This window comes from Cellulosimicrobium cellulans, from assembly GCF_016921195.1.
Classification (GTDB): domain Bacteria; phylum Actinomycetota; class Actinomycetes; order Actinomycetales; family Cellulomonadaceae; genus Cellulosimicrobium; species Cellulosimicrobium cellulans_F.
Window position 1 is genome coordinate 228,624 of sequence record NZ_JAFGYF010000006.1, and the last position, 47,662, is coordinate 276,285.

Annotated in this window: 42 protein-coding genes and 3 tRNA genes (1 of these 45 running past the window's edge); 23 read left to right on the top strand and 22 right to left on the bottom strand. The window is 73.2% G+C overall.

Features of this window, described 5'->3' with window-relative positions:
- From leuA to JN535_RS14280, 4 genes are all read left to right on the top strand, one after another.
- Nucleotides 1–508 carry the final stretch of a 2-isopropylmalate synthase gene (gene leuA / locus JN535_RS14265; RefSeq protein WP_205206194.1) on the top strand. Its footprint begins 1,274 nt before the window's first position, so the window shows 508 of its 1,782 coding nt (coding positions 1,275–1,782); its start codon lies beyond the left edge, outside the window; it ends in the stop codon at nucleotides 506–508.
- Between the two features lie 189 nt (nucleotides 509–697).
- Nucleotides 698–1,498, top strand: coding sequence for a DNA repair protein RecO (gene recO, locus JN535_RS14270; protein WP_205206195.1), 801 nt, complete (start codon nucleotides 698–700; stop codon nucleotides 1,496–1,498).
- Nucleotides 1,498–2,289 carry an isoprenyl transferase gene (locus JN535_RS14275; RefSeq protein ID WP_205206196.1) on the top strand — a complete coding sequence of 264 codons (792 nt, stop codon included), beginning with the start codon at nucleotides 1,498–1,500 and terminating at the stop codon, nucleotides 2,287–2,289. The genes recO and JN535_RS14275 overlap by 1 nt, the downstream gene beginning before the upstream one ends.
- A gap of 57 nt (nucleotides 2,290–2,346) precedes the next feature.
- Nucleotides 2,347–2,724: a VOC family protein gene (locus JN535_RS14280; protein WP_205206197.1), complete on the top strand. Its 378-nt coding sequence runs from the start codon at nucleotides 2,347–2,349 to the stop codon at nucleotides 2,722–2,724.
- A 63-nt stretch (nucleotides 2,725–2,787) separates the two neighbouring features.
- On the opposite strand, the gene JN535_RS14285 is transcribed toward JN535_RS14280, so the two are convergent.
- From JN535_RS14285 to JN535_RS14305, 5 genes are read right to left on the bottom strand one after another with little or no spacing between them, the layout of a single operon-like run.
- Nucleotides 2,788–3,393 carry a DedA family protein gene (locus JN535_RS14285; protein WP_205206198.1) on the bottom strand — a complete coding sequence of 202 codons (606 nt, stop codon included), beginning with the start codon at nucleotides 3,391–3,393 and terminating at the stop codon, nucleotides 2,788–2,790.
- A 3-nt stretch (nucleotides 3,394–3,396) separates the two neighbouring features.
- Nucleotides 3,397–3,789 carry a Fur family transcriptional regulator gene (locus JN535_RS14290; RefSeq protein WP_205206253.1) on the bottom strand — a complete coding sequence of 131 codons (393 nt, stop codon included), beginning with the start codon at nucleotides 3,787–3,789 and terminating at the stop codon, nucleotides 3,397–3,399.
- Complete coding sequence (locus JN535_RS14295) at nucleotides 3,786–4,754, bottom strand: metal ABC transporter permease (protein ID WP_205206199.1); 969 nt, start codon at nucleotides 4,752–4,754, stop codon at nucleotides 3,786–3,788. Before JN535_RS14295 ends, JN535_RS14290 begins: the two co-directional genes overlap by 4 nt.
- Nucleotides 4,751–5,581 carry a metal ABC transporter ATP-binding protein gene (locus JN535_RS14300; protein ID WP_205206200.1) on the bottom strand — a complete coding sequence of 277 codons (831 nt, stop codon included), beginning with the start codon at nucleotides 5,579–5,581 and terminating at the stop codon, nucleotides 4,751–4,753. Before JN535_RS14300 ends, JN535_RS14295 begins: the two co-directional genes overlap by 4 nt.
- Nucleotides 5,578–6,564 (bottom strand): metal ABC transporter substrate-binding protein, encoded by a 987-nt coding sequence (locus JN535_RS14305; RefSeq protein WP_205206201.1) that lies wholly within the window; start codon nucleotides 6,562–6,564, stop codon nucleotides 5,578–5,580. Before JN535_RS14305 ends, JN535_RS14300 begins: the two co-directional genes overlap by 4 nt.
- Before the next feature lie 154 nt (nucleotides 6,565–6,718).
- On the opposite strand from JN535_RS14305, the gene JN535_RS14310 reads away from it, so the two are divergent.
- A complete protein-coding gene (locus tag JN535_RS14310; RefSeq protein ID WP_205206202.1) occupies nucleotides 6,719–8,122 on the top strand; it encodes a glycine--tRNA ligase in 1,404 nt (467 codons plus the stop codon).
- 105 nt (nucleotides 8,123–8,227) lie between these two features.
- Here the strand turns inward: JN535_RS14310 and JN535_RS14315 are convergent, their stop codons facing one another.
- Nucleotides 8,228–8,386: a hypothetical protein gene (locus JN535_RS14315; protein ID WP_021483859.1), complete on the bottom strand. Its 159-nt coding sequence runs from the start codon at nucleotides 8,384–8,386 to the stop codon at nucleotides 8,228–8,230.
- Between the two features lie 117 nt (nucleotides 8,387–8,503).
- On the opposite strand from JN535_RS14315, the gene dusB reads away from it, so the two are divergent.
- Together dusB and JN535_RS14325 are read left to right on the top strand one after the other, a co-directional pair.
- Nucleotides 8,504–9,739, top strand: a complete 1,236-nt coding sequence (gene dusB, locus JN535_RS14320; RefSeq protein WP_205206254.1) for a tRNA dihydrouridine synthase DusB — start codon at nucleotides 8,504–8,506, stop codon at nucleotides 9,737–9,739.
- Nucleotides 9,740–9,810: 71 nt separating this feature from the next.
- Nucleotides 9,811–10,446: a hypothetical protein gene (locus JN535_RS14325; RefSeq protein ID WP_205206203.1), complete on the top strand. Its 636-nt coding sequence runs from the start codon at nucleotides 9,811–9,813 to the stop codon at nucleotides 10,444–10,446.
- Between the two features lie 58 nt (nucleotides 10,447–10,504).
- Here JN535_RS14325 and JN535_RS14330 read toward each other — a convergent pair whose 3' ends face one another.
- Both JN535_RS14330 and JN535_RS14335 read right to left on the bottom strand, forming a co-directional pair.
- Nucleotides 10,505–12,352, bottom strand: a complete 1,848-nt coding sequence (locus JN535_RS14330; RefSeq protein ID WP_205206204.1) for a glycoside hydrolase family 13 protein — start codon at nucleotides 12,350–12,352, stop codon at nucleotides 10,505–10,507.
- A 190-nt stretch (nucleotides 12,353–12,542) separates the two neighbouring features.
- Nucleotides 12,543–13,580, bottom strand: a complete 1,038-nt coding sequence (locus JN535_RS14335; RefSeq protein ID WP_307868741.1) for a LacI family DNA-binding transcriptional regulator — start codon at nucleotides 13,578–13,580, stop codon at nucleotides 12,543–12,545.
- Nucleotides 13,581–13,840: 260 nt separating this feature from the next.
- Here JN535_RS14335 and JN535_RS14340 point away from each other — a divergent pair, with 260 nt between their 5' ends.
- From JN535_RS14340 to JN535_RS14355, 4 genes are all read left to right on the top strand, one after another.
- Nucleotides 13,841–15,070: a sugar ABC transporter substrate-binding protein gene (locus JN535_RS14340; protein ID WP_205206206.1), complete on the top strand. Its 1,230-nt coding sequence runs from the start codon at nucleotides 13,841–13,843 to the stop codon at nucleotides 15,068–15,070.
- Between the two features lie 128 nt (nucleotides 15,071–15,198).
- Nucleotides 15,199–16,800 (top strand): ABC transporter permease subunit, encoded by a 1,602-nt coding sequence (locus JN535_RS14345; RefSeq protein WP_205206207.1) that lies wholly within the window; start codon nucleotides 15,199–15,201, stop codon nucleotides 16,798–16,800.
- Between the two features lies 1 nt (nucleotide 16,801).
- Nucleotides 16,802–17,758 carry a sugar ABC transporter permease gene (locus JN535_RS14350; RefSeq protein ID WP_205206208.1) on the top strand — a complete coding sequence of 319 codons (957 nt, stop codon included), beginning with the start codon at nucleotides 16,802–16,804 and terminating at the stop codon, nucleotides 17,756–17,758.
- A 4-nt stretch (nucleotides 17,759–17,762) separates the two neighbouring features.
- The gene (locus tag JN535_RS14355; RefSeq protein ID WP_205206209.1) at nucleotides 17,763–19,592 is read left to right on the top strand and encodes a glycoside hydrolase family 13 protein; all 1,830 of its coding nucleotides are present in this window, start codon (nucleotides 17,763–17,765) and stop codon (nucleotides 19,590–19,592) included.
- A gap of 4 nt (nucleotides 19,593–19,596) precedes the next feature.
- Here the strand turns inward: JN535_RS14355 and JN535_RS14360 are convergent, their stop codons facing one another.
- Nucleotides 19,597–20,028, bottom strand: coding sequence for a hypothetical protein (locus JN535_RS14360; protein ID WP_205206210.1), 432 nt, complete (start codon nucleotides 20,026–20,028; stop codon nucleotides 19,597–19,599).
- 112 nt (nucleotides 20,029–20,140) lie between these two features.
- Between JN535_RS14360 and JN535_RS14365 the strand changes: the two genes are divergently transcribed.
- Nucleotides 20,141–21,433, top strand: a complete 1,293-nt coding sequence (locus tag JN535_RS14365) for a deoxyguanosinetriphosphate triphosphohydrolase (RefSeq protein WP_307868749.1) — start codon at nucleotides 20,141–20,143, stop codon at nucleotides 21,431–21,433.
- Nucleotides 21,434–21,463: 30 nt separating this feature from the next.
- Here the strand turns inward: JN535_RS14365 and JN535_RS14370 are convergent, their stop codons facing one another.
- Nucleotides 21,464–21,916: a VOC family protein gene (locus tag JN535_RS14370; RefSeq protein ID WP_205206212.1), complete on the bottom strand. Its 453-nt coding sequence runs from the start codon at nucleotides 21,914–21,916 to the stop codon at nucleotides 21,464–21,466.
- A 167-nt stretch (nucleotides 21,917–22,083) separates the two neighbouring features.
- Between JN535_RS14370 and JN535_RS14375 the strand changes: the two genes are divergently transcribed.
- Both JN535_RS14375 and dnaG read left to right on the top strand, forming a co-directional pair.
- Entirely contained in the window at nucleotides 22,084–22,929 is an 846-nt protein-coding gene (locus JN535_RS14375; RefSeq protein ID WP_205206213.1) for an AraC family transcriptional regulator, read from the top strand.
- A 55-nt stretch (nucleotides 22,930–22,984) separates the two neighbouring features.
- Nucleotides 22,985–24,931, top strand: coding sequence for a DNA primase (gene dnaG / locus JN535_RS14380; protein ID WP_205206214.1), 1,947 nt, complete (start codon nucleotides 22,985–22,987; stop codon nucleotides 24,929–24,931).
- A gap of 13 nt (nucleotides 24,932–24,944) precedes the next feature.
- On the opposite strand, the gene JN535_RS14385 is transcribed toward dnaG, so the two are convergent.
- The 3 genes from JN535_RS14385 to JN535_RS14395 form a co-directional block, all read right to left on the bottom strand.
- Nucleotides 24,945–26,408 (bottom strand): MDR family MFS transporter, encoded by a 1,464-nt coding sequence (locus tag JN535_RS14385; protein WP_307868744.1) that lies wholly within the window; start codon nucleotides 26,406–26,408, stop codon nucleotides 24,945–24,947.
- A gap of 129 nt (nucleotides 26,409–26,537) precedes the next feature.
- Nucleotides 26,538–26,610 (bottom strand) — tRNA-Asn (locus JN535_RS14390).
- A gap of 55 nt (nucleotides 26,611–26,665) precedes the next feature.
- Nucleotides 26,666–27,181, bottom strand: a complete 516-nt coding sequence (locus JN535_RS14395; protein ID WP_205206215.1) for a hypothetical protein — start codon at nucleotides 27,179–27,181, stop codon at nucleotides 26,666–26,668.
- Nucleotides 27,182–27,239: 58 nt separating this feature from the next.
- Here JN535_RS14395 and JN535_RS14400 point away from each other — a divergent pair.
- Both JN535_RS14400 and JN535_RS14405 read left to right on the top strand, forming a co-directional pair.
- Nucleotides 27,240–27,316 (top strand) — tRNA-Ile (locus JN535_RS14400).
- A 77-nt stretch (nucleotides 27,317–27,393) separates the two neighbouring features.
- Nucleotides 27,394–27,753, top strand: coding sequence for a DUF488 domain-containing protein (locus tag JN535_RS14405; RefSeq protein WP_205206216.1), 360 nt, complete (start codon nucleotides 27,394–27,396; stop codon nucleotides 27,751–27,753).
- On the opposite strand, the gene JN535_RS14410 is transcribed toward JN535_RS14405, so the two are convergent.
- Nucleotides 27,726–28,853, bottom strand: coding sequence for an acyltransferase family protein (locus JN535_RS14410; RefSeq protein WP_205206217.1), 1,128 nt, complete (start codon nucleotides 28,851–28,853; stop codon nucleotides 27,726–27,728). The two genes, JN535_RS14405 and JN535_RS14410, sit on opposite strands and share 28 nt — an antisense overlap.
- A 142-nt stretch (nucleotides 28,854–28,995) precedes the next feature.
- Between JN535_RS14410 and JN535_RS14415 the strand changes: the two genes are divergently transcribed.
- The 3 genes from JN535_RS14415 to JN535_RS14425 all read left to right on the top strand — a co-directional run bounded on the left by JN535_RS14415 (nucleotide 28,996) and on the right by JN535_RS14425 (nucleotide 31,028).
- Nucleotides 28,996–29,802: a DUF1206 domain-containing protein gene (locus JN535_RS14415; RefSeq protein ID WP_205206218.1), complete on the top strand. Its 807-nt coding sequence runs from the start codon at nucleotides 28,996–28,998 to the stop codon at nucleotides 29,800–29,802.
- Between the two features lie 68 nt (nucleotides 29,803–29,870).
- Complete coding sequence (def, locus tag JN535_RS14420) at nucleotides 29,871–30,356, top strand: peptide deformylase (RefSeq protein WP_205206219.1); 486 nt, start codon at nucleotides 29,871–29,873, stop codon at nucleotides 30,354–30,356.
- Nucleotides 30,357–30,527: 171 nt separating this feature from the next.
- Nucleotides 30,528–31,028, top strand: a complete 501-nt coding sequence (locus tag JN535_RS14425) for a DUF3145 domain-containing protein (protein WP_047233028.1) — start codon at nucleotides 30,528–30,530, stop codon at nucleotides 31,026–31,028.
- Nucleotides 31,029–31,103: 75 nt separating this feature from the next.
- On the opposite strand, the gene JN535_RS14430 is transcribed toward JN535_RS14425, so the two are convergent.
- From JN535_RS14430 to JN535_RS14455, 6 genes are all read right to left on the bottom strand, one after another.
- Nucleotides 31,104–36,290, bottom strand: coding sequence for a choice-of-anchor G family protein (locus tag JN535_RS14430; RefSeq protein WP_205206220.1), 5,187 nt, complete (start codon nucleotides 36,288–36,290; stop codon nucleotides 31,104–31,106).
- A 326-nt stretch (nucleotides 36,291–36,616) separates the two neighbouring features.
- Nucleotides 36,617–37,861 (bottom strand): beta-ketoacyl-[acyl-carrier-protein] synthase family protein, encoded by a 1,245-nt coding sequence (locus tag JN535_RS14435; RefSeq protein WP_205206221.1) that lies wholly within the window; start codon nucleotides 37,859–37,861, stop codon nucleotides 36,617–36,619.
- Between the two features lie 97 nt (nucleotides 37,862–37,958).
- A complete protein-coding gene (locus JN535_RS14440) occupies nucleotides 37,959–38,207 on the bottom strand; it encodes an acyl carrier protein (protein WP_021482065.1) in 249 nt (82 codons plus the stop codon).
- A 163-nt stretch (nucleotides 38,208–38,370) separates the two neighbouring features.
- Entirely contained in the window at nucleotides 38,371–39,378 is a 1,008-nt protein-coding gene (locus JN535_RS14445; RefSeq protein WP_047234689.1) for a beta-ketoacyl-ACP synthase III, read from the bottom strand.
- Nucleotides 39,375–40,376, bottom strand: coding sequence for an ACP S-malonyltransferase (locus JN535_RS14450; RefSeq protein WP_205206222.1), 1,002 nt, complete (start codon nucleotides 40,374–40,376; stop codon nucleotides 39,375–39,377). The genes JN535_RS14445 and JN535_RS14450 overlap by 4 nt, the downstream gene beginning before the upstream one ends.
- Before the next feature lie 130 nt (nucleotides 40,377–40,506).
- The gene (locus tag JN535_RS14455) at nucleotides 40,507–41,706 is read right to left on the bottom strand and encodes a PucR family transcriptional regulator (RefSeq protein WP_374100509.1); all 1,200 of its coding nucleotides are present in this window, start codon (nucleotides 41,704–41,706) and stop codon (nucleotides 40,507–40,509) included.
- A gap of 121 nt (nucleotides 41,707–41,827) precedes the next feature.
- On the opposite strand from JN535_RS14455, the gene JN535_RS14460 reads away from it, so the two are divergent.
- Nucleotides 41,828–42,514: a hypothetical protein gene (locus JN535_RS14460; protein ID WP_205206223.1), complete on the top strand. Its 687-nt coding sequence runs from the start codon at nucleotides 41,828–41,830 to the stop codon at nucleotides 42,512–42,514.
- Between the two features lie 127 nt (nucleotides 42,515–42,641).
- Here JN535_RS14460 and aceE read toward each other — a convergent pair whose 3' ends face one another.
- Nucleotides 42,642–45,404 carry a pyruvate dehydrogenase (acetyl-transferring), homodimeric type gene (gene aceE / locus JN535_RS14465; protein ID WP_205206224.1) on the bottom strand — a complete coding sequence of 921 codons (2,763 nt, stop codon included), beginning with the start codon at nucleotides 45,402–45,404 and terminating at the stop codon, nucleotides 42,642–42,644.
- 433 nt (nucleotides 45,405–45,837) lie between these two features.
- Between aceE and JN535_RS14470 the strand changes: the two genes are divergently transcribed.
- The 3 genes from JN535_RS14470 to JN535_RS14480 all read left to right on the top strand — a co-directional run bounded on the left by JN535_RS14470 (nucleotide 45,838) and on the right by JN535_RS14480 (nucleotide 46,864).
- Entirely contained in the window at nucleotides 45,838–46,251 is a 414-nt protein-coding gene (locus JN535_RS14470; protein WP_205206225.1) for a DUF3052 domain-containing protein, read from the top strand.
- Entirely contained in the window at nucleotides 46,235–46,738 is a 504-nt protein-coding gene (locus JN535_RS14475) for a peroxiredoxin (protein WP_374100510.1), read from the top strand. Before JN535_RS14470 ends, JN535_RS14475 begins: the two co-directional genes overlap by 17 nt.
- A gap of 52 nt (nucleotides 46,739–46,790) precedes the next feature.
- Nucleotides 46,791–46,864: transfer RNA gene (locus tag JN535_RS14480), tRNA-Val, on the top strand.
- Nucleotides 46,865–47,256: 392 nt separating this feature from the next.
- On the opposite strand, the gene JN535_RS14485 is transcribed toward JN535_RS14480, so the two are convergent.
- Nucleotides 47,257–47,662, bottom strand: a 406-nt coding sequence (locus JN535_RS14485; RefSeq protein WP_374100511.1) for a hypothetical protein, incomplete at its 5' end; no start/stop codon positions are given.

The window sequence follows — 47,662 nt, forward strand, 5'->3', positions numbered from 1 at the left end:
GCGCCACCTCGACCTGCCGCGCCGACTGCAGATCGAGTTCTCGCAGGCCGTGCAGCAGCACACCGACGCGCACGGGACCGAGGTCACGGGCGAGGACATCTGGCGGATCTTCTCCGACGAGTACCTGCCCGTCGAGCCAGGTTCCGGCCTGGAGCCGTGGGGTCGGCTCAAGCTGCGCTCCACGCGCGCGTCGTCGAGCGAGGACGGCCCGGACACGCTGAGCGTCGACGTGCTCGACCGCGGCGAGGAGCTGACGCTGGAGGGCACGGGCAACGGCCCGGTCGCGGCCTTCGTCGACGCGATCGCCCAGGTGGGGGTCGACGTCCGCGTGCTCGACTACGCCGAGCACGCCCTGTCCGAGGGCGGTGACGCCCTCGCCGCGGCCTACGTCGAGTGCCAGGTGGGCGACGACGTCCTGTGGGGCGTCGGCATCGACCCGTCGATCACGACCGCCTCGCTCAAGGCCATCGTGTCGGCCGTGAACCGCGCGGAGCGCACGGCCGCCTGACACCTCACGGAGCCCCGCCCGACGCGTCGGGCGGGGCTCCGTCGTGCTCGGTTCCCGACCCCAGGGCCCGGCTCCACCGGCCGGGAGTGTCGCGCTCGCCGCCCGTCGCACCGCGGACCGCCCGGGTATGACGCGACCCGTACCGCGGAGCCGGCACCGGGCGTGGGCGGGATGACGGAGAATGGGGGAGTGGTGCTGTACCGAGACGACGCGATCGTGCTGCGCGCCCAGAAGCTGGGCGAGGCGGACCGCATCGTCACCCTCCTCACGCGCGAGCACGGCAAGGTGCGCGCGGTGGGCAAGGGGGTACGGCGCACGTCGTCGCGGTTCGGGGCGCGGCTGGAGCCGTTCATGGTCGTCGACGTCCAGCTCTACGTCGGCCGTTCGCTGGACACGGTGACGCAGGCGGAGACGATCGGCCCGTACGCGCGGCGGATCTGCGAGGACTACGGCCTGTACACGGCGGGCGCGGCGATGCTGGAGACGGCGGAGCGGCTCGTCGCGGACGAGCGGGAGCCCGCGGTGCAGCAGTACTGGCTGCTCGCGGGGGCGCTCCGGGCGTTGTCCGAGCAGGCGCACGCACCGGGCCTCGTCCTGGACTCCTACCTCCTGCGCGCCCTGGCCGTCGCGGGCTGGGCGCCGTCGTTCGTCGACTGCGCGCGGTGCGGCGAGCCCGGTCCGCACCACGCGTTCGCCGTCGCGCAGGGCGGCGCGGTGTGCTCGCGCTGCCGCCCGCCCGGGTCGACGGCGCCCGCCCCCCAGACCTTCGCCCTGCTCGCCGCGCTGCTCGCGGGGGAGTGGGAGACCGCCGACGCGTCGGACGCCCGGCACCGCAAGGAAGCGAGCGGCCTCGTGGCCGCGTACAGCCAATACCACCTGGAGAGAACGTTGCGATCACTGCGCATGGTCGAGCGGGACGCGCCCGCCGCCTCGCCCGCCGGACCGGTCGGCGTCCCTGCGGACCCGCGGGCCACCGGGGCGGACGCCTGATGGCGAAGCGGTCGTACGTGCCGCCGTTCGCGCACCCGAGCGGCGAGCGGGCTCCCGCCATCCCGGCGCAGTTCGTGCCGAACCACGTGGCCGTCGTCATGGACGGCAACGGCCGCTGGGCCAACGCGCGCGGGCTGCCGCGCACCGCGGGCCACGAGGCCGGCGAGGCGGCGCTGCTCGACGTCGTCGCGGGCGCGATCGAGATCGGCGTCAAGCACGTCTCGGCGTACGCGTTCTCGACCGAGAACTGGAAGCGCTCGCCCGAGGAGGTCCGCTTCCTCATGGGCTTCAACCGCGACGTCATCCGCCGCCGCCGCGACGAGATGGACTCGTGGGGCGTGCGCGTGCGGTGGGCGGGGCGCCGCCCCCGCCTGTGGACGTCCGTGATCAAGGAGCTCGAGATCGCGGAGGAGCAGACGAAGGACAACGACGTCTGCACGCTGACGATGTGCGTCAACTACGGGGGCCGTGCGGAGATCGCCGACGCGGCGGCCGCCATCGCGCGCGAGGTCGCGGCCGGGCGGCTCGACCCGGGCAAGATCACCGAGCGCACCGTCCAGCAGCACCTCGACGAGCCCGACCTCCCGGACGTCGACCTCTTCCTGCGCAGCTCGGGAGAGCAGCGCACGTCCAACTTCATGATCTGGCAGGCCGCGTACGCCGAGCTCGTGTTCCTCCCGGAGCCGTGGCCCGACGTCGACCGCCGGTCGCTGTGGCGCGCGGTCGAGGAGTACGCGCGCCGCGACCGCCGCTACGGCGGCGCCGTGGACGCGGTGGGCGGCACCGCCTGACGTCGCGCCCCGGTCGCCGTCGCGCCGGCGTGGGCGCCGACCGGTAGCGTGCGCGCCATGGCTCTGAGCATCGGCATGGTGACCGTGGACTCCACCGACCCCCGTCCGCTGGCGCAGTGGTGGGCGCGCCAGCTCAATGGGCGGGTCGTCGACGAGTCGGACGGTTGGTTCCTCGAGGTCGTGCCCGCCGAGGGCGTGACCGCCCCGGTCCTCGGCTTCCAGCGCGTCGACGACCCGACCCCCGGCAAGAACAGGCTGCACCTGGACCTCGGGACGTCGGACCGGGAGGCGGACGTCGCGGCGCTCGTCGCCGACGGGGCGACGTTCGTCGCCGAGCACACGATGCCGGGTTACCGCTGGGCCGTGCTCGCCGACCCGCAGGGCAACCAGTTCTGCGTCGGTGCGGCCGACGCCTCCGCGACGGCGGTCGGCTGAGGCGGGGCCGGGCAGCAGGAGGAAGACCGTCGTGCACGATCGGACTACCGGCCGCGCGCCGGCTCATCGGTCGAGGCGCGGCGCGTCCTTCGCGTCGGGGGCGCGGGCGTCGGCGTCGAGGGCGACGCCGTGCCCGTCGAGCGCGACGATCGACCCTGCCACGACCCCGGGATCTCGAGCGGCCCGACGGCGGACCGTGACGACCACCCCGACGACCACGGCGAGAACGAGCGCGACGAGCACCGCGACGCCCCAGGGCGACCCCGTGGCCGCGGCGAAGGCGGCCGTCCACACCGCCCAGCCCACGGTCGCGTAGATCGTCGCGTGGACCGCGCAGCCGAGCGTCATCGCGGCGAGGTAGCGGCCGAACGGCATGCGGACGACGCCGGCAGCGGCGTTGACGACGGTCTTGGTGCCGGTCGCGAGGAACGACACGGGGACGGCGAGGACGCCCCACCGCCGGACGGTCTCGATCCCGCGCGCGGCGGAGCGCCCGGAGAGCCACGCGTGGACGCGTGCGACCCACGGCCTCACGGGGCGCGTGCGGTCGAGCGTCCACGTCGTGACGAGCCGCGCGATCCAGTACGTCGCCTGCGTCCGCACGAACGCGATCGCGAAGAAGAACGCGAAGAGCGCGGCGAACGGGGCGCCGTCCAGCGCGTCGGGCACGGCTCAGCCCTGCGCGGCGGTGGCCCGTGCGCACCCCGAGCACGTGCCGAACAGCTCGATCGTGTGCTGGATGTCGACGAAGCCGTGCGACGTGCCCACCTGGTTGGCCCACGCCTCGACGGTCGGGCCGTCGATCTCGACCGTGCGGCCGCACGTGCGGCACACGAGGTGGTGATGGTGCTCGCGCCGCTCGCACCGGCGGTAGAGGTTCTCGCCCTCCTCGGTGCGCAGCACGTCGACGTCGCCGCCGTCCGCGAGGCTCTGGAGCGTGCGGTAGACCGTGGCGAGGCCCACGTTGTCGCCGCGCGTGCGCAGGATCTCGTGGAGCTGCTGGGCGCTGCGGAAGTCGTCGAGGTCCTCCAGCGCGTCCGAGACGGCGGCGCGCTGGCGGGTCATGCGCTGCACGAGTCACCTCCAGGTGTGCGGTTCGACGCCCCTGAGGGTACGAGGTCGAGCTCGACGTCGTCGGGGATGTCCGGGTGCGGGTCCCGCGCCACGCGCGGGCGTCGCCGCACCCACAGGGGTCGCAGGACGGCCACGACGAGGTAGGTGGCGATCGCGAGGACCACGATGGTCGCGCCGGGCGAGACGTTGTTCCAGTAGGTGAAGGACAGCCCGACGACGCACACGACCACGCCCACGACGGACGCGACGAGCATCGTCCGGCGGAACGAGCGCGTGACGAGCTGCGCGACCGCGACAGGGACGATCATGAGCGCGCTCACGAGCAGGAGCCCCACGACCCGCATGGAGACCGTCACGGTGAGCGCGGCGACGACGGCGACGGCGATGTTGAGCGTGCGGACCGGGAGGCCCGACGCCCGCGCGAACTCCTCGTCGTGGCTCACGGAGAACAGCGCCGCGCGCAGCCCGACCCCGACGAGGAGGATGACGGCGCTGAGCACGATCGTGAGGACGAGGTCCGAGGGCGTGACGGTCGAGATGGAGCCGAACAGGTACTGCATGAGGCTCCCGGACGAGCCGCCCGCGAGGCTGATGAGCAGCACGCCGCCGGCGATGCCGCCGTAGAAGAGGAGCGCGAGCGCGAGGTCGCCGCTGGTCCGGCCCCGCTCGCGCACCACCTCGATGGCGACTGCGCCGAGCACCGCCGCGACGACCGCGCCCGGGATCGCGAGCGCGTCGTTCGGGACGACGCCCATCGCGGCGCCGACGAGCCACCCGAGCGCCACGCCGGTGAGCGCGACGTGCCCGATGCCGTCGCCGAGGAGCGAGAGCTTGCGCTGCACGAGGTAGGTGCCCACCACGGGCGCGCTGACGCCCACCAGCAGCGCGGCGACCAGCGCGCGCTGCATGAGCGGGTCGGTGAGCATCAAGGAGATCTCGGAGGACAACGTGGTCATGAGGCCGTCCTGGGTGCGTGGCCCGCGGCGAGGTCGGGGTTGAGCGTGTCGGTGAGCCCGGTCTCGGGCCCGGCGGAGCGGTTGCCGACGTCCGCCGGTTCGTGCGGGTGCAGGTGCTGGTGCGTGGCGCCGGCGTGGGTCGACGACGCGCGGGGCGGGGCGCCGTCGTGCACGACGCGGCCGTGGCGGAGCACGACGGCGCGCTCGATGAGCGGGGCGAGCGCCCCGAGCTCGTGGAGCACGACGAGCACGGTGAGCCCGTCGCCCACGAGCCGCGTCATGGTGGTGGCGAACGCCTCCTGGCTGGGCTTGTCGACCCCCGCGACCGGCTCGTCGAGCACGAGCAGGTCGGGCCGGCGGACCAGGGCGCGCGCGATGAGCACGCGCTGCTGCTGGCCGCCCGACAGCTCGGCGGTCGAGTCGTCGGCGCGGTCGGCGAGGCCCACGAGGTCGAGCGCCTCCGCCGTGCGGGCACGCCAGCCGCGGGGGAGTCGGAGCCGGCCCCCGCCGAGGAGGCCGGAGGCGACGACCTCGGACGCCGTGGACGGCATGCCCGACGGTGCGCTCACGCGCTGGGGCACGTAGCCGAGGCGCTGCCAGGGCAGGCGCGGCCCGAGCGGCGCGCCGAAGAGGTCGACGGAGCCGCGGGACAGGGGGGCGATCCCGACGAGCGCGCGCACGAGCGTCGACTTGCCCGAGCCGTTCGCGCCGAGGACGGAGACGACCTCGCCGGCGCGAACCGTGAGGTCGATGCCGCGCAGGATCTCGCTCCCGCCGAGGGTCACGTGGACGTCGCGCGCGGCGACGAGCTCCGGTGCGCCCGTCATGAGCACGTGAGGCCGGAGGTGAGCGCCTCGAGGTTGGACTCCATGACCTCACGGTAGTCCGTCGCGCCGTCCGCGAGGCTCTCGAGCGGGTCGAGGAGAGCGGTCTCGACGCCGAGGTCGTCGGCGAGCGTCTGGGTGACCTTGGGGCTGACGAGCGTCTCGAAGAAGAGCGTGGTCACGCCGTTCTCCCGGACGACCTCGCCCACCTGGCGCAGGCGCGCGGGCGACGGCTCGGCCTCGGGGTCGATCCCCGAGATGCCGACCTGGTGCAGGTCGTAGCGCTCCGCGAGGTAGCCGAACGCCTCGTGCGACGTCACGAGGGTCGCGCCCGCGCACGGTTCGAGCGCCTGTGCGTACTCGGCGTCGAGGTCGTCGAGGTCCGCGGTGAGGGCCGCGGCCCCGGCCGCGTAGTCGTCCGCGTGGTCGGGGTCGATCGCCGAGAGCTCGTCCGCGACGGCGTCGCCGACGGCGGCGAGGCGGGTCGGGTCGAGCCAGAAGTGCGGGTCCGTCGGGCCGTGGTCGTGGCCGTCGCCGGACTCGTCCGCGTGCTCGGCGTGCTCCTGCGCGCTCTCGTCGGCGTGCGCGTCCTCACCCGGGTGCTCCTCGAGCCCCGCCGACCCGGCGGCGTCGACCACGTGCTCCGGGGCGCGCTGCTCGATGCCCTCGTCGACCGCGGGCTGGAAGCCCGAGAGGTAGACGACGAGGTCGGCGTCGCCGATCGAGCGCACCTGGGCGGGTGCGAGCTCGAGGTCGTGCGGCTCGGCCGCGGGCGGGGTGAGGTTGGAGACGTCGACGTGCTCGCCGCCGACCTGCTCGACGACGTACTGGAGCGGGTAGAACGACGCGAGCACCTGGAGCCGCCCGTCGTCTCGGCCTCCTGGGCCGCCGCCGTCCCCGGGGGAGCACGCCGCGGCGAGGGCGACCGTGGCGAGGGCGGCGGTGGTGGCGAGGGCGCGACGGCGCAGGGCGGGGGAGCGGTGCATAGCCCCAGTGTCCGCCTTCTTGAGAATGGATGTCAAAACCGTTCCCGGTGAGGCCGGTCACGGCCGGGTACGCTGGTCGGTCGGCGCCCGTGCGGGCGCCGCCCACCCGTCCAGCCCCCACGAGCCACGTGCGGGGCCGTGAGCACCAGGAGTGATGTCCGTGGCCGCAGCGCCCTCAACCACCGCCCGTCTCGACGCCGTCGTCTCCCTCGCCAAGCGGCGCGGGTTCGTCTTCCCCTCGGGCGAGATCTACGGCGGTACCCGCTCCGCGTGGGACTACGGGCCCCTGGGCACCGAGCTCAAGGAGAACATCAAGAAGCAGTGGTGGCGGGCGATGGTCACGAGCCGCGACGACGTCGTGGGCCTCGACTCGTCCGTGATCCTCCCGCGCCAGGTGTGGGTCGCCTCGGGCCACGTCGGCGTCTTCACCGACCCGCTCACGGAGTGCCTGCACTGCCACAAGCGGTTCCGCGAGGACCAGATGATCGAGGAGTTCGAGGAGAAGAAGGGCCGCGCGCCCGAGGGCGGCCTCGCCGAGATCGTGTGCCCCAACTGCGGCACCCGCGGGCAGTGGACCGAGCCGCGCGACTTCAACATGATGCTCAAGACGTACCTCGGCCCCGTCGAGGACGAGTCCGGCCTGCACTACCTGCGGCCCGAGACGGCGCAGGGCATCTTCGTGAACTTCGCCAACGTCATGGGCGCGAGCCGCAAGAAGCCGCCGTTCGGCATCGGCCAGATCGGCAAGTCGTTCCGCAACGAGATCACGCCCGGGAACTTCATCTTCCGCACGCGCGAGTTCGAGCAGATGGAGATGGAGTTCTTCGTCGAGCCGGGCACGGACGCCGAGTGGCACCAGTACTGGATCGACACGCGCACCGACTGGTACGTCGACCTGGGCATCGCACGCGACAACCTGCGTCTGTACGAGCACCCGCAGGAGAAGCTGTCGCACTACTCGACCCGCACGGTCGACATCGAGTACCGCTTCGGGTTCTCCGGCTCGGAGTGGGGCGAGCTCGAGGGCATCGCGAACCGCACCGACTTCGACCTCAAGACGCACGCCGAGCACTCCGGCAAGGACCTGTCGTACTTCGACCAGACGAAGAACGAGCGGTGGGTGCCCTACGTCATCGAGCCGGCCGCGGGCCTGACGCGCTCGCTCATGGCGTTCCTCGTCGAGGCGTACACCGAGGACGAGGCGCCGAACGCGAAGGGCGGCGTGGACACGCGCACGGTCCTGCGCCTCGACCACCGCCTCGCGCCGGTCAAGGCCGCCGTGCTCCCGCTGAGCCGCAACGAGCAGCTCTCGCCCAAGGCGAAGGACCTCGCGACCGAGCTCCGCAAGTACTGGAACGTCGACTTCGACGACGCCGGCGCCATCGGCCGCCGGTACCGCCGCCAGGACGAGATCGGCACGCCGTTCTGCATCACCGTGGACTTCGACACGCTCGACGACCAGGCCGTGACGATCCGCCACCGCGACTCGATGAGCCAGGAGCGCGTCGCCCTGGACAAGGTCACCGAGTACCTCGCCGGGCGCCTGCTCGGCGCCTGACGCGTCACCGGCTCGGCGCGCCGGGCATGCAGGAGGGGCGGGACCGTACGGTCCCGCCCCTCCTGTCGCGTCTCGTCGGGACGCGTCGCCCCCTGCGGCCTCGCGCTAGCGGGCCGCCCCCTTAGCCCTGTTGAGAAGGCCGATCACCAGGCTCACGACGAGCACGATGATGCCGATCCAGATGAGGATCTTCGCGGCCTCGATGGCGACGCCGAGGATGAGGAGCACGGCGCCGACGATGACCAGGATGAGCCAGAGAGGCATGTCGTCCCTTTCGTCCGTGTCCGGCCCGTATTGCCGGACCTCCTCAACGTTGCCACGACCGTCTCCCGCTCGCTCGTCGAAACGGGGCTCGCCGTGCACCAGGAGCCGGGTGTGACAATGGAGCGCGTGACTGCACCCGCTCCTGCCCTCAGCACGACGACCGACCGCCCCGACCCGGGGACCGGTCCGCTCGTGCCGCCGCTGCGGATCGGCCCGATCGTCGTCGAGACGCCGGTCGTCCTCGCCCCGATGGCGGGCGTCACGAACCGCGCCTTCCGCACGCTGTGCCGAGAGGCCGGCGCCTCCGGCGGCGACGACCCCGGTCTGTACGTCGCCGAGATGGTCACGAGCCGCGCGCTCGTCGAGCGCAACCCCGAGGCGCTGCGCATCGTGACGTTCGGCGCGGACGAGTCGCCGCGGTCCGCGCAGGTGTACGGCGTGGACCCGGCGACCGTGCGGGAGGCCGTGCGCATCATCGTCGCCGAGGACCGCGCCGACCACGTCGACCTGAACTTCGGCTGCCCCGTGCCCAAGGTGACGCGCAAGGGCGGAGGAGCGGCCCTGCCCTGGAAGCGGGACCTCTTCACGGCGATCGTGCGGGGCGCCGTCGAGGCGGCCCGCCCGTACGGGGTGCCGGTCACCGTGAAGATGCGCAAGGGCATCGACGACGACCACCTCACCTACCTCGAGGCGGGCAGGATCGCCGAGGGACTGGGTGTCGCCGCGGTCGCGCTGCACGCGCGCACGGCCGCCGAGCACTATTCCGGCACCGCGGACTGGGCCGCGATCGCGCGCCTCAAGGAGGCCGTGACGAGCGTGCCCGTGCTCGGCAACGGCGACATCTGGTCCGCCGAGGACGCCGTCCGCATGGTGCGCGAGACGGGCTGCGACGGTGTCGTCGTCGGCCGCGGCTGCCAGGGGCGGCCGTGGCTCTTCGCCGACCTCGCCGCCGCGTTCGCGGGCCGGCCCGAGCGCGTGCGCCCCGGGCTGCGTGAGGTGGCCGGCACGATCTACCGCCACGGCGAGCTCATGATCGACTACTTCGACGGTGACGAGGGCAAGGGCATGCGCGACCTGCGCAAGCACATGGCGTGGTACCTCAAGGGCTACGCCGTCGGGGGCGACGCACGCCGCGCGCTCGCGATGGTCTCGACGCTCGCCGAGCTGCGCGCGCTGCTCGACGACCTCGACCAGGACGCGCCCTACCCGGGCGAGGCCGCCGAGGGGCAGCGCGGTCGTGCCGGGTCCCCCAAGACGCCGCACCTGCCCTACGGCTGGCTGGACTCGCGCGAGCTCGACGCCGAGCACGAGGAGCGCCTGCGCGAGGCCGAGCTGAGCGTCTCCGGCGGCTGACGCCCGGTCGGACGGAGACGAGTGAGGGGACTGCGGTGCGGTTCGCGGGCCGGTCGTCGTGGCGCCTGTCGGTGTCCGACAGCGCGGACCTCGACCTCCTCGTGCGGGTCCGCGACGCGCTCGGGCTCGTCGTCGCGGCCGACGACGCGCCGCCGCGCTGCGAGCCCGGACCGCCCGACCGGTCGGCGCTGCTCCCTGCGGAGGGACGCGACGCCGCGGCACGGCGGTGGCTCGCCTGGTGGCGCGCGGCCCTCGCGCTCGACGCCGCCGGCCGGACCGAGGAGCCTCCACCGGGTGAGGAGGCGTTCCTCGCCTGGGTCCGCGCGCGGTCCGTCGCGTGGGACGCCGTCGGCTCACCGCCCGCGTTCGCGGCGCTGGGCGACGCGCCCGCGCTGCGCGACGCCGTCGTGCACCTGTTCCCCGAGGCGCGCCGCGCCCTCGCTGCGCGCGAGGCGGACCGCGCGAGGAGGCTGCACCGACGAGCGGAGGCAGACGACCGTCGCGCGCTCGCCGAGGACGTGGCCCGCACGCACGGCGTCGGGATCGGTGACGTCCGCGGTGCCCTGCTCGTGGTCTCGGTCGCAGGACCGTGGTGGCGCATCGTCGCGCCGGGGGCGGTCGTGTGCTCCGCGTCCGACTACGCCGACGACGCGGCGTTCGCCACCGAGGTCGTCCGCGCCGCGTTCGAGTCCGGGCTGCGGGCATGACGACGGCCGGGGCCCCGGAGGGCCCCGGCCGTGCTCGAGTGCGGTGTCGGCCGCGCGGTCAGCGCGCGCGCAGCCACACCGTCGTGTCGGAGGGCACGCGGACCTGCGGGTCCGCGGAGCGGTCCGTGAGGACGGGGCCCGACGCCACGAGCACCTCCGCGCCGTGCGGCAGGACGACCGGCTCCGCGCCGAGGTTCGTGAGGACCACGACGTCGCGGTTGCGCAGCGCGACGACGTCCGCCGAGTCGGCGTACTCCTCGACCCACGCGAGCGTGCCCGAGCCGAGGCGCTCCGCGCGACGCGTCGCGAGCGCGGTGCGGTACATCTCGTAGGTCGATCCCTCGACGCCGCGCTGCACGTCGGCGGCGTACCGCGCGTACGACTCCGGCTGGGGGAGCCACGTCTTCCCGGTCGGGCCGAAGCCGAACCCGTCGGCGTCGGCGCGCCAGGGGAGCGGGATGCGGCAGCCGTCGCGGCCCGCCTCGGCGCCCCGGGTGCGGAAGAACGCGGGGTCCTCGCGGACGTCGTCGGGAAGCTCGGTGTGCTCGGGCAGGCCCAGCTCCTCGCCCTGGTAGAGGTACGACGACCCGGGCAGGCCCAGCATGAGGAGCGACGCGGCACGCGCGCGGCGCAGGCCGAGCTCCTCGTCGGGCTGCGGGTCGTGCGCGAAGATCCCGTTGGGGCGCAGGCCGGGGTCGGCGAGGCCGAGGCGCGACGCGTGCCGCACGACGTCGTGGTTCGACAGGACCCACGTCGTGGGCGCACCGACCTCGTCGTTCGCGCGCAGCGACGCCGCGATCACGGTGCGCAGCGGCGCCGCGGACCACGCGGTCGTGAGGAAGGAGAAGTTGAACGCCTGGTGCATCTCGTCCCGGCGCACGTAGCGCGCGAGCCGCGAGAGCGGCTCGACCCACGCCTCGGCGACGAGCGCGCGGTCGCCGTCGTACTCGGCGAGGACGCGGTGCCACGCGCGGTAGATCTCGTGCACGCCGTCCTGGTCGAACATCGGGCCCGAGTTGCCGGCGCCCGTCGACCCGTCCTCGGGCGCGCCCGGGTCGGTCTCCTCCTCGCCGTCGGCGGCCTCGGTGCCCTCCACCATGGACACCGTGCCGTCCCAGTCGGGCAGGCCGTCGGCCTTGATCATGCCGTGCGCCACGTCGACGCGGAACCCGTCCACACCCTTGTCGAGCCAGAAGCGCAGGACCTGCTCGAACTCCTCGCGCACCTCGGGGTTGTCCCACGCGAGGTCGGGCTGCGTGGAGTCGAACAGGTGCAGGTACCACTGGCCGGGCGTCTCGCCCTCGGCCCCGGTCACGGGGCGGGCGTTCGCCCCGGCGGTCACCCGTGTCCACGCGGGACCGCCGAAGATCGACTGCCAGTTGTTCGGGGGCAGCTCGCCGTGCTCGCCCTCGCCCTCGCGGAACACGTAGCGCGCACGCTCGGGCGAGCCCTCGGGCGCGGCGAGCGCGGCCTGGAACCACGCGTGCTGGTCCGAGGTGTGGTTCGGGACGAGGTCGACGATGACGCGGATGCCGCGTGCGTGCGCCTGGGCGAGCAGCTCGTCGAAGTCGGCGAGCGTGCCGAACAGCGGGTCGACGTCGCGGTAGTCGGCGACGTCGTAGCCCGCGTCCTTCTGGGGCGAGCGGTAGAACGGGCTCAGCCACACGGCGTCGACCCCGAGCTCGGCCAGGTGGTCGAGCCTGGACGTGATGCCAGGCAGGTCGCCGACGCCGTCGCCGTCGCCGTCCGCGAACGAGCGCGGGTAGACCTGGTAGATCACGGCGTCGCGCCACCACTCCGGCGCCTCGCCGGGGCCGGCGTGCACGAGCGCCCCGGTGCTGAAGGGCGCCGGTGCGGTGGCCGTCGCGGCGGTGCTGGCGGTCGGCGTCGAATCGATACGAGTCATCGAGCTGTCGGTCCTCACGTGCGGGGTTTCAGGTGTTCTCAGGGGGTTCACTCGGCAGGCGGAGCGGGGGTGACGCCGACCCTCCGTCGAGTGTAAGCGCTTGCGGTGGCGGGGCGACGGCCGCCCGCGACGGGCGCGGCGGACGCGTCGACGACGCCGCGGCGTGCGTCGTGCTGTGTTCGTGCTGCCGTCAGGCGGTGGACGAGGCCGTCGCCGGGGCGGCGCCCGTGGAGTCGCGGACGATGAGCTCCGGCTGGAAGAGGAGCTCGGTGCGCGGCGCGCGCTCGCCCGCGATCTCCGTGAGCAGCGCGCTCACGGCGGCGTGCGCCATCGCGTTCACCGGCTGGCGCACCGTGGTCAGCGGCGGGTCGGTGAACGCGATGAGGGGCGAGTCGTCGTAACCGAGCACCGACACGTCCTGGGGCACGCGCAGCCCTCGCGAGCGCGCGGCGCGGATCGCGCCGAGCGCCATGAGGTCGGAGCCGCAGACGATCGCGGTGTGGCCCGAGTCGATGAGCTCGCCGCCCGCCGCCTGGCCGCCCTCGACGGTGTACAGGGTGACGACGACGTGCTGCGCCGCCTCGGACTCGTCGGCCACGAGCCCGTGCCGCACGAGCGACTCGGCGAAGCTCGCGAGCTTGCGCTGGGCGGGGACGAACCGGTCCGGCCCGATCGCGAGCCCGATGCTGCGATGGCCGAGCGAGACCAGGTGGCGCACCGACAGCTCGACGCTCGCGACGTCGTCGGGCGAGACGAACGGCGCGTCGATGCCCTCGGCGAAGCCGTTCACCAGCACGATCGGGATCCCGCGGCTGCGCAGGCGCTCGTAGCGCTCGTGGCTCGCCTGCGTGTCGGCGTGCAGGCCCGAGACGAAGACGATGCCGTCGACCGCGTGGTCCATGAGCATGTCGACGTAGTCGTCCTCGGTCGTGCCGCCGGGCGACTGCGTGCACAGCAGCGGCGTGTACCCGTGCTCCGACAGGAGCGACTCGATCGTCTGGGCGAACGCGGGGAAGACGGGGTTCGTCAGCTCGGGGACGACGAGGCCGACGAGGCCGGCGGAGCGGGTGCGCAGCGTCGAGGGACGTTCGTAGCCCAGCACGTCGAGCGCGGCGAGGACCGCCTGGCGGGTCTCGCTCGCGACGCCGGGCTTCCCGTTGAGCACGCGCGAGACCGTCGCGGTGGAGACGCCGGCCTGGGCGGCGAGATCGCTGAGACGGGTGCGCACATGGGGAAGCGTAGGGGACACCGGACCTCCTCGTCCTGGTCGTCCGACCGGCGAGCCGCGAATCTCCGTGGAGGCGCGCGGACCCGTCGACCGGGGGAGGCGGGTGGGCGCCGGGCGGCGCCCTGCAATGCGTTGCATGAAAGTTACCGCAACGACTTGCATCGGTGCCACCTCGCGCTCTACGGTCGTCGCATCAGGGCCCGGCACGACACCACGGTCAGTCGGACCACCACCCATCACGACACGCTTGGAGTGACCCGATGCGACGGAGCATCCTTCTTGCCGCCGCGCTGACCACGACGCTGGCGCTGGCCGCCTGCTCGTCCGGCGACAGCGGCGACGACAGCACCACGGAGCCGGAGGAGACCACGTCGGCCGGCTCTCTCACGGTGTGGGTCGACGAGACCCGCATCGACGTCTTCAAGGAGCTGGCCGCCCAGTTCAAGGAGGAGAAGGGCGTCGACGTCAAGCTCGTCCAGAAGGCCTCGGGCGACATCCGCGAGGAGTTCGTGCAGCAGGTGCCGACGGGCAAGGGCCCGGACGTCGTCGTCGGTGCGCACGACTGGACCGGCGAGTTCGTGACGAACGGCGTCGTCCAGCCCGTCGAGCTCGGCGACAAGGCCGCCGAGTTCTCCGACGTCTCGATCTCGGCGTTCACCTACGACGGCGCCGTCTACGGCGTCCCCTACGCGGTCGAGAACATCGCGCTGGTCCGCAACAACCAGCTCGCGAGCGAGACGCCCGCGACGTTCGACGAGCTCATCGCGCAGAACGCGACGACCGGCGCCCAGTACCCGGTCATCATCCAGCAGGGCGACGAGGGCGACGCGTACCACCTGTACCCGTTGCAGACGTCGTTCGGCGCCCCGGTCTTCGTCCAGAACGAGGACGGCTCGTACAGCACCGAGCTCGGTCTCGGCGGCGAGCAGGGCACCGCGTTCGCGAACTACCTCGCCAAGCTCGGCTCCGAGAAGGTGCTCGACCCGGCGATCGACGGCGAGAAGGCCAAGCAGGCGTTCCTCGACGGCCAGTCGCCGTACATCGTGACCGGCCCCTGGTACGCGACGGAGTTCACCGACGCCGGCATGGACATCTCTGTCCTCCCGGTCCCGAGCGCGGGCGGCGAGCCCGCGATGCCGTTCGTCGGCGTCCAGGGCGCCTTCATCAGCGCCAAGACGCAGAACGCCGTCCTCGCGAACGAGTTCGTCGTGAACTTCCTCGGCACGCAGGACGTCCAGCTCCAGCTCGCCCAGGCGGGCGGCCGCGCCCCGGCCCTCACCGCCGCGGCCGACATGATGACCGACCCGATCATGACCCAGTTCGCGGACGCCGCCGGCACCGCGCCCATGCCGTCGATCCCCGAGATGGGCTCGGTCTGGCAGTTCTGGGGCGTCACCGAGGTCCAGATCGTCTCCGGCCAGGCCGCCGACCCGGCTGCCGCGTGGCAGACGATGGTCGACAACATCCAGTCGGCGATCGACGCGGGCTGATCCCCGCAGCGTCGTAGCGAGGCCCCGCCCGTCGTGGGCGGGGCCTCGCGCCACGCGTCACGGGAACGCGATCCCGCGGCGCCGCGCAGGACGGCCACCGACGGCCGCCAGAGACCGGAGAGAGCGCAATGAGCAAGCAGGACACGGCGCCGAGGCCGACCAGCCCGACGAGCACGGAGGTCGACGCGCCACGGAACGAGTCGCACGCACGCCACATGAGCCCGGGCTTCTGGGTGAAGCTCGCCCTCATGGCCCTCGTGAACGCCCTCGGCCTGTACGGGGTGTGGACGGCCGCCGCGGTCGGCTCGTGGGGCATCGTCGCGGTGCTGGTCGCCGCGGTCGCCGTCGCCGACTGGGTGTACTTCTCGCGCCGCATGGTGCCGGCGAAGTACCTCTACCCAGGCCTGCTGCTCCTGCTCGTGTACCAGCTGTTCGTCATGGTCTACACGGGCTACGTCGCCTTCACGAACTACGGCGACGGCCACAACTCGACGAAGGCCGACGCCATCGAGGCCATCTCCGCGCAGAACGAGCGGCGCGTCGAGGGCTCGCAGGCGTACCCCCTCACCGTGGTGACGTCCGGTGACGACCTCGCGTTCGCCGTCGTGCGCGACGGCGAGGTCGAGGTGGGCGACGCCGAGACCCCGCTCGCCCCGGCGGACGGCGAGGTTGCCGGCGACCGCGTCGTCGCGGTCGACGGCTACGAGGTCCTCGACTTCGCCCAGATCGCCGCGCGGTCGGGTGAGATCACCCAGCTGCGCGTCCCGGTGTCCGACGACCCGGCCGACGGCGGCCTGCGGACGCAGGACGGCTCCGTCTCCTACGTCTTCCTCCCCGTGCTCCAGTACGACGAGGCGATCGACACCTTCACGAACACCGAGACGGGCGTGACCTACACGCCGAACGACCGCGGCAGCTTCGTCTCCGCCGACGGCGAGGCGCTCACGCCGGGCTGGCGCGTGGGCGTCGGGTTCGAGAACTTCACCAAGATCTTCGCGGACGACCGCGTCTCCGGGCCGTTCCTCCAGATCCTCACGTGGACCTTCGTCTTCGCCTTCGTGTCCGTCGCGTCCACGTTCGTGCTCGGGCTCTTCCTCGCGATGACCTTCAACGACCCGCGCGTGCGGGGCCGCAAGGTCTACCGCGCGCTACTCATCCTCCCGTACGCGTTCCCGGGCTTCCTCGCGGCGCTCGTGTGGAAGGGCATGCTCAACGAGCGGTTCGGGTTCGTCAACGAGGTCCTGCTCGGCGGGGCCGAGATCCCGTGGCTCACCGACCCGTGGCTCGCGAAGCTCTCGGTCCTCGGGGTCAACCTCTGGCTCGGCTTCCCGTACATGTTCCTCATCTGCACGGGCGCGCTGCAGTCCATCCCGTCGGACGTCCTGGAGTCGGCGCGCATGGACGGCGCGAGCCGCTGGCGCACGGTGCGCTCGATCGTGCTGCCGCTGCTGATGATCTCGGTCGCGCCGCTGCTCATCTCGTCGTTCGCCTTCAACTTCAACAACTTCACGCTGATCTACATGCTCACGGGCGGCGGGCCGAACTTCGAGGGGTCGCCGATCCTCGTCGGATCGACGGACATCCTCATCTCGATGGTCTACTCCGTGGCGTTCGACTCGGGCGTCAAGCAGTACGGTCTCGCGAGCGCCGTCTCGCTGCTCATCTTCGTCATCGTCGGACTGATCTCGTGGCTCGGCTTCCGCCGGACCCGCACCCTCGAGGAGCTGTGACATGAGCGACCTGACCGTCACGGCGCCCGGCACGCCCGCGAGCGCCACGTCCTCCCGGCCCGGCTCGGGCGCGGGCGCCCCCACCACCCCGCTGCGCGACACGAGCCGCCCGCGCGGCCGGCGCTGGTGGTCCGAGATCGGCTGGCGCCACGTCGTGGGCGTCGTCGCGATCGTCTACTGCGTGGTCCCGCTGCTGTACGTGCTGTCGGCGTCGCTCAACCCGGGCGGCACGCTCACCGGCTCGAACGACCTGTTCCGTACGGTCGCCGGCACCAACTACGCCGAGCTGTTCGACTCGAACTTCCCGAGCTGGTTCGTCAACTCGCTGCTCGTCTCGTCGGTCACGGCGGTCGGGACGGTGCTCATGGGCGGCGCGGCCGCGTACGCGTTCTCGCGCTTCCGGTTCACGGGCCGTCGCGGGACGCTCACGACGCTGCTGCTCGTGCAGATGTTCCCCCAGATGCTCGCGGTCGTCGCGATCTTCCTGCTGCTCCTCGCCCTGGGCGACGTGTTCCCCGTGCTCGGCACGGACAACCACGTCGCGCTGATCATGGTGTACCTCGGCGGTGCGCTCGGCGTGAACACGTTCCTCATGTACGGGTTCTTCAACACCGTGCCGCGCGAGATCGACGAGGCGGCCCGCATCGACGGCGCCACGCACGCGCAGATCTTCTGGACGATCGTGCTGCGGCTCGTCGCGCCGATCCTCGCGGTCGTGGGGCTGCTCTCGTTCGTCGGGACCTACGGCGAGTTCATCATCGCCAAGACCGTGCTGCAGTCGTCGGAGAAGCTCACGCTCGCCGTCGGCCTCTACCAGTGGGCGTCCGACGAGCGCAACGCGCCGTGGGGCCTGTTCGCGGCGGGCGCGGTGCTCGCCGCGATCCCGATCCTCGTGCTGTTCCTCTTCCTCCAGAAGTACATCGTCGGCGGGCTCACCGCCGGTTCCGTGAAGGGCTGACCGCGTGCGCGACGTCGCGACCCCCGTCCCGCACCACGACGGCTCGGCGCTGTACGTCCCCGAGGGCGTCCCCGCCCTCGGGGACACGGTCCCCGTCCGCGTGCGCGTCCCCCGTGCCGCGGGCGTGCGCGACGTCTGGCTGCGCACCGTGCGCGACGGCGAGCCGAGGCTCGCGCCCGCGCGCCTCGACCGCTCGGACGAGCACGAGGACTGGTTCGTCGCCGAGGTGCTCGTGCACAACCCGGTGACCGGGTACCGGTTCTTCCTCGACGAGGGCGAGCGCGGCTACCGCTGGCTGAACGGCCGTGGGGTGTGGGACCGCGACGTCCCCGACGCCGCGGACTTCCGCCTCACGGTCCACGAGGGCGCGCCCGCGTGGATGCGCGACGGCGTCGTCTACCAGGTCTTCCCGGACCGGTTCGCGCGCTCGGCCGCGGCCGACGGCAGGCCGCTCCCGGAGTGGGCGGTCCCCGCGGCCTGGGGCGACGAGCCGTTCGGTTCGGGGCCCGACGTCGGCACCCAGCTCTACGGGGGCGACCTCGCGGGCATCGAGGAGCGGCTCGACCACCTCGTCGCGCTCGGCGTCACGACCCTGTACACGACCCCCGTCTTCCCGGGCCGCTCCAACCACCGCTACGACGCGAGCACGTTCGACCACGTCGACCCGCTGCTCGGCGGGGACGCGGCGTACGCGTCGCTGATCCGGGCCGCGCACGCGCGCGGGCTGCGCGTCATGGGCGACCTCACGACCAACCACACCGGCGCCGGGCACGAGTGGTTCGCGCGGGCGCTCGCGGACCCCGCCGCGCCGGAGCGCGACTTCTACTACTGGACCGACGGCGAGCCCGGGTACGTGGGATGGCTCGAGCACGCGTCGCTGCCCAAGCTCTCGTACGGCTCGGCCGAGCTCGGGGCGCGCATGATCGACGGCCCGGGTTCGGTCGTCGGCCGGTACCTGGGCGAGCCGTTCGGCCTCGACGGGTGGCGGATCGACGTCGCGAACATGACCGGGCGGTTCGGCGCCGAGGACCGCACGCTCGAGGTCGCGCGACGCCTGCGGGCGACCATGCGGGCCATGAACCCCGAGGCGGCGCTCGTCGCGGAGCACTTCCACGACGCGTCGGGCGACCTGGCGGGCGACGGCTGGCACGCGAACATGAACTACTCGGCGTTCACGCGCCCGGCCTGGACGTGGTTGTCCCCGGTGGACTCGCCCGTGCCGTACCTCGGGCTGCCGGTGCGCACGCCGCGGCGTGGAGGGCGCGACGTCGTCGCGACCATGCGCGAGTTCGACGCCGTGCTGCCGTGGCGCGTCACGGCGTCGCAGTGGAACATGCTCGGCTCGCACGACACCCCGCGCCTGCGCTCGATCGTCGGCTCGCGGGAGATGGTCGAGGTCGCGGCGACGCTCCTGCTCACCTACCCCGGCACGCCGGTCGTGTTCGCGGGAGACGAGGTGGGCCTCACGGGCCTCAACGGCGAGCACGGACGCGCGACCATGCCCTGGGACGACGACGCACGCTGGGACGCCGCGACGTTCGACCTCTACCGGGCGCTCGTCGCGGTGCGGCGGGGCTCGGACGCGCTGCGCCACGGCGGCCTGCGCTGGGTGCACGTCGACGACGACGCCCTCGTCTACCTGCGCGAGACGCCCGGCGAGCGCGTGCTCGTCGCGCTCGCCCGCGCGCCCTGGGGCGGCGTCACGCTGCACCCGGCGCTCGGGGGCCTCGGGGACGCGGAGCGGCTGCACGGCACGCTGGACCTCACCCCGCACGACGGCGGGGCGCGGCTCGCGGGCGACGGCCCGGCCGTCGGGGTGTGGCGCCTGGGCTGAGCGCTCAGCCGAAGAGGTGCGCGACCTGGCGCACGGCGTCGTCGTACTGCGCGCGGTCGAACGTGAACGGGCCGAGCGCGGAGTAGTCCCACTCTGGACGGAACGGCTGGGTGAGGTCACGCCAGACGACGGTCGTCGCGTCGGCGTCGACGGTCACCTCGAACGGCCAGCAGCCCGCCTCGTGGCAGTCGCACGCGAGCACCCACGCGTGCCCGCCCGACGGCGTCCGCCCGCGCCCGTACCACTGGTGCGCGGCGTCGCCGTACCGGAAGAACGCGGGGACCAGCCCGCCGTACGCGCCCGCGGGGGAGTACCCACGCGCCGACTCGAACCGTCCGACGACGTCCACGAGCGACCGGCCGTCCACGTACGGGACGACCTCGACCACGCCGTCGACGGTGACGGCCCGCAGCTCGAGCGCACGCGCTGCACCCATACGCGGAGGGTACGCCCGTGACGGCCCGCACGCCGTCCGCCACGTCCTGACCGGCGTCGTTACGCTGGGGCCCGTGCAGACGTTCGAGCAGGAGGCGTTCGACCCCGCGGTCGTGGGGACCGGCCCGCGCCCGGCGCGCGGCGAGGAGGGCACGGCGTCGTACTCGGACGCCGACACCGAGCGGTGGTTCGTCGAGTCCGCGAAGTCCCGCGCGCGCACGCCGTTCGAGCGCGACCGCGCGCGCATCGTGCACTCCTCCGCGCTGCGCCGCCTCGGCGCCAAGACCCAGGTGCTCGGGCCGGGCAGCGACGACTTCGTCCGGACCCGGCTGACGCACACGCTCGAGGTCGCGCAGGTGGGCCGCGAGATCGGCAAGGCGCTCGGCTGCGACCCGGACATCGTCGACACCGCGTGCCTCGCGCACGACCTGGGGCACCCGCCGTTCGGGCACAACGGCGAGCGGGCGCTCGCGGACCTCGCGGTCGACGTCGGCGGGTTCGAGGGCAACGCGCAGACCCTGCGCCTCCTCACGCGGCTCGAGCCGAAGGTCGTCGACGAGGACGGGCGGTCGTACGGGCTCAACCTCACGCGCGCGAGCCTCGACGCGAGCGTCAAGTACCCGTGGGGGGCGGGTGAGGCGCCGCTGCGCGCGGACGGCCGCCCGACCCACAAGTTCGGCGTCTACGAGGACGACCGGCCCGTGTTCGACTGGCTGCGCGCCGGCGCCCCCGTGCAGGTCAAGTGCCTCGAGGCGCAGGTCATGGACCTCGCGGACGACGTGTCGTACTCCGTGCACGACGTCGAGGACGCGGTGGTCGGCGGGCGCATCGAGCTCGCCGTGCTCGACGACCCCGACGAGCGCGCACGCGTCGTGCGCGCGGTCCACTCCTGGTACGGCACGGCGTACGACGAGGCGGCGCTCGACGCCGCGATCACGCGCCTCCAGGGCACCGGGCACCTGGTCACCGGGTTCGACGGGTCGCGCCGCGCTCTCGCCGCGCTCAAGGACGCGACGAGCCAGCTCATCGGCCGGTTCACCGGGGCGGCGCAGGACGCGACGCGCGCGCTCTACGGGGACGGACCGCTGACCCGGTACGCGGCGCGGCTCGTCGTCCCGGACGAGACGGTCGCGGAGATCCTCGTGCTCAAGGGCGTCGCGGTCGCGTACGTCATGGCGCCGCGCGAGCAGGAGCCGCTCTACCAGCGCCAGCGCGAGGTCATCGCCGACCTCGTCCACGTCTTCTCCGACCGCGCGCCCGTCGCGCTCGAGCCGTCGTTCGCCGCGGACTGGCAGGCGGCCCCCGACGACGCAGCCCGGCTGCGCGTGGTGATCGACCAGGTCGCCTCGCTCACGGACGTCTCGGCCATGCAGTTCCACGCGCGGCTCGTGCGCCCGCCGGCCTGAGCCTCCGCGGGCGCACGAGAGAGGGCGGTCTCAGCCGCGCTCGGCGACCCAGGCGTCGCTCGCGCGCTGCACGTCCTCGGCCGTGACGGACTCCGCGACGGTGACGAAGTACCAGCGGTGCCCGAACGGGTCGCGGACGGCGGCCTGGCGGAACCCCTCGAACCAGTCCGCGGGTTCGGCCAGGCTCGACGCGCCGGCCGCGAGCGCCCGCGCGTACGCGGCGTCGGCGTCCTCGACGGGGACGGTGAACGACGCGTGCGTGGGGGCTCCGGGCTCCGGCGCGACCGAGTCCGGCGGGAACGCCTCCGCGACGGTGAACGTGCTCGTCCCCGCGGGGGAGACGAGGCGCAGGTCCGAGTGGATGACGGCGTCGCCCGCCATGATGGTGTCGACCACCTCGGCGCCGAGCGCGGCCTCGTAGAACGCGATGGCCTCGCGCGCGCCGCTCACCGTGACGTTGGGGTGCAGTGCCGACATCTCCATGGTGTCCTCCTCGTCGTGGTCGCCCGCGAGGTGCGGGCCGTACCACCATGCTCGTGTCGGCGGGACGTGCCAGTCTTGGAGGAATGCGACAGGTGTTCGAACCCGGTGGTCCCGCCGCTGCGGGCGCAGGCGCTCGGCGGCGGCCGACGACGTCCGTCCGGGGCCTGGTGGACCCCACCGCGGCGCGGCGCGGGTTCGAGCTCGTGCGTGTCGAGCCGTCGCCGGACCTCGCGGACCTCGTCGAGCGCCACTGGGTCGTGCGCTGGGACTTGCCGCCGGGGGAGTCGTTCTCCCAGGTCCTGGTGCCGCACCCCGTCGCGAACGTGGTCGCCGAGGAGTCGGGCTACGTCGCGCACGGCATCCCGCCCGGGCTGTTCGAGCGGACCCTGACCGGCTCTGGCGCGGTCGTCGGGACCAAGCTGCGGCCGGGTGCGTTCCGGGTGCTGCTCGGGCACCCGGACGCCGTGCGCCCGGGCGTGCAAGTCCCCGCGGCCGCGTTCCTCGGCCCGACGGCGGAGCGCACCGGGGCCGCCGCGCTCGGCCTCGCCCGCGCCGGCCGGGACGAGGACGCGGCGCGCGCCGTCGAGCCGCTCCTGCGCTCGCGGGCCGAGCGAGCCCGGACCGCCCGCGCCGAGCGGGACCTCGACCGCGTCGCGCGCGCGTTCGCGGCCCTCGTAGGCGGCGAGCTCGGACCCGGCGCGGGCGTCGGCGACCTCGCGGCGGTCGTCGGGACGTCGTCGCGCTCGCTCCAGCGCCTCTTCGCCGCATACGTCGGCGTGAGCCCCAAGTGGGCCCTCCAGCGTCATCGCGTGCACCTCGCCGCCGACCTGCTCGCGGCCGACCCCGACCAGGACCTCGCGGCGCTCGCGACCGCCGTCGGCTACTACGACCAGGCGCACCTCGGCAGCGACTTCGCCCGCACGACCGGGTCCACGCCGGGCGCCTACGCGCGACGCTGCGCGGCGTCGAGCGCCGCGCTCGTCCCGGCGGCGTCGGGGCCGGCCCGGGGGTGACCGACGACGCCGTCGAGCCACCCCGGGGCACCGCCCGGGCGCATAGACTCGCTCCGTGGCAGGCCTGATTCGACGCGAGGACGTGGAAGCCGTCCGCGACCGCGCGCGGATCGACGAGATCGTCTCCGCGCACGTCACCCTCAAGACCGCCGGCGTCGGCTCGCTCAAGGGCCTGTGCCCCTTCCACGACGAGCGCTCGCCGTCGTTCCACGTGCGTCCCGGCGTGGGGCGCTGGCACTGCTTCGGGTGCGGCGAGGGCGGCGACGTCATCTCGTTCGTCCAGAAGATCGACGGCCTGACGTTCGTCGAGGCCGTCGAGTACCTCGCGGACCGCATCGGCATCCAGCTCCGCTACGAGGACTCCGGCGGCCCGCAGCGCCCGCGCGAGGAGCCCGGCCGCCGCCAGCGGCTGCTCGAGGCGCACCGCGTCGCCGCCCAGTACTTCTCCGAGCAGCTCTTCGCCCCGGGCGCCCAGGCCGCGCGCGCGTTCCTCGCCGAGCGCAGCTTCGACCGCGCCGACGCCGAGCACTTCGGCGTCGGGTACGCGCCCACCGGCTGGGACAACCTCCAGCGCCACCTCCAGGGTCGCGGCTTCACGCAGGCCGAGCTCGTCGCCTCCGGCCTCATGAGTCAGGGCCAGCGCGGCATCTACGACCGGTTCCGTGGGCGCCTCGTGTGGCCCATCCGTGACGTCACGGGGGAGATCGTCGGGTTCGGCGCGCGCCGCCTCTACGACGAGGACCAGGGCCCCAAGTACCTCAACACGCCCGAGACCACGCTCTACAAGAAGTCGCACGTGCTCTACGGCATCGACCTCGCCAAGCGCGAGATCGCGAAGCAGAAGCGCGTCGTCGTCGTCGAGGGGTACACGGACGTCATGGCCGCGCACCTGTCCGGCGTGACGACGGCCGTCGCGACGTGCGGCACCGCGTTCGGCTCGGACCACGCGCGCATCGTGCGGCGCCTCCTCGGCGACACGACCGCGGGCGGCGGCATGCAGCTCGCGTCGGGCGCGTCCGTCGGGGGCGAGGTCGTCTTCACGTTCGACGGCGACGCGGCGGGCCAGAAGGCTGCCGTGCGCGCGTTCGGCGAGGACCAGCGCTTCTACGCCCAGACGTTCGTCGCCGTCGAGCCGAGCGGCATGGACCCGTGCGAGCTGCGCATGGCGCGCGGACCCGACGCCGTGCGCGCCCTCGTCGACGGGCGCCAACCCCTCTTCGAGTTCGTCATCAGGACGACGCTCGCGACGTTCGACCTCGACACCGCCGAGGGCCGCGTCGGTGCGCTGCGCGCCGCCGCCCCCGTCGTCGCCGGGATCCGCGACGCCGCGCTGCGCCCCGAGTACGCGCGCATGCTCGCCGGCTGGATCGGCATGGACGCCGAGCGCGTCCGCCGCGAGGTGGCGGCCGCCGCCAAGCGGGGCAGCGCACCCGGTCCGGTCCGCACCGCCCGTCCCGACGACGCCCGTCCCGGCGCGGAGGCCCGCGCACCCGAGCCGGAGGTCCCCGCGCTGCCCGCGCCCGACCCGCGCGACCCCGTGGCGCGCCGCGAGCGCCTCGCGCTCGTCGCCGTCCTCCAGTACCCCCAGCACGTGCCGCCGGTGTTCGACGACCTCGGCGAGGACGCGTTCGCCGTCCCGGCGTGGCGCGCCGTCCACGCCGCGATCCGCGCGGCCGGCGGGGTGCGCGAGGGCGCGTCCCTCGGTGCCGGGCACTGGGTCGAGGCCGTCGTCGAGCAGGCCGCCGAGCCCGTGCGCGGCCTCGTCACCGAGCTCGCCGTCGCGCCCCTGCCCGAGGACCGCGAGAACGTCGTCGGCGGCTACGTCGCGGGCGTCGTGCGCGGCCTCGTCGACCTGGGGCTCACGCGCCGCGTCGCCGACGCGAAGAGCCGCCTCCAGCGCCTCGACCCGTCGGCCGACCTCGCCGCGTACCAGGAGGCGTTCGCCGCGCTCCTCGCGCTCGAGGCCGAGCGCCGCACGCTGCGCGAGGGCGAGATCGCCTGACCCGTCCGGAAGGTCAGCTCCTCGCGCCCGCGGTCGAGGCGGCTGTCGCCGCCCGGCGGTCGCGGGCGGCCTGGCGGTCCGCGGGCATGAGGGCCGCGAGGACGACGAGGACGGCGGCGCTCGCGGCGAGCAGGACGAACACGACGTGGATCGCGGCCATCAGCCCCGGGCCCTCGGGCGTGCCGTCGGGGCCGAGCGTCGTGCGGGCGTTGACGATCGCGCCGCAGACCGCGACGCCCACGGCCGAGCCCAGCGACCGCGCGAACATGTTGGTCCCGGTCACCGCCCCGCGCTCGGTGAAGGCTGCGGACGACTGCGCGGCGATGAGCGTCGGCACGGCGGTCAGGCCCATGCCGACGCCGACGACGAACGTCGTCGCCGCGACCGCCGCCACCGGGGACGTCGCGCCCAGCAGCAGCGTGAGCGAGGTGCCGGCGAGGACGAGCGCAGAGCCGATGACGGCGGTCCAGCGGAAGCCGATCCGCAGGTAGAGACGCCCGGCGTTCGAGGCCGAGACGGGCCAGCCGACCGTCATCGCCGCGAGCGCGAAGCCCGCGACGAGCGGACCGACGCCGAGGACGCCCTGGGCGTAGATCGGGACGTACGTGGACAGGGCGAGGACGATCACGCCGACGAGGAGCGAGACGGCCGTCGAGACCCCGACGACGCGCCGGCGCAGGATCGCGAGGTCGACCACGGGGTAGCGCGTGCGCCGCGCGTGCACCGCGAAGACGCCGAGCAGGAGGACCGCGGCACCCAGGACGGCAACGGACGCGGGGGAGGCCCACGCCCACGTGGACCCGCCCTCGAGCAGCCCGAGCAGCAGCAGCGTGCTGCCGGCGGTGAGGAGCGCGGCGCCGACGTAGTCGATGGGCTCGCGCGCGCCCTCGCGCGGCGACTCGTGGTACCGGCGGTGCAGCATCCACGCGGCCAGCGCGCACAGCGGCACGTTGACGAAGAAGATCCAGCGCCAGCTCACGAACTCGGAGAACACGCCGCCCAGCGTCGGGCCGACGACGGAGGAGATCGCCCACACCGACGCGAGGTAGCCCTGCGCCTTCGCGCGCTCCTCGAGCGTGTAGATGTCCGCGGCGATCGTCTGGGAGACGGGCATGACCGCGCCGGCCCCGAGACCCTGGAGCACGCGCCCGGCGACGAGCGCGGGCATCGACCACGCGAACCCGCACAGCACGGACCCGAGGAAGAACAGGGCGACACCCGCCAGCATGAGGCGCTTGCGGCCGAGGACGTCGGACAGCCTGCCGAACACCGGTGTGCCGACCGCCTGGGCGAGCAGGTAGCTCGAGAACAGCCAGGGGAGCTGTGCGAACCCGCCCAGCTCGCGCGCGATGGTCGCGGACGCGGTCGCGATGATCGTCGCGTCGAGCGCGACGAGGGCGGTCGACAGCATGAGGGCGAGGAGGACTGGGCCGCGCTCCGAGCGCAGGCCGATCCCGGCGGGGGACGTCGTGGTCACGACAGACGCAAGCCCCGGGCAACGGTCGCGTATTCCCGGCGTGCCCCACCGTGACGTTTCGAGGCGGCGGCGGGCCGAGGAAACAGCTCGGCCCCGGACCGCTGTGCGATCCGGGGCCGAACCCGTGGGCTCCCGCGGTAGGACTTGAACCTACGACCGTCCGATTAACAGTCGGATGCTCTGCCAGCTGAGCTACGCGGGATCGATCATGACTGTCACGGCGTTCACCGTGGCGGCCGGGGAAAACTCTAGCAGGCTCAGAGGGGTAGTCCGGACGCCGACCGTACCCGCCCCTCCGCGGCGTCCACGCGGGCCTCGACCTCGGGGTCGGTCAGGTCGAGGCCCGGGTCGGCGACGACCTGCGAGAAGAGCTCGCCGTCGCCGTCCCGCCGCACCGCGACCCGCGCGGTGAGCCCTGCGGCGAACGTCACGGTCTCCGACAGGACCACGGACGACTGCACGCGCTCGCGCAACGTCTGGGCGAGCGACGTGCGGCGCGCGTCGGCGAGCCGGAGGACCAGGGGGGCGGCGCCGTCGACCCAGGAGACCGTGATCGTGGCGGTCTCCGGCGCGTACCCCGCCCGGTCGACGTCCGACCACGGGCGCCGCGCGACGGCCGTTCCCGTCGCGTCGCTCGTGAGGAGCTCGGTGCGCGTCGCGACCGCCCACGAGCCGTCGGTCAGCTCGGCCGAGGCGAGCACGCGGTCGTCCGCCGGGACGTCGAGCGCGCGGCGGACCGGGTCGGGCAGGCTGGGACGGCGGAACCAGGACACGTCCCCACCGTAGCCGCTCCGGGTCGCCCCGCCGGACGGGCGGTATGCTCGCCCGCGCGCCCCGTTAGCTCAGCTGGTCAGAGCAGGAGACTCATAATCTCTCGGTCGCGGGTTCAAGTCCTGCACGGGGCACCACCGGGCCGATCGCCCACGCCCACGTCCGTGCCCACCCTGCGGATGCGGTGCGCGGCGCCGCGCGGTGTCATGGCCCCATGACGGTGCGGATCAAGCGGGTGTACGAGCCGGCCGAGGAGGGCGACGGGTTCCGCGTGCTCGTCGACCGGCTGTGGCCGCGCGGTGAGACCAAGGAGAAGGCGCGCGTCGACCTGTGGCTCAAGGAGGTCGCGCCCTCGACGGAGCTGCGGCGCTGGTTCCACCACGAGGAGCGGCTGTTCGACGAGTTCGCCGAGCGGTACCGGGCCGAGCTCGACGCGAACGGCGAGGTCGTGGGAGAGCTGCGTGCCGTCGTCGGGCAGCATCCCGTGGTGACGCTCGTGTACGGCGCGAAGGACGAGGAGCACAACCAGGCGGTCGTGCTGCGCGACTACCTGGCGGCGACCGCCCCGTCCTGACCGCCGCGCTGGTGGCCGGTCGCGGTCCGCCGACCGGACGGCCCCGGGTCGCGCCGGAGGTCGCGGTCGAGGGCGCGGCGCAGCCGCGGGCCGAGCGGACGTTCGACGGCGCGGTGGATCGCCCAGGCGAGCACCAGGCACACGGCGACGGCCACGGTCAGCGTTGCCGCCCGGGACAGGTACGGGTGCACCGACTCGATCACCCACCGCCCCCACGACGAGTGCACGAGGTACAGCGGGTACGTCAGGGCGCCGAGCGCGGTGAGCCAGCCCCAGGAGACCCGGGCGAGCGGGGTGAGCGTCGCGACGGCGACCATGGCGAAGCACAGGACGATCGCGATCCACCAGACCGTGGGGGAGACGACGACGTCGGTGCTGTTCTCGATGCGGGCGGCCTGGATCCTGCCCGAGACGGCGGCCGCGAGCACCACGTCGAGCGCGAGCGCGAGCCACAGGACCGGAGAGCGGCGCTCCCGCGTGAGGAGGTAGAGCACCATCCCGCCGGCGAAGAGCGGGGCGTCGGGCGCGACGAGGACGGTCGCGACGAGCTCGGAACCCGTCTGCGTGGCGATCGCCCCCGCGACCGGCCACAGCACCACGAACGCGAGCACCCGTGCCCGGGTGAGCCCGACGGCCACGAGCACGCCGAGGAGGACGTAGAACCGCAGCTCCGACCAGAGCGTCCAGTACACGGCCTCCAGGTCGGGGATCCCGAACGCGCGCTGGACCATGGTGAGGTTGGCCGCCGCCTGCGGGAGGTCGACGTCGCGGCGCCCGGGGATCACCAGGACGAGCAGCAGCAGGGTGAGGACGACCGCCGCCCAGTACGCGGGGAACAGCCGGCCGGCGCGCGAGGCGACGAAGCCGCGCACGTCGCGTCCCCACGCGGTCATGAGGATGACGAACCCGGACACGACGAAGAAGAGCTGGACGCCGAACGAGCCGTAGGCGGCGACGCCCTGCGCGCCCGGCAGGGAGTCGCTCGTCCGCTCGCCCCACGCGTGGTGGTTGACGGCGACGAAGTGGTACACGAGCACGGCCGCCGCGGCCGCGAACCGGAGTCCGTCGAGCACGGCGAGGCGTGGTGTCGTCGAGGGCATTCGAGGCACGTTACCAAACCGTGATCTGAGGAACCTGGGAGTGCCTTTCGACGTGCGTGCGGGGCGCAGGGCTGGCACCGTGTCCGGGCCGGAGAACCCGGCGGCGCGCTGGGGGCGGCGACCCGACGACCGAGGAGGTCCTGTGGCACCGAGTTTCAGCTCGACGGGCAAGGCGGCGGCACAGGGCGCACGAGGCAGCAGGACGCTCGAGCTGCTGGCCCGCGCCGGGTACGCGGTGAGCGGTGTGCTCCACCTCGTGGTGGGCGTCCTCGCGGTCCAGGTGGCGACGGGCTCGGCGTCGAGCGCGCAGGCGGACCAGACCGGCGCCCTCACCGCCATCGCGCAGACGCCGGGCGGGACTGCCCTCCTCTGGTTCGCCGTCGTCGCGTTCGCCGCGCTCGCGCTGTGGCAGCTCACCGTGGCGGTGAGCGGCGCCGTCGAGACGTCCGACCGGCTCAAGGCCGCCGGCAAGGCGATCGTCTACCTCGCTCTGGGGGTGCTCGCCGTGCAGGTCGTGAACGGCTCTGCGGGCGGTTCCGGCCAGGAGGAGAGCATGACGGCGACCCTCATGCAGAAACCGGGCGGCGTCCTCCTCGTCGGTGCCGTGGGCGTGGGGATCGTCGCCGCGGGTGTCTACCACGTGGTCAAGGGCTGGCGGAAGACGTTCCTCGAGGACCTCGAGGGCGGCACGCGCGGGAACGTCGGGCGCGCGGTCGTGACGCTCGGGCGGGTGGGCTACGTCGCCAAGGGGATCGCGCTCGGTGTGCTCGGCGCCCTCTTCGTCGTGGCGGCCGTGCAGCACGACCCCGAGCAGGCCGGCGGTCTCGACGCCGCGTTCGCGACCCTCGCGGCGCAGCCGTTCGGCGCGGTGCTGCTCGTCGCCGTCGGGCTCGGCTTCGCCGCGTACGGCCTCTACTCCTTCGCCCGCGCCCGGTACGCCCGTATGTGACGCGGGCCCCAGGCGTGCGGGTCGGCGACCCGGCCGCCCGTCGTCGTGCGCATGGAAGAATGGCGCCCATGGCGATGAGAGAGATCCGGACCATCCCGGACCCCGTGCTCCGCACCCCCTGCGACGAGATCACCACGGTCGACGACCGCGTGCGCTCGCTCGTCGCGGACCTCGTCGAGACCGTCGACCACGAGGGCCGCGCGGGCCTCGCCGCCAACCAGATCGGCGTGAACCTCCGGGCGTTCTCCTGGAACATCGACGACGAGATCGGGTACGTGCTCAACCCGCGCATCGTCGAGCTCTCCGACGACTACCAGGACGGCGACGAGGGCTGCCTCTCGGTCCCCGACCTGTGGTACCCGACGCGGCGGGCCTGGTACGCCCGTGTCGTCGGGACGGACCTCGACGGCAACGAGGTCGTCGTCGAGGGGACCGAGCTCATGGCGCGCTGCCTCCAGCACGAGTGCGACCACCTGGACGGCATGCTCTACCTCGACCGCCTCGACCGCTCCGTGCGCAAGAAGGCGATGCGGGAGCTGCGCGCTCACCTGTGACGACGCGCGTCCCGTGACCGCGGCCGGGCACGCCCGGCGGATCTCTCGCGCGAACGCGCGATGTCGTGCAAGATGGGCACGAGACACGCCGCGACGTACCTGTGACGTGCTGTGACACCACCCTCGGTGAGGACGTTGGGGAAGACGGAACCTCGACCTAGGGAGGCAGACATGGCCGGTGCCATCACCCGCGGTGTTCTTTACGTGCACTCAGCACCGCGTGCTCTGTGCCCGCACATGGAGTGGGCCGCGGGCAACGTCCTCGGCGTGCGCGTGTCGCTCGACTGGACCGAGCAGCCCGCCGCGCGCGGCCTCTACCGGGCCGAGTACTCGTGGCAGGGCCCGCAGGGGACGGGCGCCAAGCTCGCCTCCGCGCTGCGCGGCTGGTCCCACCTGCGCTACGAGGTCACCGAGGAGCCGAGCCACGGGGTCGACGGCGGCCGGTGGTCCCACACGCCCGACCTCGGCATTTTCTACGCCCAGACGGACGTGCACGGCAACATCGTCGTCCCGGAGGACCGCATCCGTGCCGCCCTGGAGCAGGTGAGCGAGCCGTGGGCCATGCGCGACGCCCTGCACCTCGCGCTCGGCAAGGCGTGGGACGACGAGCTCGAGCCGTTCCGCTACGCCGGGGCCGGCGCACCCGTGCGCTGGCTCCACCGCGTCGGCTGACGCCGCGCGTCCGCCCACGACACGACGAGGGCGCCTGCCGGGACCTCCCGGCAGGCGCCCTCGGTCGTGGTGCGCCTAGCTCGTCCGGCGTGCGCGGACCCGGATGCCGGCGCCGACGGCGACCAGCAGGAGCGCCGTGACCAGGAACAGACCCAGGTCGTCGGTACCGGTCCGGGCGAGGTAGCCCGATCCGTTGCCGTTGCCGTTGCCGTTGCCGTTGCCGGTGCTGCTTCCGGAGGTGCCCGAGCCGGAGCCCGAACCGGAGCCGCCCGCGCCGTCGTCGTCGCCCGGGGCGGCGAGGTAGACCTCGAACGACGCGACCGTCGAGTCGCCGACCGTGACGCTCGTCGCCGTACCCGTGTGCGGGCCGACCTCGAAGTCCGCCGGGACGACGAACGTCCAGCTGACCTCACCGCTCGCGTCGGCGATCGCGACCGGCAGGATCAGCGGCTCCGAGTTGATGACCGCCTGGACCGCCTCGCCAGGCTGGAATCCCGACGCGACGAACGTCTGCTCGGCGCCGCGCAGGACGCGGGGCGTCACGAACGACGAGACCAGGGCACGCTCGCCGGCGTCGACGACCGTGAGCGGAGCCTCCGCCTCGTTGCCCCTGTCGTCGGACGCGTGCACGGTGTAGTCGCCGGGTGCCGCGTCCTCGGGAACGGTGATGGGGGTGGTGAAGCTCCCCTCCCCGTCGGTCTCCACGTCGACCGTGGCGACGACGTCGCCGTCCTCGTCCACGAGCTCGACCGTGACCGTGGTGTTCGGCGGCCAGCCCTCGCCGGTCACGGTGACCTCGTCTCCGGGGTTCGCCGTGGTCGGGTCGACCGTGACGGTCGGCTCCGACACCCCGACACCGCCGACGCCGAGCGGGGCTTCCGCCTCGGTGGAGGTGGTGTCGTCGATGCCGACGACGGTGTAGTCGCCCGGGGTGGCGTCCTCGGGGACGGTGATCGGCGTGGTGAAGTTGCCGCTGCCGTCGGTCGGGACGTTCTCGACGGTCTCGATGACGCTGCCGGAGCCGTCGCGGATCTCGACGGTGACGGTGGCGTCGGGGGTGTATCCGGTTCCGTCGACGGTGACCTCGTCACCGGCGTTGGCGGTGGTCGGGTCGACCGTCACGGACGGCGTGAGCGCTGCTGCGGTCACGGTCAGCGGGGTCTCGGCCTCGGTGGAGGTCGTGTCGTCCACCCCGACGACGGTGTAGTCCCCGGGCGTGGTGTCGACGGGGACGGTGATCGGGGTCGTGAAGCTGCCCGTGCCGTCGGTCGGGACGTCGCTCAGGCTGGCGACGACGGTTCCGGTGGTGTGCCGCACCTCGACGGTCACGGTGGCGTCGGGCGTGTAGCCGGTGCCCGTGACGTTCGTCACGGTGCCCGCGGGGACGGTGGTCGGGTCGACGGTCACCGCGGGGGTGATGGCTGCCGCCTCGATGGTGAGCGGGGTCTCGGCCTCGGTGGAGGTGGTGTCGTCGATGCCGACGACGGTGTAGTCGCCGGGGGCGGTGCCGGCCGGGACGGTGACCGGGGTGGTGAACCCGCCCTCACTGTCGGTGGGGACGTTCTCGACCGTGGCGATCACGGTGCCGGAGCCGTCGCGGATCTCGACGGTGACGGTGGCGTCGGGCGTGTAGCCCGTGCCGTCGACGGTGACCTCGTCGCCGGGGTTGGCGGTGGTCGGGTCGACCGTGATGGCCGGCTCGATGGCAGCTGCCTCGACGGTCAGCGGGATCTCCGCCTCGGTCGCGGTGGTGTCGTCGATGCCGACGACGACGTAGTCACCGGGCGTCGTGTCGACAGGGACGGTGATCGGCGTGGTGAAGCCGCCCTCGCCGTCCGTGGCGACGTCGCTCAGGCTGGTGACGACGGTTCCGGTGGGGTGCCGCACCTCGACGGTCACGGTGGCGTCGGGCGTGTAGCCGGTGCCCGTGACGTTTGTCGCGGTGCCCGCGGGGACGGTGGTCGGGTCGACGGTCACCGCGGGGGTGATGGCTGCCGCCTCGATGGTGAGCGGGGTCTCGGCCTCGGTGGAGGTGGTGTCGTCGATGCCGACGACCGTGTAGTCGCCCGAGGTGGCGTCCTCGGGGACGGTGATCGGCGTGGTGAAGCTCCCGTCGCCGTCGGTGGGAACACCCTCGACGGTCTCGATCACGGTGCCGGAGTCGTCGCGGATCTCGACGGTGACGGTGGCGTCGGGCGTGTAGCCCGTGCCGTCGACGGTGACCTCGTCGCCGGGGTTGGCGGTGGTCGGGTCGACCGTGATGGCCGGCTCGATGGCAGCTGCCTCGACGGTCAGCGGGATCTCCGCCTCGGTCGCGGTGGTGTCGTCGATGCCGACGACGACGTAGTCACCGGGCGTCGTGTCGACAGGGACGGTGATCGGCGTGGTGAAGCCGCCCTCGCCGTCCGTGGCGACGTCGCTCAGGCTGGTGACGACGGTTCCGGTGGGGTGCCGCACCTCGACGGTCACGGTGGCGTCGGGCGTGTAGCCGGTGCCCGTGACGTTTGTCGCGGTGCCCGCGGGGACGGTGGTCGGGTCGACGGTCACCGCGGGGGTGATGGCTGCCGCCTCGATGGTGAGCGGGGTCTCGGCCTCGGTGGAGGTGGTGTCGTCGATGCCGACGACGGTGTAGTCGCCGGGGGCGGTGCCCGCGGGGACGGTGATCGGCGTGGTGAACCCGCCCTCACTGTCGGTGGGGACGTTCTGGACGGTCTCGATGACGGTGCCGGAGTCGTCGCGGATCTCGACGGTGACGGTGGCGTCGGGCGTGTAGCCCGTGCCGTCGACGGTCACCTCGTCGCCGGGGTTCGCGGTGGTCGGGTCGACCGTCACGGACGGCGTGAGCGCTGCCGCGGTCACGGTGAGCGGGGTCTCGGCCTCGGTGGTGGTGGTGTCGTCGATGCCGACGACGGTGTAGTCGCCGGGGGTCGTGTCGACGGGGACGGTGATGGGCGTGGTGAAGCCGCCCTCGCCGTCGGTACCGACGTCCGTCAGCGTCGCGATGACCGTCCCGGTCGTGTCCCGCACCTCGACCGTGACCGTCGAGTCCGGGGTGTAGCCCGTGCCGGTGACGGTGGTCGCGGTGCCCGCGGGGACGGTGGTCGGGTCGACGGTCACCGCGGGGGTGATGGCTGCCGCCTCGATGGTGAGGGGTGTCTCGGCCTCGGTGGAGGTGGTGTCGTCGATGCCGACGACGGTGTAGTCGCCGGGGGCGGTGCCCGCGGGGACGGTGATCGGGGTGGTGAACCCGCCCTCACTGTCGGTGGGGACGTTCTGGACGGTCTCGATGACGGTGCCGGAGTCGTCGCGGATCTCGACGGTGACGGTGGCGTCGGGCGTGTAGCCCGTGCCGTCGACGGTCACCTCGTCGCCGGGGTTGGCGGTGGTCGGGTCGACCGTCACGGACGGCGTGAGCGCTGCCGCGGTCACGGTGAGCGGGGTCTCGGCCTCGGTGGTGGTGGTGTCGTCGATGCCGACGACGGTGTAGTCGCCGGGGGTCGTGTCGACGGGGACGGTGATGGGCGTGGTGAAGCCGCCCTCGCCGTCGGTCGGGACGTCGGTGAGGGTGGCGACCACGGTGCCTTCGCCGTTGCGGACCTCGACCGTCAGGGTGGCGTCGGGGGTGTAGCCGGTGCCGGTGACGTTCGTCGCGGTGCCCGCGGGGACGGTGGTCGGGTCGACGGTCACTGCCGGGGTGATCGCCGCGACCCTCGAGCCGCGGACGGTCGCCGAGGCGAGGTGGAGCTCCGCGAGGCCCGTACCCGTGCCGACCTCGAGGATCGACAGGGTCAGCGCCCGCTGGGTGAACGTGGCGTCGGCGACGGACGGCTCGGGCTCCTGGACGTTGACGACGAGGCTCACGACCTCCGTGAGGACCTCGAAGACCGGCGAGAGCGCCGTGAGGACGGGACCGGTGACCTGTGACGTGATCGTCCCGGCGAGCGTGCTCACCAGACCGGTCCCGTCGGCGAAGAGCACGGAATTGAGCGGACCCGCCAGAGCGTTGACGAGGTCGCCCAGCGGCAGCGTGAGCGGCAGGCCGGAGAGCGCGATGGTGATGGTGGCGTCGGCGGGGTCGACCGTCCCGTCGACCACGTCGCCGACGGTCGTGTCGAGGTCGATGTTCAGGTTCAGGAGGTCCGGTGCGAGGGGGATCGGGTTGTCGACGACGGCCTCCACCGAGAGCGTCAGGCTCGCGGCGTGCAGGGCTGTGTCGACGGCTCCGACGAGCGCGGTCGTGAGGTCGTCGAGCGCCGCGCCGAGCCCGTCGAGGATCGCGTTGATCGCGGCGTCGTCCAGGACCTCGGTGTTGGGGTCGAACCCGTTGAGCGACCCGGTGCCGCCGAGGATCGTGTCGAGGTCGACCGTGACGGTCCCGTCGCCGACGTTGATCACGACCCCCTCGTCACCGAAGTCCTGGTCGAGCACGGGCGCCAGCGCGCTGTCGAGGTCGACGTCGAGCGCGACGGTCGGTTCGAGGTCGGCGCCGAGGATGGTCAGCACCTGGGCGAGTGCTCCGATCCCGTTCAGCGCCTGGGCAAGCAGGCCGTCGGTCCCGACGAGCTGGTCGACGGCGCCGTCCACGAGTGGGACGACCTCGTCGTCGACCGCCGTGGCGATGCCCGAGACGGCCGGGCTGTCGAGGGTGAGGGTCGCGCCGGCGATCTGGTAGTCCCCGGTCGGCGCGGCCCCCCCGGTCGCCTCCGCCGTCGCGGACAGCGCGCCGAGCGAGAGGTCGAGGTCCGCGACGACCGACTCGAAGCCGGGGCCGAGGAGCTGCGTGAGATTGAGCTGCGCGTCGGACGGGAACTCCTCGCTGCCGCCGACGGAGATCGCGCCCTGGTCCGAGACGGCGCCGGACGCGGCGCGCGCCGAGCCGTCGTCGTTCGCCTCGCCGTACTGGTTGACCGCACCGAGCTGCAGGATCCCGTTCGGTCCGAACAGCTGGAGCGTGCCCGTCAGGTCGATCCCGAGGGACTGGAAGACCGTGGCCGCCAGGGGGTTCGTGACGACCGGGTGCTCCCCGGACGGGTTCTCGGCGACGGCTCCTTCGAGCGCCGCGATCGTCGCGAGGTCGAGCCCCGCGACCGTGCCGGTGAGGAACTGCCCGCTGCCCTCCGAGTCGTCGGTGGGAGCCGCCGTCGCGGCGATCCCTCCCGCGAAGGTCAGAGCGCCGAGCATGCCCCCGACGGCGGCGAGCGCCGTCGCTCGTCGCCAGCGGGGTGGTGCCTGGGTGGAGAGGTGTCTCGCCGTTCGGGTCACGTGCCCTGTCCTTCCGCTCGCCTGCCTCGAGGTCGCGTCGTGGCTGGAGCCACGCCACGTCCACAGGGTCGGCGACGGCAGAGGAGGGCGCTCGGCGGGTGACGAGGGGTGCGGGGTGAAACCTGACGAGGCCCGGTCAGCTCATGGACTGCGTCCCGCTTTAGGTACAGAAGTCCGGACAATACGGATGGGTGAAATCAGAACGATCTGGACGAGCGTCCATCTCAGGATTCGAGACTTCGGCGTCCGGGACGTCCGACCCCGACGCACGAGAGCCCCGGGACGACGGCTGAGCAGCCGACGGCCCGGGGCTCCCGGAAGGCCGGTCAGACGCTCGCGACCGCGAGCGCGACGTTGTGGCCGCCGAAGCCGAACGAGTTGTTCACCGCGACGATGTCGCCCTCGGGCAGCGGAGCCGGGGCGTCGCGCACGAGCGGCACCTGGAGCTCCGGGTCCGGGTTCGTGACGTTGATCGTCGGGGGAGCGAGGCGCTCGGCGACCGCCTTGATCGTGAAGATCGACTCCAGCGCGCCCGCGCCACCGAGGAGGTGGCCCGTCATCGACTTCGTCGCGGAGAGCAGCACGTGGTCCGTGTCGGAGCCAAGGAGGGAGCGGATCGAACGGGTCTCGGTGAGGTCGCCCACCTTGGTCGACGTCGCGTGCGCGTTGACGTGCACGACGTCGCGGCCGGTCACCCCGGCCTCTTCGATCGCCCGGCGCATCGCGGCGACCTGGCCGCGGCCGTCCGGGTCCGGGGAGGTGATGTGGTACGCGTCGGCGGAGAGGCCGACGCCGGCGAGCCGCGCGTACACGCGCGCGCCGCGCGCCGCGGCGTGCTCGGCGCTCTCCAGGACGACGACGCCCGAGCCCTCGCCGATGACGAAGCCGTCGCGGTCGACGTCGTACGGGCGCGACGCGCCCTGCGGGTCGTCGTTGCGCAGCGAGAGCGTGCGCGACGCGGCGAAGGCCGCCATCGGCATGGGGTGGATCGTCGCCTCGGTCCCGCCCGCGACGACGACGTCGGCGCGGCCCGCGCGGATCATGTCGACGCCGTAGCCGATCGCCTCGGCGCCGGACGCGCACGCGGAGACGAGGGCGTGGGCGCCCGCGCGGGCACCGAGCTCGAGCGACACGTACGCGGTGGGGGAGTTCGGCATGAGCATGGGCACGGTCATGGGCAGCATGCGCCGCGCGCCGCGCTCCCGCAGCGTGTCCCAGCCGTCGAGCGTGGTCCAGATGCCGCCGATGCCGGACGACACGACCGTGCCGAGCCGATCGCCGTCGACCTCGGGGCTGCCCGCGTCTGCCCACGCCTCGCGCGCGGCGATGATCGCGTACTGCGTGGAGGGGTCCATGCGCTTGATCTCGGGGCGAGCGAGGACCTCGGCCGGGTCGACCTTGATCGTCGCGGCGAACGTCACCGGGATCTCGTAGCGCTCCGCCCAGTCGTTCTCGAGCGTGCGCGCGCCGGACTCGCCGGCCAGTGCCGCGGCCCAGGTGGAGGGCACGTCGCCACCGAGCGGCGTGGTGGCGCCGAGGCCGGTGACGACGACTTCAGTAGCGGCGGACATGGTGCTCCTCGGGGGTTGCGGCGGGGGCGGGAGGACGGGCGGGCCGGCGTGGGTGACGTCGGCCCGCCCGCAGGCCTGCGGGGCAGGCGGGGCGTGCTCAGGCCTGGGCGCCCGTGATGAAGGACACGGCGTCGCCGACCGTCGTGAGGTTCTTGACCTCGTCGTCCGGGATGCGGACCCCGAACTTGTCCTCGGCGTGCGTGACGATCGTCATCATCGACAGCGAGTCGATGTCGAGGTCGTCGGTGAACGACTTCTCGAGCGCGACGGCGTCGGTCGGCAGACCCGTCTCCTCGGCGACGATCTCCGCGAGGCCGGCGAGGACTTCCTGCTCGGTGTAGGCCATGGTTTCTCCTTGTCGTGGGGCCGGCGGCGACCGGTCCCGGTGGCGGTGCCCGGTGGGTGTCCCGGGCGGTACAGCAGTAGACGGTGCGTGCGACGGACGGGTCCGCCGACGGCGCGGGTCCTCCCGCGTGGGAGGGCGGCCGTCCGTCCAGGGTGATTCTCCCCTACGGCAGGACGACCACCTGCGCCGCGTAGACGAGCCCGGCGCCGAACCCGATCTGGAGCGCGAGGTCGCCGGAGCGGACCTGGCCCTCGTCGAGCAGACGCCGCGTGGCGAGGGGGATCGACGCGGCCGACGTGTTGCCGGTCTCCGCGATGTCGCGGGCCACCGCGACGGTGTCGGGGAGCTGGAGCTGCTTGATCATCTGGTCGATGATGCGCATGTTCGCCTGGTGCGGGACGAACGCGCCGATGTCGCCGGGGGCGACCCCGGCCTCGGCCATGGCCTTGGCCGCGACGGGCGCCATCTGGAACGCGGCCCACTTGAACACGCTCTGGCCGTCCTGGCGCAGCGTGGGCCAGCCGAGCGAGGGGTCCTCACGCAGGTCCGACCAGGCGTGCGTCTGGCGGATCGCCTGGGCCTTGCCGCCGTCGGACCCCCACACCGTGGGACCGATGCCGGGGGTGTCCGACGGGCCGACGATCGCGGCGCCCGCGCCGTCGCCCAGGAGGAACGAGATCGACCGGTCCGTCGGGTCGATGAAGTCGCTCATCTTCTCGGCGCCGACGACGAGCACGTGCGTCGCGATGCCGGCGCGCACGAGCGCGTCGGCCTGCGCGATCGCGTAGGCGTACCCGGCGCAGGCGGCGGACACGTCGAACGCGGCAGCGGGCGTGGCGCCCAGCCGCTCGGCGAGCACCGCGGCGGCGGCGGGGGTCTGGTGGAAGTACGTGACCGTCGAGACGATGACGGCGTCGACGTCGGCACCCTGGAGCCCGGCACGGGCGAGCGCGTCGCGCGCCGCCGCCTCGGACAGGTCGAGCACGTCGACGTCCGCGCCGGCGCGGCGGCGCGTGACGATCCCGGTGCGCTGGCGGATCCACTCGTCTGACGAGTCGATCGGGCCCGCGATGTCGTCGTTCGTCACGACGTTCTCGCCCCGCACACCGCCGATCGCGAGGATCCGCGAGTGCGCCGGGCCGGTGGCCTGGCGCAGCGTCACGCCGCTCACGCGTCGTCCCCGGCGGGGACGGAGGCCGTCGCCGCGCCACCGACGACGGAGTGACGCGCGACGAGGTCGCGCGCCGCCGCGACGTCGTCCGGCGACTTCACGGCCACCGACTCCACGCCCTTGAGCGTGCGGCGCGCGAGGCCCGTGAGGACGCCGCCGGGCGCGAGCTCGAGGATGGCGGTGACGCCGAGCTCCGCGAGCGTCTCCTGGCACAGGTCCCAGCGCACGGGCGCGGCGATCTGCGCGGTGAGGCGCCGGACGACGTCGCGCGCCTTGCCGAACGTGCTGCCCTCGATGTCGATCGTCCCGTACGACTCGCCGTCGGCGTTCGAGAGGAACGGCAGGCGCGGGTCGGCGACGTCCCACGACGCGGCCACGGGCTCGAACTCCTCGAGCGCCGGCTGCATGAACGGCGTGTGGAACGCGCCGGCGACCTGGAGCGGGATGACACGCGCCTTGGCGGGCGGGTTCTCGGCGAGGGCCGCGAGGTGGTCGAGCGCCCCCGCGGCGACGACCTGACCGCCGCCGTTGACGTTGGCTGGCCACAGGTGCGCTGCCTCGATCGCGGTGAGGACCTCCTCAGGGTCGCCCCCGACGACGGCGCTCATGCCCGTGGGCGTAGCCGCGGCGGCCGCGGCCATGGCGCGCGCCCGGTGCGCGACGAGCCCGACGGCGCCGACGTCGGTCAGCGCGCCCGCGACCGCGGCGGCGGCGAGCTCGCCGACCGAGTGGCCGGCCGTCACGTCGACGACGTCCGCGGTGTCGCGGCCGTCGAGGATCGTGCGCAGCGCGACCAGGGAGGAGGCGACGATGAGCGGCTGGGCGACCGCCGTGTCACGGACCGTGTCGGCGTCGGACTCCGTCCCGTGGGCCCGCAGGTCGAGGCTCGCGGCCTCGCCGAACGCGGCGACCTGGTCGGCGACGCCGGGCAGCTCGAGCCAGGGGGCGAGCATTCCGGGGGACTGGGAGCCCTGTCCAGGGCACAAGACGGCGAGCACCCGTCAACTGTGCCAACCCGGGGGTTCCGCACCACGTCACGACCCGCACCAACCTTGCAGAGGGGGATTGTGCCGAACCTACAAGGGTGCGGCGGTCCGGTGCGACCGCCGCTGCCGGCGCGAGGCGCGCTCAGCGCACCGTCGAGAGCTGGCCGAGCGCGAGCGCGACCTGGAGGACGAACGACTCGCGCGCGTCGAGAGGGTCCCAGCCGGTGATCTCGGAGACCTTGCGCAGGCGGTACCGCACGGTGTTCGGGTGCACGTACAGCGATCGCGCGGCCGCCTCGAGCGACCGGCCCGTGCCGAGGTAGGCCGACAACGTCTCGAGCACGGAGCCCGTCGCCTCCGCGAGCGGCCGGTAAGCCTGCGCGACGAGCGTGCGGCGCGCGGTCGTGTCGCCCGTGAGCACGCGCTCGGGGAGCAGGTCGTCCGCGAGGACCGGGCGCGGTGCCTGCGGCCAGGCGGGGGCGGCCCGCAGGCCGGCGAGCGCGGCCTGGGCCGAGCGTGCGGCCTCCTCCAGCCCGGGGACCGTCGGCCCGATGACGACCGGACCGGGCCCGAAGCGCGGCAGGAGCGACGCCGCGGCGGCCTGGAGGTCGCCCTCCCCGCCGAGCACGAGGACGAGCCGGTCGCCGTGGATGCCCACGAGCGCGTCCCCCGCCGCGCGCCGCGTCGCGCGGCGCAGCTCCGCCGTGCGCACCTCGTCGAGCGTCGCGGCGATGGTCCCGGCCATCACCAGGGTCGAGCCGTGGCCACCCCAGCCGAGCGCCGAGACGCGCGAGCGCAGCGAGTCGTCGCCGTCGCCGCGGATCAGGGCGTCGACGACGAGCGCCTCCAGGCGCGCGTCCCACGCGCCGCGCACCTCCGCGGCCCGCGCGTAGACCTCGGCCGCGGAGAACGCGACCTCGCGCGAGTAGCGCAGGACCGCTTCGCGCAGGTCGCGCTCGCCCCCCGGGGCGGCGAGCTGGTCGGAGTACGCCTCGACGACCTCGACGACGATGCGCACGAGCTGGAGCGTGTTCTGGAGCGAGATCGAGCGGGTCAGCTCCGGCGGGGCCGCCGCGAAGATGTCGCTCACCCCGTGCGGCGGTGCCAGCGGGTCCGCGTACCAGGTGACGAACGCGGTGATGCCGGACTGTGCCACGAGACCGACGTACGAGCGGTCCTCGGCCGGCAGCTCGCGGTACCACGGGATCTCGTCGTCGAGGCGTCGCAGGGCGGCCGACATGAGCAGACCGCTCCCGTCGCGCAGGCGCTGGAGGTTGTCCGCGTTGCCCGTCGGGCCGCTCGGGGCCGACGCGCTCGCCGGGGTCCTGGGGGTGGCCGTCACGCGCCGAGCATACGGGCCGCGCTTGTGGACAGTCCACAAAGGTGCCCGTCGTGCGCGAGGCGTGAGAGCGGCGAGGCCGGGCCGCTGGGTGAGCGTCCGGACGACCCGCTAGGGTCGGGACATGGCCCTCATGCCCCGACTACGACAGCTCATGCGTCGGCCGACGTCCGCGTCGACCGTCGGCACGCGCCGCCCGCGGTCCGGGGAGAAGCGCGGGGACACGGTCCACGAGGACGCCCTGCGGGCGATGCTCGTCGACGACCCCAACGACGAGCGCGCCTTCCGTGCGCTCGCGGAGCTGGTCCGGCGCCGCGCCGCCGAGGGCCCGGCCACCGACGACCCGCTCGCCGCGCCCGTCGACGAGACGGAGAAGCAGCGCGCCGCCGACCTGGCGGTCTGGGCGCTCGCGGAGGAGCTCGCCGGGCATCCCAAGGGGTGGTACCCCCTGGTCGAGCTCGGACGCCTGTCGCTCGAGGACGACCAGGAGGCCGCGCTGCGCCGGTTCGCGACGGCCGCCGAGCGCGACCCGTCGGGCCGCGGGCTCGCGCAGTCGATGGAGGTGCTGCGCACGGCCGGCCTGCCGGTCGAGGCCCTGGGCCTGGGCGTCGGGCACTGGCGCGCGCGGGATCACGTGCCGGAGGTCGGTCGCCAGCTCGTCCTGGCGGCGATCGAGGCCGACCGGCCGCTCGAGGCACGGCACCACCTCGCGTCGCTGGTCGAGTACGGCGACCCGGAGGGCGTGGCCGCCCTGCGCGCCGACCTCGAGCGCGCCGTCGCGCAGGCCGAGCAGCACCGCGCCGGGACCTGACCGCCCGCCCGGGCGAGGACGCGGTGGGACCGCTGGGTGCGCCGTCGGGCCGCCCACCTGCCCGCACGACGACGGCCGGTCACCCCGCGGGGCGACCGGCCGTCGTCGTGCTACCGGGCGGAGGCCGTCAGGACTCGCCGCCGGCGTTGCCGGACGTGCCGGCGGTGACGTCCATGAGGCGGTACTTCTCGATCGCCTGGGCGGACGCGTCCGCGGAGACCTTGCCCTGCTTGGCGAGCGCCTGCAGCGTGCGCACGACGACGGACGGACCGTCGATCTTGAAGTGCCGGCGGGCCGCCGCGCGCGTGTCCGAGAACCCGAAGCCGTCGGCGCCGAGCACCTCGTAGTCGCCCGGGACCCACTTGCGGATCTGGTCGGGCACGAGGTGGTCGTAGTCGCTCGTCGCGACGAACGGCCCCTCGGCACCGGACAACTTCGCGGTGACGTACGGGACGCGCGGCTCGGCGGACGGGTCGAGGAACGCGGCCTGGTCGGCGGCGAGGCCGTCGCGGCGCAGCTCGTTCCAGCTCGTCACGCTCCACACGTCGGCCGCCACGCCCCAGTCGTCGTGGAGGAGCTGCTGCGCCTCCAGCGCCCACGGGACGCCCACGCCCGAGGCGAGGATCTGGGCACGCGGCCCGTCGCCGTCACCGACGGAGATGCGGTGGATGCCCTTGAGGATGCCCTCGACGTCCACGTCCTCCGGCTCGGCCGGCTGGACCATCGGCTCGTTGTACACCGTGAGGTAGTACATGACGTTCTGGTCGCGCCCGTCCGCGCCGACGCCGTGCTCGCCGGGGCCGAACATGCGCTCGATGCCGTCGCGCACGATGTGGCGGATCTCGTAGCCGTACGCCGGGTCGTACTGGACGATCGCGGTGTTCGTGCCGGCGAGGAGCGGCGAGTGGCCGTCGGCGTGCTGCAGGCCCTCGCCGGTCAGCGTCGTGCGGCCGGCGGTCGCCCCGATGATGAAGCCGCGCGTGAGCTGGTCGCCCGCCGCCCAGAACTGGTCGCCGGTGCGCTGGAAGCCGAACATCGAGTAGAAGATGTAGAACGGCACCATGATCTCGCCCTGCGTGGCGTAGGACGTGCCGACCGACTGGAACGCGGCCGCGGAGCCGGCCTCGTTGATGCCGGTGTGCATGATCTGGCCGGCCTCGGACTCCTTGTAGCTCAGCATGAGCTCGCGGTCCACGGCGAGGTAGTGCTGGCCCTGGGTGTTGAAGATCTTCGCCGACGGGAAGATCGAGTCCAGGCCGAACGTGCGCGCCTCGTCCGGGATGATCGGGACGATGCGCTTGCCGAACTCCTTGTCCTTGATGAGGTCCTTGAGGAGCCGGACGAAGGCCATCGTGGAGGCGATCTCCTGCTGGCCCGAGCCCTTCTTGAGGATCTCGTAGGCCTTCTCGCCCGGGAGGGTGACCGGCTTGGGCGACGAGCGGCGCTCGGGGACGAACCCGCCCAGCTGCCGACGACGGTCCAGGAGGTACTGGATCTCCGGGGCGTCGGGGCCCGGGTGGTAGTACGGCGGCTCGTACGGGTTGGCGTCGAGCTCCTCGTCCGTGATCGGGATGCGCAGCGAGTCGCGCAGCGCCTTGAGGTCCGCGAGCCCGACCTTCTTCATCTGGTGCGTCGCGTTGCGGCCCGCGAACGACGGGCCGAGCGCGTAGCCCTTGACCGTGTGCGCGAGGATGACGGTCGGCTGGCCCGTGTGGGCGCGTGCCGCCGCGTAGGCCGCGTAGATCTTGCGGTAGTCGTGGCCGCCGCGCTTGAGGTTCCAGATGTCGTCGTCCGTCATGTTCTCGACGAGCGCCTTGGTCCGGGGGTCCCGGCCGAAGAAGTGCTCGCGGATGAACGCGCCGGACTCCGCGCGGTACGTCTGGTAGTCGCCGTCGGGCGTGACGTTCATGAGGTTGACCAGGGCGCGGTCCTTGTCCGCGTTGAGCAGGACGTCCCACTCGCGGCCCCAGATGACCTTGATGACGTTCCAGCCCGCGCCGCGGAACTGCGCCTCGAGCTCCTGGATGATCTTGCCGTTGCCGCGCACCGGGCCGTCGAGGCGCTGCAGGTTGCAGTTCACGACGAACGTCAGGTTGTCGAGCTGCTGCTGCGCCGCGAGCTGGAGCATGCCGCGCGACTCCGGCTCGTCCATCTCGCCGTCGCCCAGGAACGCCCACACGTCCTGCTGGTCCGTGTCGCGGATGCCGCGGTTGTGCAGGTACTTGTCCGTCCACGCCTGGTAGATGGCGCTCGCCGGGCCGAGACCCATGGAGACCGTGGGGTACTCCCAGAAGTCGGGCATGAGGCGCGGGTGCGGGTAGGACGGCAGTCCGCCGCCTGGGTGGGACTTCTCCTGGCGGAACCCGTCGAGCTGGTCTGCCGAGAGGCGTCCCTCGAGGAACGCGCGCGCGTACACGCCGGGGGAGGCATGACCCTGGAAGTAGACCTGGTCGCCGCCGCCGGGGTGGTCCTTGCCGCGGAAGAAGTGGTTGAGGCCCACCTCGTACAGCGTCGCGACCGACGCGTAGGAGGAGATGTGGCCGCCGACGCCGATGCCGGGGCGCTGCGCGCGCGTCACCATGACGGCGGCGTTCCAGCGGATCCACGAGCGGTAGCGGCGCTCGAGCGCCTCGTCGCCGGGGAAGTAGGGCTCCTCGTGCACACCGATCGTGTTCACGTAGGGGGTGGTCAGCGAGGTCGGGACGGCGACGTTGCGCTCCCGGGCCCTCTTGAGCAGGTTCAGCAGGACGTAGCGGGCGCGCGGGCCCCCGCGGTCGTCGATCAGGCCGTCGAGGGCCTCGACCCACTCGCCGGTCTCGGCGGGGTCGAAGTCCGGAACCTGGCTGAGCAGACCGTTGATCAGCGGTCCGGTCTCGTCGTACGAAGCCACCAGCAACCTCATATCTCGTCGGATGCCGGGCGCACGGCCGCGCGGTACACGGCCGACACCCGTCTTGGGGCCACTCCGGGCACGCGGCCGCGGCCGCTGGTGGCGACCGCGCCTCTTCACGAGACCAGGGTGGTCTACCCATTGTGTTCACAACGCGCGCGTAAGTCACACCATCGAGTGGTCAAGACGGCGTGATTTCGGCGACACGAACCGGAGGGGAGGCGTCGCGACGTCGCGCGGCTGCGGTGCCCGACGGCGGGCCGGTCACCACGCGCGGGATCGGGTGTCCGTGGCGGGCACCTTGCCAAGCAACGGATCCTCCGGTGGGCTACCTTTGCCAGACACGGCAGGTCGTCGTGCGCGCGGGCGTCCGCCCGCGCGCGGGGCCGCCCGCCGCACGGACGGACAGGACGAGGAAAGGAACGGCACGACAGTGACCGACACCGCAGGGCCCAGCGGGGCGGACCGCTTGGGGTTCGCGCCCGGCAACGTGGTGCAGGAGTTCGGCTGGTCGGAGGACGTCGACGACGACCTGCGCGGCGAGCTCGAGGAGCTCGTCGGCGGCGAGCTCGTCGACGAGGACTACGACGACGTCACGGACGGCGTGATCGTGTGGTTCCGCGAGGACGACGGCGACCTGACGGACCTGCTCGTGGACGTCCAGACCGTGCTCGACGACGGCGGCCTCATCTGGGTGCTCACGCCCAAGCCGGGCCGGCCGGGCCACGTGGGCCACAACGACATCCAGGAGGCCGCGACCACGGCCGGGCTGCACGCGACGAGCACGTTCGCCATTGCGCCCGACTGGTCCGCGACGAAGCTCGGGACCCGTGGCCGCGGTCGCTGACGGCGCGAGCGCACCGTCCGTCCGGGGTGTGGCGCGTCCGGGGCCGGGGGACCCGGCGCCCGACTTCACGCTGCCCGACACCCACGGGACGCCGGTGCACCTCGCCGACCTGCGCGGCGGGCCGGTGCTCCTCGTGTTCTACCCGTTCGCGTTCTCCGGCATCTGCACGGGCGAGCTGTGCGAGCTGCGGGACAACCTCGAGGACTTCGAGGCCGCCGGCGTGACGCTGCTGGGCGTCTCGTGCGACTCGGTGTTCGCGCAGAAGGCGTGGGCGGCCCAAGAGGGCTTCGAGTTCGACCTCCTCTCCGACTTCTGGCCCCACGGCGACGTCGCCCGGGCCTACGGCGTGCTGGACGAGGAGAACGGCCTCGCGCTGCGCGGCTCGTTCCTGCTCGACGCCGACGGGATCGTGCGCTGGTCCGTCGTCAACCCGCGCGGGCAGCGCCGCGACCTCGACGGCTACCGGCGGGCGCTCGAACAGCTCTGACGCGTGGCCGGTGGCAGGGGGCCGACCCGGTAGGCTGTGCTCCGCTGTTCCAGGGCCTGTAGCTCAGTTGGTTAGAGCGCCACGCTTACACCGTGGATGTCGGGGGTTCGAGTCCCTCCGGGCCCACCGTTTGTCGTTTTCACCTGCACCTTCGCTGACCGGAGTCGTGGAAAGTGCCGGACCGAGATGTGGAGAGGGCAGGGGCTCGATCACGTCGTGGGTCGACGGCGACAACTCGGGAACTTCCAAGCCGCGTTGGCCGGTGCGTTCGGCGAAGAGATAGAGATCTGCTGTGCGCCGGTCCTTCGAGTTAAGACTCCCCGAACCCGTAGGTGTACTCGCCGGTGTCCCAGTTCATCGTGGCGTGGTAGTAGTACCCCGACATGGTCCCGTCGCCGTTGTCCTCAGTGGCAACGAGCAGTTGAATTGGGTCGTGGTCTGTAGGAGATCGTCGATCGAACCGCCCGCGACCGGGGAGCACGTGACATCGAGGATCGGGCCGTCGAACAGGGCGTCGGTCACGTGACCTCGGCCATCGACTTCACGGACCCCTCGATCTCGTCGACCGATGTCCCGCGTTGTGCCCGTTCAGCGTCGTCGGCGGCTCTCTGAGCGGCCTCAGCTTCGGCTGCTGCAGCCTCCGCGGCAGCTTCCTCTTCAGCCTTCTGTTCGGCTGCCGCCTCGGCAGCTCGCTCGGACGCACGCTCGTTCGCAGCATTGACAGCGAGCGCGGCTCCGCCGCCTCCAAGGATGAGGAGGCCGACGATGGCGCCGATGACAACTGCGTTCTTCTTTCCGCGACGCGGGCTTGCCATTGGGCCGACCGCTAGATGTACTGACCGGGCACGTTGGTCGAGAGAGTGTGACGCGCTGATCTGAGTTGGTAGCGCGAGAGGGCCTCCCGCGGTGGAGTGGAACTGCCTA

Bases quoted from the DNA above. Each gene is read 5' to 3' on its own strand.
- JN535_RS14275 (WP_205206196.1), top strand. From the start codon at position 1,498: ATGGCGAAGCGGTCGTACGTGCCGCCGTTCGCGCACCCGAGCGGCGAG.
- JN535_RS14280 (WP_205206197.1), top strand. From the start codon at position 2,347: ATGGCTCTGAGCATCGGCATGGTGACCGTGGACTCCACCGACCCCCGT.
- JN535_RS14290 (WP_205206253.1), bottom strand. From the start codon at position 3,789: ATGACCCGCCAGCGCGCCGCCGTCTCGGACGCGCTGGAGGACCTCGAC.
- JN535_RS14295 (WP_205206199.1), bottom strand. From the start codon at position 4,754: ATGACCACGTTGTCCTCCGAGATCTCCTTGATGCTCACCGACCCGCTC.
- JN535_RS14300 (WP_205206200.1), bottom strand. From the start codon at position 5,581: ATGACGGGCGCACCGGAGCTCGTCGCCGCGCGCGACGTCCACGTGACC.
- JN535_RS14305 (WP_205206201.1), bottom strand. From the start codon at position 6,564: ATGCACCGCTCCCCCGCCCTGCGCCGTCGCGCCCTCGCCACCACCGCC.
- JN535_RS14310 (WP_205206202.1), top strand. From the start codon at position 6,719: ATGTCCGTGGCCGCAGCGCCCTCAACCACCGCCCGTCTCGACGCCGTC.
- JN535_RS14315 (WP_021483859.1), bottom strand. From the start codon at position 8,386: ATGCCTCTCTGGCTCATCCTGGTCATCGTCGGCGCCGTGCTCCTCATC.
- dusB (WP_205206254.1), top strand. From the start codon at position 8,504: ATGGAGCGCGTGACTGCACCCGCTCCTGCCCTCAGCACGACGACCGAC.
- JN535_RS14330 (WP_205206204.1), bottom strand. From the start codon at position 12,352: ATGACTCGTATCGATTCGACGCCGACCGCCAGCACCGCCGCGACGGCC.
- JN535_RS14340 (WP_205206206.1), top strand. From the start codon at position 13,841: ATGCGACGGAGCATCCTTCTTGCCGCCGCGCTGACCACGACGCTGGCG.
- JN535_RS14345 (WP_205206207.1), top strand. From the start codon at position 15,199: ATGAGCAAGCAGGACACGGCGCCGAGGCCGACCAGCCCGACGAGCACG.
- JN535_RS14350 (WP_205206208.1), top strand. From the start codon at position 16,802: ATGAGCGACCTGACCGTCACGGCGCCCGGCACGCCCGCGAGCGCCACG.
- JN535_RS14360 (WP_205206210.1), bottom strand. From the start codon at position 20,028: ATGGGTGCAGCGCGTGCGCTCGAGCTGCGGGCCGTCACCGTCGACGGC.
- JN535_RS14370 (WP_205206212.1), bottom strand. From the start codon at position 21,916: ATGGAGATGTCGGCACTGCACCCCAACGTCACGGTGAGCGGCGCGCGC.
- JN535_RS14405 (WP_205206216.1), top strand. From the start codon at position 27,394: ATGACGGTGCGGATCAAGCGGGTGTACGAGCCGGCCGAGGAGGGCGAC.
- JN535_RS14410 (WP_205206217.1), bottom strand. From the start codon at position 28,853: ATGCCCTCGACGACACCACGCCTCGCCGTGCTCGACGGACTCCGGTTC.
- def (WP_205206219.1), top strand. From the start codon at position 29,871: ATGGCGATGAGAGAGATCCGGACCATCCCGGACCCCGTGCTCCGCACC.
- JN535_RS14425 (WP_047233028.1), top strand. From the start codon at position 30,528: ATGGCCGGTGCCATCACCCGCGGTGTTCTTTACGTGCACTCAGCACCG.
- JN535_RS14435 (WP_205206221.1), bottom strand. From the start codon at position 37,861: ATGTCCGCCGCTACTGAAGTCGTCGTCACCGGCCTCGGCGCCACCACG.
- JN535_RS14440 (WP_021482065.1), bottom strand. From the start codon at position 38,207: ATGGCCTACACCGAGCAGGAAGTCCTCGCCGGCCTCGCGGAGATCGTC.
- JN535_RS14460 (WP_205206223.1), top strand. From the start codon at position 41,828: ATGGCCCTCATGCCCCGACTACGACAGCTCATGCGTCGGCCGACGTCC.